The 57671-nt window shown below is 50.6% G+C and carries 50 protein-coding genes, 3 tRNA genes, 1 pseudogene and 1 other annotated feature (2 of these 55 cut by a window edge); of the genes and pseudogenes, 33 read left to right on the forward strand and 21 right to left on the reverse strand.

The window, feature by feature from the left end:
* Window positions 1-234: the 3' portion of a Gfo/Idh/MocA family protein gene (locus ACZYTD_RS07925; protein WP_463891034.1), read on the forward strand. Its footprint begins 762 nt before the window's first position; only the last 234 of its 996 coding nucleotides appear in the window; the start codon falls outside the window, past its left edge; its stop codon occupies window positions 232-234.
* Here ACZYTD_RS07925 and ACZYTD_RS07930 read toward each other — a convergent pair.
* Window positions 215-658, reverse strand: a complete 444-nt coding sequence (locus tag ACZYTD_RS07930; protein ID WP_463891036.1) for a hypothetical protein — start codon at window positions 656-658, stop codon at window positions 215-217. The genes ACZYTD_RS07925 and ACZYTD_RS07930 overlap by 20 nt on opposite strands.
* A gap of 529 nt (window positions 659-1187) precedes the next feature.
* On the opposite strand from ACZYTD_RS07930, the gene ACZYTD_RS07935 reads away from it, so the two are divergent.
* From ACZYTD_RS07935 to cobO, 9 genes are all read left to right on the forward strand, one after another.
* Window positions 1188-3110 (forward strand): PrkA family serine protein kinase, encoded by a 1923-nt coding sequence (locus ACZYTD_RS07935; RefSeq protein WP_463891039.1) that lies wholly within the window; start codon window positions 1188-1190, stop codon window positions 3108-3110.
* A gap of 21 nt (window positions 3111-3131) precedes the next feature.
* Window positions 3132-4397, forward strand: coding sequence for a YeaH/YhbH family protein (locus tag ACZYTD_RS07940; protein WP_463891042.1), 1266 nt, complete (start codon window positions 3132-3134; stop codon window positions 4395-4397).
* An 18-nt stretch (window positions 4398-4415) separates the two neighbouring features.
* Window positions 4416-5927 (forward strand): SpoVR family protein, encoded by a 1512-nt coding sequence (locus tag ACZYTD_RS07945; protein WP_463891045.1) that lies wholly within the window; start codon window positions 4416-4418, stop codon window positions 5925-5927.
* Between the two features lie 400 nt (window positions 5928-6327).
* Entirely contained in the window at window positions 6328-7368 is a 1041-nt protein-coding gene (cobT, locus tag ACZYTD_RS07950) for a nicotinate-nucleotide--dimethylbenzimidazole phosphoribosyltransferase (protein WP_463891047.1), read from the forward strand.
* A complete protein-coding gene (locus ACZYTD_RS07955; RefSeq protein WP_463891262.1) occupies window positions 7368-8195 on the forward strand; it encodes an adenosylcobinamide-GDP ribazoletransferase in 828 nt (275 codons plus the stop codon). The genes cobT and ACZYTD_RS07955 overlap by 1 nt, the downstream gene beginning before the upstream one ends.
* Complete coding sequence (cobU, locus tag ACZYTD_RS07960; protein WP_463891049.1) at window positions 8195-8725, forward strand: bifunctional adenosylcobinamide kinase/adenosylcobinamide-phosphate guanylyltransferase; 531 nt, start codon at window positions 8195-8197, stop codon at window positions 8723-8725. Before ACZYTD_RS07955 ends, cobU begins: the two co-directional genes overlap by 1 nt.
* A 25-nt stretch (window positions 8726-8750) precedes the next feature.
* A complete protein-coding gene (locus ACZYTD_RS07965; protein ID WP_463891051.1) occupies window positions 8751-9389 on the forward strand; it encodes a histidine phosphatase family protein in 639 nt (212 codons plus the stop codon).
* Entirely contained in the window at window positions 9386-10882 is a 1497-nt protein-coding gene (locus tag ACZYTD_RS07970) for a cobyric acid synthase (protein ID WP_463891055.1), read from the forward strand. The genes ACZYTD_RS07965 and ACZYTD_RS07970 overlap by 4 nt, the downstream gene beginning before the upstream one ends.
* Entirely contained in the window at window positions 10882-11487 is a 606-nt protein-coding gene (gene cobO, locus ACZYTD_RS07975) for a cob(I)yrinic acid a,c-diamide adenosyltransferase (protein WP_463891057.1), read from the forward strand. The genes ACZYTD_RS07970 and cobO overlap by 1 nt, the downstream gene beginning before the upstream one ends.
* Window positions 11488-11672: 185 nt before the next feature.
* Here the strand turns inward: cobO and ACZYTD_RS07980 are convergent, their stop codons facing one another.
* The 3 genes from ACZYTD_RS07980 to ACZYTD_RS07990 all read right to left on the reverse strand — a co-directional run bounded on the left by ACZYTD_RS07980 (window position 11673) and on the right by ACZYTD_RS07990 (window position 15819).
* Window positions 11673-12017, reverse strand: a complete 345-nt coding sequence (locus ACZYTD_RS07980) for a hypothetical protein (RefSeq protein ID WP_463891058.1) — start codon at window positions 12015-12017, stop codon at window positions 11673-11675.
* A 241-nt stretch (window positions 12018-12258) separates the two neighbouring features.
* Complete coding sequence (locus ACZYTD_RS07985; protein WP_463891059.1) at window positions 12259-14931, reverse strand: cation-transporting P-type ATPase; 2673 nt, start codon at window positions 14929-14931, stop codon at window positions 12259-12261.
* A 234-nt stretch (window positions 14932-15165) separates the two neighbouring features.
* On the reverse strand, window positions 15166-15819 hold the full coding sequence (locus ACZYTD_RS07990; RefSeq protein ID WP_463891061.1) for a DedA family protein: 654 nt from the start codon (window positions 15817-15819) through the stop codon (window positions 15166-15168).
* Between the two features lie 444 nt (window positions 15820-16263).
* Between ACZYTD_RS07990 and ACZYTD_RS07995 the strand changes: the two genes are divergently transcribed.
* The 8 genes from ACZYTD_RS07995 (at window position 16264) to ACZYTD_RS08030 (ending at window position 20768) form a co-directional block, all read left to right on the forward strand.
* Entirely contained in the window at window positions 16264-16470 is a 207-nt protein-coding gene (locus tag ACZYTD_RS07995) for an alternative ribosome-rescue factor A (protein ID WP_463891064.1), read from the forward strand.
* A 203-nt stretch (window positions 16471-16673) separates the two neighbouring features.
* Entirely contained in the window at window positions 16674-17153 is a 480-nt protein-coding gene (locus ACZYTD_RS08000; protein ID WP_463891066.1) for a DUF4124 domain-containing protein, read from the forward strand.
* Between the two features lie 276 nt (window positions 17154-17429).
* A complete protein-coding gene (gene udp, locus ACZYTD_RS08005) occupies window positions 17430-18200 on the forward strand; it encodes a uridine phosphorylase (RefSeq protein WP_463891068.1) in 771 nt (256 codons plus the stop codon).
* Between the two features lie 146 nt (window positions 18201-18346).
* A tRNA-Val gene (locus tag ACZYTD_RS08010) sits at window positions 18347-18423 on the forward strand.
* Between the two features lie 29 nt (window positions 18424-18452).
* Window positions 18453-18529, forward strand: a tRNA-Val gene (locus ACZYTD_RS08015).
* Window positions 18530-18563: 34 nt separating this feature from the next.
* A tRNA-Val gene (locus tag ACZYTD_RS08020) sits at window positions 18564-18640 on the forward strand.
* A gap of 488 nt (window positions 18641-19128) precedes the next feature.
* Window positions 19129-19458 carry a helix-turn-helix transcriptional regulator gene (locus ACZYTD_RS08025; RefSeq protein WP_463891071.1) on the forward strand — a complete coding sequence of 110 codons (330 nt, stop codon included), beginning with the start codon at window positions 19129-19131 and terminating at the stop codon, window positions 19456-19458.
* The gene (locus tag ACZYTD_RS08030) at window positions 19452-20768 is read left to right on the forward strand and encodes a type II toxin-antitoxin system HipA family toxin (protein WP_463891074.1); all 1317 of its coding nucleotides are present in this window, start codon (window positions 19452-19454) and stop codon (window positions 20766-20768) included. The genes ACZYTD_RS08025 and ACZYTD_RS08030 overlap by 7 nt, the downstream gene beginning before the upstream one ends.
* A gap of 52 nt (window positions 20769-20820) precedes the next feature.
* On the opposite strand, the gene ACZYTD_RS08035 is transcribed toward ACZYTD_RS08030, so the two are convergent.
* From ACZYTD_RS08035 to ACZYTD_RS08050, 4 genes are all read right to left on the reverse strand, one after another.
* The gene (locus ACZYTD_RS08035) at window positions 20821-21111 is read right to left on the reverse strand and encodes a hypothetical protein (protein WP_463891077.1); all 291 of its coding nucleotides are present in this window, start codon (window positions 21109-21111) and stop codon (window positions 20821-20823) included.
* 58 nt (window positions 21112-21169) lie between these two features.
* On the reverse strand, window positions 21170-21877 hold the full coding sequence (gene tsaB / locus ACZYTD_RS08040; RefSeq protein WP_463891079.1) for a tRNA (adenosine(37)-N6)-threonylcarbamoyltransferase complex dimerization subunit type 1 TsaB: 708 nt from the start codon (window positions 21875-21877) through the stop codon (window positions 21170-21172).
* 20 nt (window positions 21878-21897) lie between these two features.
* On the reverse strand, window positions 21898-23859 hold the full coding sequence (locus tag ACZYTD_RS08045) for an ATP-dependent DNA helicase (protein WP_463891081.1): 1962 nt from the start codon (window positions 23857-23859) through the stop codon (window positions 21898-21900).
* A 102-nt stretch (window positions 23860-23961) separates the two neighbouring features.
* Entirely contained in the window at window positions 23962-24240 is a 279-nt protein-coding gene (locus ACZYTD_RS08050) for a hypothetical protein (RefSeq protein ID WP_463891084.1), read from the reverse strand.
* Window positions 24241-24668: 428 nt separating this feature from the next.
* Window positions 24669-24805 (forward strand) — a sequence feature (His leader region).
* A gap of 18 nt (window positions 24806-24823) precedes the next feature.
* On the opposite strand from ACZYTD_RS08050, the gene hisG reads away from it, so the two are divergent.
* The 8 genes and pseudogenes from hisG to ACZYTD_RS08090 form a co-directional block, all read left to right on the forward strand.
* Window positions 24824-25720 (forward strand): ATP phosphoribosyltransferase, encoded by an 897-nt coding sequence (gene hisG, locus ACZYTD_RS08055; protein ID WP_463891086.1) that lies wholly within the window; start codon window positions 24824-24826, stop codon window positions 25718-25720.
* A gap of 12 nt (window positions 25721-25732) precedes the next feature.
* Window positions 25733-27034, forward strand: a complete 1302-nt coding sequence (gene hisD, locus ACZYTD_RS08060; protein ID WP_463891088.1) for a histidinol dehydrogenase — start codon at window positions 25733-25735, stop codon at window positions 27032-27034.
* Window positions 27031-28122, forward strand: coding sequence for a histidinol-phosphate transaminase (hisC, locus tag ACZYTD_RS08065; RefSeq protein ID WP_463891090.1), 1092 nt, complete (start codon window positions 27031-27033; stop codon window positions 28120-28122). The genes hisD and hisC overlap by 4 nt, the downstream gene beginning before the upstream one ends.
* Window positions 28123-28139: 17 nt before the next feature.
* Window positions 28140-29258 (forward strand): bifunctional histidinol-phosphatase/imidazoleglycerol-phosphate dehydratase HisB, encoded by a 1119-nt coding sequence (gene hisB / locus ACZYTD_RS08070; RefSeq protein ID WP_463891092.1) that lies wholly within the window; start codon window positions 28140-28142, stop codon window positions 29256-29258.
* A 5-nt stretch (window positions 29259-29263) separates the two neighbouring features.
* Window positions 29264-29878, forward strand: a complete 615-nt coding sequence (hisH, locus tag ACZYTD_RS08075) for an imidazole glycerol phosphate synthase subunit HisH (RefSeq protein ID WP_463891094.1) — start codon at window positions 29264-29266, stop codon at window positions 29876-29878.
* A 9-nt stretch (window positions 29879-29887) separates the two neighbouring features.
* Window positions 29888-30625, forward strand: a complete 738-nt coding sequence (hisA, locus tag ACZYTD_RS08080) for a 1-(5-phosphoribosyl)-5-[(5-phosphoribosylamino)methylideneamino]imidazole-4-carboxamide isomerase (RefSeq protein ID WP_463891096.1) — start codon at window positions 29888-29890, stop codon at window positions 30623-30625.
* A 271-nt stretch (window positions 30626-30896) separates the two neighbouring features.
* A complete protein-coding gene (locus ACZYTD_RS08085) occupies window positions 30897-32441 on the forward strand; it encodes an integrase arm-type DNA-binding domain-containing protein (RefSeq protein WP_463891099.1) in 1545 nt (514 codons plus the stop codon).
* 170 nt (window positions 32442-32611) lie between these two features.
* Window positions 32612-33159: pseudogene (locus ACZYTD_RS08090) on the forward strand (transposase); the annotation flags it as partial.
* Between the two features lie 454 nt (window positions 33160-33613).
* On the opposite strand, the gene ACZYTD_RS08095 reads toward ACZYTD_RS08090, so the two are convergent.
* Window positions 33614-33952, reverse strand: coding sequence for a hypothetical protein (locus ACZYTD_RS08095; protein WP_463891102.1), 339 nt, complete (start codon window positions 33950-33952; stop codon window positions 33614-33616).
* Window positions 33953-35086: 1134 nt separating this feature from the next.
* On the opposite strand from ACZYTD_RS08095, the gene ACZYTD_RS08100 reads away from it, so the two are divergent.
* Together ACZYTD_RS08100 and ACZYTD_RS08105 are read left to right on the forward strand one after the other, a co-directional pair.
* A complete protein-coding gene (locus tag ACZYTD_RS08100) occupies window positions 35087-35410 on the forward strand; it encodes a hypothetical protein (RefSeq protein ID WP_463891105.1) in 324 nt (107 codons plus the stop codon).
* Window positions 35407-36465, forward strand: coding sequence for a PDDEXK nuclease domain-containing protein (locus ACZYTD_RS08105; protein ID WP_463891109.1), 1059 nt, complete (start codon window positions 35407-35409; stop codon window positions 36463-36465). The genes ACZYTD_RS08100 and ACZYTD_RS08105 overlap by 4 nt, the downstream gene beginning before the upstream one ends.
* Before the next feature lie 237 nt (window positions 36466-36702).
* Here the strand turns inward: ACZYTD_RS08105 and ACZYTD_RS08110 are convergent, their stop codons facing one another.
* The 3 genes from ACZYTD_RS08110 to ACZYTD_RS08120 all read right to left on the reverse strand — a co-directional run bounded on the left by ACZYTD_RS08110 (window position 36703) and on the right by ACZYTD_RS08120 (window position 40900).
* On the reverse strand, window positions 36703-38472 hold the full coding sequence (locus tag ACZYTD_RS08110) for a hypothetical protein (RefSeq protein WP_463891112.1): 1770 nt from the start codon (window positions 38470-38472) through the stop codon (window positions 36703-36705).
* Window positions 38473-39386: 914 nt separating this feature from the next.
* A complete protein-coding gene (locus ACZYTD_RS08115; RefSeq protein ID WP_463891115.1) occupies window positions 39387-40337 on the reverse strand; it encodes a hypothetical protein in 951 nt (316 codons plus the stop codon).
* Window positions 40338-40414: 77 nt separating this feature from the next.
* Window positions 40415-40900 carry a hypothetical protein gene (locus ACZYTD_RS08120; protein WP_463891268.1) on the reverse strand — a complete coding sequence of 162 codons (486 nt, stop codon included), beginning with the start codon at window positions 40898-40900 and terminating at the stop codon, window positions 40415-40417.
* On the opposite strand from ACZYTD_RS08120, the gene ACZYTD_RS08125 reads away from it, so the two are divergent.
* On the forward strand, window positions 40899-41879 hold the full coding sequence (locus tag ACZYTD_RS08125) for an IS5-like element IS5 family transposase (RefSeq protein WP_462653996.1): 981 nt from the start codon (window positions 40899-40901) through the stop codon (window positions 41877-41879). The two genes, ACZYTD_RS08120 and ACZYTD_RS08125, sit on opposite strands and share 2 nt — an antisense overlap.
* 108 nt (window positions 41880-41987) lie before the next feature.
* On the opposite strand, the gene ACZYTD_RS08130 is transcribed toward ACZYTD_RS08125, so the two are convergent.
* Window positions 41988-42377 carry a hypothetical protein gene (locus tag ACZYTD_RS08130; protein ID WP_463891118.1) on the reverse strand — a complete coding sequence of 130 codons (390 nt, stop codon included), beginning with the start codon at window positions 42375-42377 and terminating at the stop codon, window positions 41988-41990.
* A 98-nt stretch (window positions 42378-42475) separates the two neighbouring features.
* Window positions 42476-43897: a hypothetical protein gene (locus tag ACZYTD_RS08135; RefSeq protein WP_463891119.1), complete on the reverse strand. Its 1422-nt coding sequence runs from the start codon at window positions 43895-43897 to the stop codon at window positions 42476-42478.
* Window positions 43898-45275: 1378 nt separating this feature from the next.
* On the opposite strand from ACZYTD_RS08135, the gene ACZYTD_RS08140 reads away from it, so the two are divergent.
* A complete protein-coding gene (locus tag ACZYTD_RS08140) occupies window positions 45276-45683 on the forward strand; it encodes an H-NS family histone-like protein (RefSeq protein WP_460883467.1) in 408 nt (135 codons plus the stop codon).
* Window positions 45684-45848: 165 nt separating this feature from the next.
* On the opposite strand, the gene ACZYTD_RS08145 is transcribed toward ACZYTD_RS08140, so the two are convergent.
* From ACZYTD_RS08145 to ACZYTD_RS08155, 3 genes are read right to left on the reverse strand one after another with little or no spacing between them, the layout of a single operon-like run.
* Entirely contained in the window at window positions 45849-47066 is a 1218-nt protein-coding gene (locus ACZYTD_RS08145; protein WP_463891122.1) for a GIY-YIG nuclease family protein, read from the reverse strand.
* 1 nt (window position 47067) lies between these two features.
* On the reverse strand, window positions 47068-49074 hold the full coding sequence (locus ACZYTD_RS08150) for a DEAD/DEAH box helicase (protein ID WP_463891125.1): 2007 nt from the start codon (window positions 49072-49074) through the stop codon (window positions 47068-47070).
* A gap of 57 nt (window positions 49075-49131) precedes the next feature.
* Window positions 49132-51819 carry a class I SAM-dependent DNA methyltransferase gene (locus ACZYTD_RS08155; protein WP_463891128.1) on the reverse strand — a complete coding sequence of 896 codons (2688 nt, stop codon included), beginning with the start codon at window positions 51817-51819 and terminating at the stop codon, window positions 49132-49134.
* Window positions 51820-52099: 280 nt separating this feature from the next.
* On the opposite strand from ACZYTD_RS08155, the gene umuD reads away from it, so the two are divergent.
* The 3 genes from umuD to ACZYTD_RS08170 all read left to right on the forward strand — a co-directional run bounded on the left by umuD (window position 52100) and on the right by ACZYTD_RS08170 (window position 54709).
* On the forward strand, window positions 52100-52522 hold the full coding sequence (gene umuD, locus ACZYTD_RS08160; RefSeq protein ID WP_463891130.1) for a translesion error-prone DNA polymerase V autoproteolytic subunit: 423 nt from the start codon (window positions 52100-52102) through the stop codon (window positions 52520-52522).
* Window position 52523: 1 nt separating this feature from the next.
* Window positions 52524-53789 (forward strand): translesion error-prone DNA polymerase V subunit UmuC, encoded by a 1266-nt coding sequence (gene umuC, locus ACZYTD_RS08165; protein WP_463891132.1) that lies wholly within the window; start codon window positions 52524-52526, stop codon window positions 53787-53789.
* Between the two features lie 251 nt (window positions 53790-54040).
* The gene (locus ACZYTD_RS08170) at window positions 54041-54709 is read left to right on the forward strand and encodes an AAA family ATPase (protein ID WP_463891134.1); all 669 of its coding nucleotides are present in this window, start codon (window positions 54041-54043) and stop codon (window positions 54707-54709) included.
* Window positions 54710-54922: 213 nt separating this feature from the next.
* Here ACZYTD_RS08170 and ACZYTD_RS08175 read toward each other — a convergent pair whose 3' ends face one another.
* The 4 genes from ACZYTD_RS08175 to ACZYTD_RS08190 form a co-directional block, all read right to left on the reverse strand.
* The gene (locus ACZYTD_RS08175; RefSeq protein WP_463891135.1) at window positions 54923-55207 is read right to left on the reverse strand and encodes a hypothetical protein; all 285 of its coding nucleotides are present in this window, start codon (window positions 55205-55207) and stop codon (window positions 54923-54925) included.
* Between the two features lie 25 nt (window positions 55208-55232).
* Window positions 55233-55658 carry a hypothetical protein gene (locus ACZYTD_RS08180; protein ID WP_463891137.1) on the reverse strand — a complete coding sequence of 142 codons (426 nt, stop codon included), beginning with the start codon at window positions 55656-55658 and terminating at the stop codon, window positions 55233-55235.
* 135 nt (window positions 55659-55793) lie between these two features.
* The gene (locus ACZYTD_RS08185) at window positions 55794-56618 is read right to left on the reverse strand and encodes a hypothetical protein (protein ID WP_463891140.1); all 825 of its coding nucleotides are present in this window, start codon (window positions 56616-56618) and stop codon (window positions 55794-55796) included.
* 539 nt (window positions 56619-57157) lie between these two features.
* Window positions 57158-57671: the 3' portion of a relaxase/mobilization nuclease domain-containing protein gene (locus tag ACZYTD_RS08190; RefSeq protein WP_463891142.1), read on the reverse strand. Its footprint extends 932 nt past the window's final position; 514 of the gene's 1446 nt are visible here — the last part of the coding sequence; its start codon lies beyond the right edge, outside the window; its stop codon occupies window positions 57158-57160.

The following is a 57671-nucleotide window of genomic DNA, read 5'->3' on the forward strand; positions in this document are numbered from 1 at the left end:
TCCGGCGAACCCGTTGAGGATAACCCCTGGATCCGAGCCAATCACAGAGTGATGCAACATTTTGTCGATTGTGTTCAGGGCAACATCAATGCTCAGGAAGCTCACCGGCTGGGAATGTTCGATTTTGCTCGAGCCAAGGCAATGGAAGAACTTTTTTTGCCGCTGTGGCAGGCGGCCGGGCAGCAAAAATCACAAGAAGAACCGGCGACAGAGTTTAATTGGCGCTTGGCCTGATAGGCAGAGTTTGCTGGCTTAGTCCTACCGGATTAACGTACCTGACTTTGGCAAAAAGCCCAGCCAGAGTCAGGTTATTATCCCAAGTTGCGGATAACTCACAGCCATACTCTCTTTCCATGAGCATAACCAGTGATTCCATCTCCAGTGACTCATCTACCTTCCCGATGGGATTTATGGTCTGATATATCGAAAGCAGCGATTGATCTGGATGCAACTTGAGCTGATATGATGAACCGAACACAAATGACTCCATGACTAGCTCAAGAAAATAACGAACTTCATCGCTAGTTGCATCGGGAAAGCGGCAATACCAACCAGGGTGGATCTTGACTTGATATGACCAGGGCGCGGGTAGCTTGATCTCTGACCAGACGATCCATAGGCAAACCAATATTAATAAAATAGATAACCAAACGCTCATGTCTCACCCCAATTAATGACTGTCATGCGACATATGAGCCTGATCTCAGCCAACAAGCCACACAGAGCCCTGCTTCGCACACCCCACAACAGCGTACATGACACGCAACACTCTTCTTTCGATTGTAGCTAACAACCTCCAGCTTGCTCATTGCAAAGCTGACAGCCTGTCACATTCAACACATTCAACAGTTACAGACAATCATCGTTTAGCGCAATTTAATCCCACTAAAGGCAACCCGATTACAAAAAGGGAAATGACAGGTATGGCTCATCCTCCCAACCGAAAATTTTTCGACAACTCTTTGACAATCACAGCTCAGAGTGGCAAAACGATGGTAAGCGATTGAAAAAAATATGACCTGAACCCACGCTGCACCGCTTAGGGCTGGCTCAGGAAAACCTATTTCTTTGTGTCTGAATTTACAGCCAGATCCCAACTCAACTAGGCTTATTTAGCAGGGTATTCACTGCCGTTATGAGCCAATTGTTTGAGACTGGCTGGCCGTTGAAGTCATGGGGGTAAGAAAATGGGCATTTTTGATCACTACCAGCGTCGTTATGAAGCGGCGCGGCAAGAAGAGTACAGCCTGCAAGAGTTTCTTGAGCTCTGTAAGCTAGACAAGAGCTGCTACGCTTCGGCTTCTGAACGCCTGCTCATTGCCATTGGTGAACCGGAAATGGTGGACACCTCCCATATTCCTCGCCTGAGCCGCATCTTCTCCAATCGCATCATCCCTCGTTACCCCGCGTTTAAAGATTTTTATGGCATGGAAGAGGCTATCGAGCAGATTGTCGCCTATCTCAAACACGCGGCCCAGGGGCTGGAAGAGCGCAAACAGATACTTTATCTGCTTGGGCCCGTTGGCGGGGGAAAATCATCGCTCGCCGAAAAACTCAAGGCCCTGATGCAAAAAGTGCCCATCTATCGCATCAAGGGTTCCCCGGTCAATGATCACCCCTTCTGCCTATTTGATGCCCAAGAGGATGGTGCCCTGCTTGAGCAGGAGTATGGCATTCCCAAGCGCTATCTCAGGAGCATCATCTCCCCCTGGGTGGCCAAACGCTTACATGAGCTTGGCGGGGATATCAGCCAATTCCGGGTCGAAAAAATCTATCCCTCGATCCTCGATCAGGTCGCCATCGCCAAGACCGAGCCCGGTGATGAAAACAACCAGGACATCTCCTCCCTTGTCGGCAAGGTGGACATTCGTCAGCTAGAGCACTTTGCCCAGAACGATGCTGATGCGTATGCCTATTCCGGCTCCTTATGCCGAGCCAATCAGGGGATTATGGAGTTTGTGGAGATGTTTAAAGCGCCCATCAAGGTGCTGCATCCGCTGCTCACTGCGACCCAGGAGGGCAATTACAACGGTACCGAAGGACTCTCCGCCCTCCCCTTCGAAGGCATCATATTGGCCCACTCCAACGAATCCGAGTGGCAGCAGTTCCGCAACAACAAAAATAATGAAGCCTTTTTAGATCGGGTCTATATCGTCAAGGTGCCCTATTGCTTACGCGCCTCGGAAGAGGTGCACATTTACGAGAAACTGCTGGCTAACAGTGAATTGGCCCATGCCAAGTGCGCTCCCGGCACGCTTGAATATCTGGCCCAGTTCAGCGTTCTATCGCGGCTGAAGACACCCGAAAATTCCAGTATCTTCTCCAAGATGCGGGTTTATGATGGCGAAAGCCTCAAAGATACCGATCCCAAGGCCAAGTCTTATCAGGAGTATCGCGACTATGCCGGGGTCGATGAGGGGATGGAGGGGCTGTCCACTCGCTTTGCCTTCAAGATCCTCTCGCGAGTATTCAATTTTGATCACACCGAAATCGCCGCCAATCCCGTGCACCTCTTCTATGTGCTAGAGCAGCAGATTGAGCGCGAGCAATTCCAGCAAGAACTCCATGATAAATATATCGAATTTATCAAGGGTTATCTGGTTCCTCGCTATGTGGAGTTCATCGGCAAGGAGATCCAGACCGCTTACCTTGAGTCCTATTCTGAATATGGACAAAACATCTTCGACCGTTATGTCACCTATGCCGACTTCTGGATCCAGGATCAGGAATATCGGGATCCTGAAACCGGTCAGCTGTTTGACCGGGCCTCGCTGAACGCCGAATTGGAAAAAATTGAAAAACCGGCCGGGATCAGTAACCCCAAGGACTTCCGCAACGAGATCGTCAACTTCGTCCTCCGGGCTCGCGCCAATAATGCCGGGCGCAACCCCAACTGGACCAGTTATGAAAAGTTGCGCGCCGTCATCGAGAAGAAGATGTTCTCCAACACCGAAGAGCTACTCCCCGTTATCTCGTTTAATACCAAGACCTCAGCCGAGGATCTGCGTAAACATGAGAATTTCGTCGAGCGCATGATGGATAAGGGCTACACCCGCAAGCAGGTCCGTTTACTGTCGGAATGGTATTTGCGAGTGCGTAAATCCAGCTAACGGCTCGGTGGAGGTAGGGGTATGGCGCATTTCATCGACCGACGGTTGAATGGCAAGAATAAAAGTGCGGTAAACCGGCAACGGTTTATCCGCCGCTATAAAAACCAGATCAAGAAGGCGGTCACGGATGCTGTCACCAAGCGCAGTATCCAGGATGTCGAACAGGGTGAGAGTGTCTCTATTCCCAGCAAAGACCTTACCGAGCCCGTTTTCCATCAGGGTAAAGGGGGGCACAGAGAGATAGTCCATCCGGGCAATGATCGCTTTGTCACTGGCGATGAGGTGGCTCGTCCATCCGGCTCCTCCGGCCAAGGAGCCGGTCAGGGGGATGCCAGTGACAGTGGAGAGGGCGATGATGATTTTGTCTTCGAGATCTCCAAGGATGAGTATCTGGACCTGCTGTTTGATGAGCTGGAGCTGCCTAATCTGGAGAAAAACCAGATCAACAAGCTAGTGGAGATGAAAAGTTATCGGGCAGGCTTCACCTCCAATGGGGTACCCGCCAATATCAACATAGTCAAGTCGTTGCAAAACTCTCTGGCCAGACGGATAGCCCTGCAGGCGGGAAAGAAACGCAAGTTGGCCGAGTTAGAGCAACGCCTTGAGGCGCAACGGCTTGCTGGTGCCGCGCTCTCTGAGCTGATGCTGCTGCGGCAGGAGATAGCTGCACTAAAACAGCGGATCGCGGCGGTCCCTTTTATCGATACCTTTGATCTGCGTTTCAATAATTTTATCAAGCGCCCCATCCCCTCCAGCCAGGCGGTGATGTTTTGTCTCATGGATGTTTCCGGCTCCATGGATCAGGCCACCAAGGAGATGGCCAAGCGATTCTATGTGCTGCTCTACCTGTTTTTAACCCGGAGCTACAAAAATGTGGAGGTGGTGTTTATTCGCCACCACACCCAGGCCAAAGAGGTCGATGAGCAGGAGTTTTTCTACTCCCAGGAAACGGGTGGCACCATAGTCTCCAGCGCTTTGCGCCTGATGAGTGACATAGTGAAAGCCCGATACCCGGCCGAGCAGTGGAATATCTATGCAGCCCAAGCGTCAGATGGCGATAACTGGGCCGATGACTCCCCCCTGTGCAAGGAGATCTTGGTAAACGAGCTGATGCCACTGGTGCGGCATTATGCCTACATAGAGATCACCAATCGCGCTCACCAGAGCCTCTGGTACCAATATGAAGGGGTGGCCCAGCTCTACTCCTACTTTGCCATGGAGAACATTAGCAAGGTCGAGGATATCTACCCCGTATTTCGCGAGCTCTTCAAAAAACAGGTTGCCTAGATTAAGGAGTAATTATCTATGCCGGAACGACGTAGTCAGACCCCGCTGGATGATGGCCCGGACTGGACCTTCCCACTCCTTGAGCGTTATCAGCTAGAGATTGCCCGAGTCGCGGAGCATTACCGCCTCAAGACTTACCCCAATCAGATTGAGGTGATCAATAGTGAGCAGATGATGGATGCCTATTCCAGCGTTGGCATGCCCATAGGTTACCATCACTGGTCTTTTGGCAAAAAATTCATCACTACCGATCAACACTACAAGCGCGGACAGATGGGGCTGGCCTATGAGATCGTCATCAACTCCAACCCCTGCATTGCCTACTTGATGGAAGAGAACACCCTGCCCATGCAGGCGCTGGTAATGGCCCATGCCTGCTATGGCCATAACTCATTTTTCCATGACAACTATCTGTTTAAAGCCTGGACCGATGCCAGTTCGATCATCGACTACCTGCTCTTCGCCCGGCACTACATCAGCGAATGCGAAGAGCGACATGGTGTTGAGGCCGTGGAGCAGTTGCTGGATGCCTGCCATGCCTTGATGAATTACGGCGTTGATCGCTATAAACGCCCGCAGAAGATCTCATTAGCCGAGGAGAAACGGCGGCAGAAGCGCCGTGAGGAGTATTTGCAAACTCAAGTCAATGAGCTCTGGCGTACCCTGCCAAAGCCACGGGATCAAACCGACCACAAGGACGTGCACTTCCCGAGTGAGCCTCAGGAGAACCTGCTCTATTTTATTGAGAAAAACGCCCCCATGCTGGAGGCCTGGCAGCGAGAGATCATTCGCATAGTACGCAAGATCAGCCAATACTTTTACCCGCAAAAACAGACTCAAGTCATGAACGAAGGGTGGGCCACCTTCTGGCATTACACCATACTCAATCACCTCTATGATGAAGGCTTGGTCACCGACCGTTTCATGATGGAGTTTCTGCATAATCATACCAATGTGGTCTATCAACCCCCCTATAACAACCCCCACTACTCGGGCATCAACCCCTATGCCCTGGGGTTTGCCATGTTCCGGGATCTGCGCCGGATCTGCGAACATCCCACAAAGGAGGACAAGCAGTGGTTCCCGGACTACGCCGGCAGTGATTGGCTGACCACCCTGCACTTTGCCATGGAGAACTTCAAGGATGAGAGCTTTATCAGCCAATTCTTGAGCCCGCAGGTGATGCGGGATTTTAAGTTTTTTGCCATTGATGATGACGACAAACAGAGCCAGCTCCGCATCTGTGCCATCCATAATGAAGAGGGATACCGCCTGGTCAGGCAAAAACTCGCCATGCAGTACAACCTCAGCCAGCTGGAGCCCAATATTCAGGTCTACAACGTGGCCCTGAAGAGCGATAGATCGCTGATCCTGCGCTATGTACCTCATGATCGGATCCCCCTCGCCGACTCCCGGCACCAAGTGCTCAAACATCTGCACAAGTTATGGGGGTTTGGTGTCAGCCTGGAGCAAGAGGACGAAGCAGGAGAGATTCAACTCATAGGCCAGTGCCCTGAAAGGCCCGTCTAGATAATACCGGGGCCCACATCAATCCGAGGTGGGCTGTTTATTGCACCAAATGAAACCGCATACATCCACTTTCTTAATAAAAGCTGGTAAAGGGTGAAACAGCTCTCTTTTCACCGACGCTACTCGCGGTATAAGAGACACGAGGGTGAGGAGTCGCTGGCTTTATACTCTGATGAGATAACGCTCTGCTCTACGCCCTCATTGATTTCTCACACTTTTGCCCCGTTTATTCGGGGTGTTTTTTTGCACCTCACTCCGCCTACCTGACAACTTCGTTCACGGCCAATAAAAGCCCGTTTCGCTTTCACTCGTAATTATCGAGGCTATCACAAGAAAAATAGCAACGGTTCCAGTAACATAGCCGCCTACTCGTTTGCATTGTCAGCAAAAGGATTCGACTATGCCCCGCGCTTGCGCCATCGCCCCCCTGGCTCACCATCAAGAAACCGCAATTCAGTCTCGCATCGATCAAAAAACCAAGCCCCTTGGCGCCTTGGGCCGCCTTGAGGAGTTGGCTCTGCAACTGGCGCTCATCCAGCAACGCGAGAAGATTGGCATAGACAAACCGACACTGCTGGTTTTTGCTGGCGACCATGGCATAGCACAACAAGGGGTGAGCATAGCCCCCAGCGCCGTCACTCGCCAAATGGTGCTCAACTTTCTGGCCGGAGGCGCCGCCGTCAACTGCTTTTGTCAGGCCAACGACATGCGGCTCAAGGTGATTGATGCCGGCATATTAGAGCCCATAGTGGATGGTCGGCTGATTGTGCAGCGCCTGGGCGCCGGCACCGCCGATCTGTCGTTACAAGCGGCCATGACCGCTTTGCAAGCCGAACAGGGAGTCAAATTGGGGGCCGAGCTTGCCAAAGCCCAAGCCGCTGACGGTTGTTCGCTACTGGCCTTTGGCGAGATGGGCATTGGCAATACCAGTTCAGCTGCAGCCCTGCTCTGCGCCATGACGCAACTACCGACAGCCGCCTGCGTAGGACGCGGTACCGGGATCACTGAAAGCCAGTTACAGCATAAGCAGAAACTGGTCGCTCAAGCCGTACAGCGCCTCGGTCAGCCATATCAGCAGCATGACCCCCTCACCCTGTTGGCCGAATTGGGCGGTTTTGAGATTGCCCAGATCACCGGGGCCATACTGGGGGCCGCAGAAGCTGGCATTGCCATGCTGATCGATGGCTTCATCGTTACCGCCGCCGCCATGCTGGCGGTGAGAATAGCCCCGAGCTGTCGCGATTACATGATCTTTGCCCATGGTTCGGCTGAAGGGGGCCATACCCTGATGCTGGAGAGCCTGCGCGCCCGCCCCTTGCTGGATTTGGGCCTGCGTCTAGGCGAAGGCACAGGCGCTGTGTTGGCGCTGCCATTGCTGCGGGCGGCCTGCGCCTTCTACAACGACATGGCCAGTTTTGAAAGTGCCGGGGTGACAGTGTGATGGCATGGCTGGCCACTCAGCGCACCTACTTTTGGCTGGCTCTCGCCTTCTTCACCCGCCTGCCCATCCCGGCGAAGACCCCCTTCTCCGCCGAACTCCTCAACCATGCCAGCCGCTACTTCTCGCTAGTGGGCTGGGTCATTGGCAGCCTGGCACTGGTTAGCCTGGGGCTGGCGGCGCAACTTTTTCCCATCGCCATGGCTGTGCTCCTGAGCATGGTAGTCACACTGAAACTGACCGGTGCCTTTCATGAGGATGGCCTGGCCGATATGAGTGATGGCTTAGGGGGGGGGATGAACCGTGAGCGGAAGCTGGAGATCATGAAAGACTCCCGGCTTGGTAGTTATGGCAGCATAGCCCTCATCATGGCCCTGCTGATCAAATTCGTGGCACTCAGCGAGATCAGCGCCCGGGCATTAGGCGATGGCCTACTGGCGCTATTTTGCCTGCATGCGGCCTCTCGGGCCCTGGCCGGAAGCCTCATCTTCGACATGAGCTATGTGCGCGATGAGCCCAGTAAAGCCAAGCCCCTGGCGCAAGATCAGGATCGGGCCGATCTGCTCTGGCTGCTGATCTGTGGCTTGCTGCCGCTGATCCTGCTCACGCCCATGGCCGCAGGGCTGTTGATCGTGACCGCGCTGGCACTGCGCCTCTGGCTCAAACGCTGGTTGAACCGGCAGATTGGTGGCTATACCGGTGATTGTTTAGGGGCGGCACAACAGCTGGCCGAACTGAGTGGCTACCTGGTGTTACTGCTGCTGCAACATCAACAGATGAGCCTGGCGGCCCCCTGGCTCAAGGCCCTGACTCAGGAGTTGTGGCACTGATGGCAATAGTTACCTTAATCCTGGGCGGAGCCCGCTCTGGTAAGTCGGCGTTGGCCATGCGTCTGGCGGAGCAAAGTGGTAAGCAGGTGATCTATATGGCCACCGCTACCGCCCTGGATCACGAGATGCAGGAGCGTATTCTGCGGCACCAGGATGATCGCCCCGTCCACTGGCAACTGGTGGAAGCCCCTCGCCTCTTGGCCGACGCCATTATCCGCCATGCCGGGCCCGATCACTGTCTCTTGGTCGACTGCTTGACCCTCTGGCTGACCAATCTGCTGCATGATGCCGAGGGAGCGCCCCTCCCCGATACCCAGTTGCAGCAGCAGTTTGCTCAGTTACTCCAAACGCTGGACCAGGCGGAGGGCGAGATCCTGCTTGTCGCCAATGAAGTGGGCTTAGGCATAATACCGCTTGGGGAGCTGACCCGACGCTTTGTCGATGAAGCCGGCCGTCTGAACCAGGCCATAGCGCAACAAGCCCATAGGGTCGTGTTTGTGGCCGCAGGCTTACCCTTAATGCTCAAATAAGCCCTAATTTATAAAAGGAGTCAGCATGAGTGTCGTCACCACCCGGCGTATTGATTTACTCCGCCATGGGGCAGTCGCGGGGCCCGCCGCCCTGCATGGTCGCAGTGACCCTCACTTGAGTGAAGCGGGAGCACAAAGTTTCGTGCCGCTATTTGAGATGAATAACCTACCCTGGCAACGGATCATCAGCTCACCTCGTCAGCGTTGCCTGGCGACGGCCCAGGCTCTGGCCACACACCATTACTTGCCACTGGAGAGCTGGCCCGAACTGGCCGAGATGGATTTTGGCGAATTTGATGGCGTACCGTTTGACAAGCTGGGCGCCCATTGGCATGAGCTGGAACGCTTCTGGAGTGCCCCCACCACCCATCCGTTGCCGGGATCTGAATCCCTCGAGGCGTTTCATACGCGAGTGACCCACGCCTGGCAGCGGCTGCTGCAACAGGCTCAAAGTGAATCCTTGCTGGTGATCTGCCATGGCGGCGTGATCCGTCAGTTACTGGCTGGGCTGCTGTTTGCCGACTGGCGGCGGGGAGAGTATCACCAACGACTGGCTATTCCCCATGGCAGCCTGACCCGGCTGCAGATATGGTACGGCGAGGCCGCTCCCACGATACAGATCCGCCAGTTAGCGGGTCATCTGCTGCCGGGGCTCACCCCATGAACCGTCCGGCCAATCAGACCCTGATGGTCCAGGGCACCAGCTCGGATGCGGGCAAGAGCCTGCTGGTGACGGCCTTGTGCCGCCTCTTCGCCCAGGCCGGTCATAATGTTGCCCCCTTCAAGCCCCAGAATATGGCCTTGAATAGTGCCGTCACCGCCGACGGGGGCGAGATAGGCCGAGCTCAGGCAGTACAAGCCCTGGCGGCCGGGCTCCCCCCCCATGTTGACTTCAACCCCATACTGCTCAAACCCAACTCGGACACAGGTTGTCAGGTCATAGTCCATGGCCATGCCATCACCGACATGGAGGCTCAGGCCTATCACGACTACAAGCAGGTCGCCATGACCGCCGTACTGGCCTCCCATCAACGACTGTTGCAGCAATACAGCCGGATCATAGTCGAAGGTGCCGGCAGCCCGGCCGAGATCAACCTGCGCGCCGGTGACATTGCCAACATGGGTTTTGCCGAAGTCGCCGATTGCCCTGTGATCCTGATAGCGGATATCGACCGAGGCGGCGTCTTCGCTCAGCTCGTCGGAACGCTGGAACTCCTTTCACCCAGCGAACAGGCGCGCATCAAAGGCTTTGTGATCAATAAATTTCGCGGAGATATAGGTTTGCTGGAATCCGGCCTGCGCTGGCTGGAGCACAAAACCGGCAAACCCGTGCTCGGTGTGCTGCCCTATTTGCATGGGCTTGATATTGCCGCCGAGGATGCCATCCTGACCCAACAGCGCGCTGGCACCACTCAACTGCGGGTGGTGGTACCCGTGCTGCCGCGCATCAGCAATCACACCGATTTCGACGCCCTGCGCCTGCATCCAGAGATTGATCTGCAGTTTGTTCCCTTATCGCAGCCACTTCCGCCCTGTGACTTGGTGATCCTTCCTGGCAGCAAGAACGTAAGGGATGACTTGGCCCAACTCGGCCAACAGGGCTGGGAGGCGGCACTGCGGCGCCACTTACGCTATGGCGGCAAGCTGCTTGGTATCTGTGGTGGCTATCAGATGTTGGGCGAGACGATTGCCGACCCGCTGGGCCTGGAAGGTCCGCCAGGCAGTAGCCGGGGCTTGGGGCTGTTACCCATCCATACCGAGCTCAAGGCACAAAAACAGCTGACCCTGACCCAAGGCCACTTGCTGCTGGGCGAACAAGCCGTCGCCGTCAGTGGGTACGAGATCCATCTTGGGCAAAGCCAGACGACAGCCAGAGTAGATGCCGGCCACAAACCACTGCTGCAGTTAGCGCTCGGTCAATTCGATGGCTGGCAGAGCCCGGATGGGCAGATAGCCGGCTGTTATCTGCATGGCCTGCTGGATGCCCCCCTGGCCTTGCAAACCATTGCCCGCTGGGCTGGCGCCTGCGTCACCCAGCCGGTTGATTACCAGACCCAGCAACTGGCCGCCATCACCAGGCTGGCACAGAGTGTAGAGCAACATCTGGACATGGCGCGATTAGAGCGTCTGTTCACTGACCACTGGAGAGAGATGTAATGGTAGATCTGGCTACACGCGACGAGCGCCATCAGGCACGACAACAACGACTCAAAGAGCAGGTCGATGCCCGCATCGCCGCAGCCCAGGAGGAGCGCGGTTTACTCATAGTCATCACAGGTGACGGTAAAGGCAAGAGCACCTCAGGTTTTGGTACCGTCTGTCGCGCCGTCGGTCACGGTTTAAAAGCAGCCGTAATCCAATTCATCAAGGGTAACTGGGCCTGCGGCGAACGGACGCTGCTGGAATCTGCCGGGGTGAATTTCGATGTGATGGCGACCGGCTTTACCTGGGAAACCCAGGATCGCAGCGCCGATATGCAGGCCGCCCAGGCGGTCTGGCAACAAGCCAAGCTGCACCTCCAAGATCCCAGCCTGGATCTGGTCCTGCTCGATGAGCTCACCTATATGGTGGCCTACGGCTATCTGGAGTTGGATGAGGTGCTGGAAGCCTTGGTCAGCCGTCCCCCCATGCAACATGTGGTGATCACAGGCCGCGGCTGTCACCGTGCCCTGCTGGATCTGGCCGATACCGTCAGCGAAGTTAAAAACGTCAAGCACGCCTTCGATGCCGGAGTCAAAGCCCAGCAAGGCATAGATTGGTAAGCTCACCATTCCCACTTGCCTTGAGGCTGAACGTCATGACAGCAAGAACGGAGCAAACAAAAACCTGCCTGTGGCAGGTTTTTGTGTTGTAGAGCAGCGGAATTAATGACCATGCCTACGCAGTAACCAGGTCTCCGTCTCTGCCGCAAGAATTAGCCAACGGTGAAACATAACCCGTGTCTGGCTTAATCCACCCCATCGTAGTGGAATTTGTGCAGCAGCCGATGGGCCACGGGCGCCAGCATCAACCCCGCCGCCGCCACAAAGACCAAGGCGATATAGAGGCCGTAGAGGCCGAGAAAGATCCTGCCGCCTACCGATTGAGGCATATGCAGCGGACCTATGCCACCGAGCAGCAAGGTGGCATCGAGCAGCGCCTCATGCCAGCTCACCGGCTCGAAGCACAGATACCCCAGCATCCCCAGCAGCAGAGAAAAGCCCAGCAACCCCAGCACAGCCAGCCCATGGTGCAACAGCCGGAGCAAGAAGCGGGCTCGACTGAGCAGAGGTTCAAAACGCGACTCATACATGGCGGGACTCCCTAATTGGGGGACAAAAATATAAAGAGTTGGGCTGGCTTGACGTTGGCAGTTTGACCGTCACGGTACGCCAGATGGAAGCGTTGAGAACGCAGTCACATGACTCAGATAAAGAGGCCGGGATGGCTTCTCAGCTATCCCGGCCTTTAGGTTACCCGTTATGCACCCCATTCAGGATAAGGCGCATCACCTCAAGGGCATGTGTTGAGTAACGTTAAACCAGACATCAGGCTCAAACACTCAGCCGACGCAGCAGCCACTTCTCGGCCTCAACCAGCAAGAAGATGAGTGCGCCTGCGGCCAAAGTCAGCAGCCAGTAAAAAGCCGGTAGCGGCACAGTGCCAAAGGCGCTGTTCATAAACGGCAGGTAGATGATGGCCAGTTGCAACAGCAGAAGAGCCAATGTCGCCCACCACAACCCCTTGTTGCGCCACAGGTTGCGATCCAGCGGGAAGGCATCACTCACCCGACAGTTGAACATATAGACCCACTGGGCGGTCACCAGCGCCTGCAACAGCACGGTACGGATAAACTCGGCGCCATGACCGGCCGCCAGCAGCCAGGATTCCAGGGCAAAGGTGAGCCCGGCAATCAGCAGACCCACAAAGCCGATGCGCCAGATGGCGTGGGCGTCCAGCACATGACTGCCAGCATTGCGCGGCGGTCGCTGCATCAATCCCCGCTCGGCAGGCTCCAGTGCCAGGCCGAACGACAGCGTGGTCGAGGTCGCCATATTCAGCCAGAGGATCTGCAAGGGGGTGAGCGGCATCAGGGTGCCCAGCAAGATCGCAATCAGCACCAGCAACCCCTGGGCCAGGTTGGTCGGCAAAATAAAGAGGATGGTCTTCTTCAGATTGTCATAGACCCGGCGACCCTGCGCCACTGCCGTCGCCAGGGTGGCAAAGTTGTCATCAGTCAGCACCATATCGGCCGCTTCCTTGGTGACCTCTGTGCCCTTGATCCCCATGGCGATGCCCACATCCGCCTGCTTGAGCGCCGGCGCATCGTTGACCCCATCGCCTGTCATGCCCACCACTTCGCCCTGTGCCTGCAGGGCTCGCACCAGACGCAACTTATGCTCCGGGCTGGTACGGGCGAAGATGTCATAGCGGGCCGCTACCGGGATCAGAGCCTCATCATCCAGCCGCTCCAGCTCGGCTCCGGTCATGGCATCACGACCATTGCCGATCCCCAGCATGGCACCTATTGCCATGGCGGTTTGAGGGTGGTCACCGGTGATCATCTTGACACGGATCCCCGCCTGCTGGCACTGGGCGATGGCGGTGACAGCCTCGGGACGCGGTGGATCCATCATGCCGGCAATGCCCAAAAAGATCAGCGTTCCCTGCAGGCTGTCGTGAGAGAGTTCGCCCTCACCCGGCGTATAGATCCGCTCGGCTGCTGCCACCATGCGCAACCCCTGGCTGGCCTGCAGCGCCATCTGCCGCTCCCACTTAACCCGTTCAAACGGCTCTGGGCCCTGCTCGCCCCACTGCCCGGAGCAGAGGGCAAACAGCACATCCGGTGCCCCGGTGACCAGGATCCGCTGCTCATCACCGATCTGATGATGGGTCGCCATATATTTGTGACTGGAATCAAATGGGATCTTGCCCAACAGCTCGCCCGCACTCTGCTGCCCTGACTTCTCGGCCAGCACTCGCAGCGCCCCTTCGGTCGGGCCACCTGTGATGACCCAATGGCCATCGGCGTCCTGCTGCACCTGGCTGTCATTACACAGGGCCACGGCGGTAAGGAAGCGCGACAGTATGGGTTCATCCGCCAGAGAAACAGCAGTACCCTTTCGTAGAATACGTCCCACCGGCTCGTAGCTATCCCCCTCTACACTCAGGGTGCCATCGGCCAACAGCACACTTTTGACCGTCATCTCGTTCATGGTCAGAGTGCCTGTCTTGTCGGAGCAAACCACCGTCATGGCCCCGAGTGTCTCGACCGTCGGCAAGCGGCGGATGATGGCCTTCTGACGCGCCATACTCTGCACACCCAAGGAGAGAATGATGGAGATGATGGCAGGCAAGCCTTCGGGCACCGAGGCCACCGCCAGGCTGATCAGCGCCAGCAGCAACTCAGGTACCGGCATCTGGTGCAGCACCAGACCCAAGCCAAAGAGCAGCGCCATCATGGCCAGGATCAGCATGGAGATCCCCTTGCCCAAACGCGCCATCTGCTGCATCAACGGAGTCAGTTGCGCCTTGACCTCGACCATCATCTGGTTGATATGGCCCAGCTCGGTCTGCTGCCCGGTGGCCACCACTATGCCAATGCCGCCGCCACTGCTGATGGTGGTGCCGGAGAAGAGCATATTCAGCCGATCGCCTATCCCCAGCTCACCGGCCAGCGTCAGGGTATTTTTCTCCACCACTGTCGATTCACCTGTGAGGATCGCCTCTTCTACCCGCAGCGCGTGCGCCTCCAGCAGTCGCAGATCCGCAGGGACCCGATCGCCGGCCCGCAGGCGGATCAGATCCCCCGGTACCAACTCTCGCGCCGCGATACTGCGCTCGCCAGCGCCACGCAACACAGTCGCCTGGCTCGAGAGCATGCCCTGGATGCCGCGCAGTGACTTCTCCGCGCTGTTTTCCTGCATGAAGCCGATGAGGGCATTCACCACCGCCACTAGCGTGATGATCAGGGTATCGACCCAGTGGCCCATGACAAAGGTCAACACCGCCGCGGCCAGGAGTATATAAATCAATATATCGTTGAAGTGAGCCACAAAGCGTAACCAGGCAGGTTTGCTGACGGCTTTGGGTAATTCATTGGCGCCATATTGATTTAGCCGCTCCGTGGCCTGTCGCTCGGTGAGCCCCTGGGTTGTACTCTGTAGTTTCACCAGGGTCTCCCGGCTATCCAGCCGATACCAGGGGGGGGAATGGTTCTGTTTCATAAGGAATTCCTCATCTCTATAGCGAGTAAAAATACATAACTCAGGTTGTCAGCCATCGGCTCAAACCAGGCTCATCGGCCCATTTTTGGCAATTTCTGGCAATAGAAAGCCTCTGCTCATGGCTCGCAAGCAAGAACAGTCACTCATCAGGCGCCGTCATTGGCATCCCAAAGGGTTAACGTTATAAAGAGGTCGCTTTATTGCGCCCCTATCGACGGGATTGAATCATATGGGTCATAGCCGGCGTCGTTGCGCGCCACTGCGAGCAAAGCGCATCCCCAGTGCCACCACGGCACAGACAAACAGCAACACTGAACTGGTGAGCAACAGTTGGGTAACCAGCTCCTGATGGCGCATAAAAAACGGGATCGTCATCATCCACTTACCCACCAGACTCAGCAGCAGAGTCCACAAGAAGGCACTGGCAAAACTGACCACGGCCATGCGCAGAGGCGGCAACTTACCCATCCCCATCAGCATGGGAGTCAAGACCCGGACGAAGGGCAAAAAACGGGAGGAGAACATGGCGAGAAAGCCATGACGTGCCAGCAAATCTGCCGCCCGAGGCAGACTCTGCTCCGGGACTATCCGCTCCAGATAGCCCATTGCAGCCGTGCCCTGCAGCGCCCGCCCCTGCAGATAGGCCAGCAGGCTACCTATCCCCGCCGCCAGAGGCAGATAAAGCAGCGTCACTTCAGGCCCCAAGACTCCCATGCCAACCAAGCCTCCGGCCAGCAACAAGAGGCCATCACCCGGCAAAGGCATAAACACAAAGCTGGACTCCAGCAAGAGGATCACCACCAGTGTGCTGATCAGCAGCCCTACCGCCTCCAGCGCCAGCAGTTGCTCAAAATCCTGGTGCCAGATGGCCAGCAGCATCTCCTGCATCACACGTCCCCTATCGGTACCACAACATGGTTCAACTTATAGCATCGCAAAGCTGAATCGCGGACTAACAAGCTACAGAAGTGATGAATTTACCGATAGAAAAGCCATAATAAAACCATATGACGTGATTTATGACGCGACATTGCCACGTAAAGCCAGATTAATAGCCAATCAAATAATAGATTCAGGGGAAGGAGAAATGGAGGGGGGTGGATGAAAAGGAAAGAGTCGATTAGATAATAGAAAAGCCGAATCAAATCAAATTGATACACCATTTAACGATACTTACTCTCGAGATCAGTCTAATCACCTATGACTTTTTCATTAGAAAAACCGAAATGGTTTTGCCTGAAACCTAGTTTATGGGCAAAATAACAGCGATGTCTGTCATCTCAGCATCAAAATCTTATTTTACGATAAGGCAAAGCCATTACGGAGTAGACGATGAAAAAATCAAAACAACCATGTTTACATGACCATCAACGGGGTGAGATACGAGATAACGCCCTGCAAGCCCTGTTGAGCTCACCCCTGTTCCGCCAGCGCGTAGAGAAGAAGCTTAAAGGTAAAGGCAGCTATGTGCGCAAAAACAACCGGCGTGACTGGGAGCCCAGCCTTAAACTATCGCAAATGGAACTGGTGATAGTTTAAGGCTGGGCTTCTGGGACAGCCCTGTGAGTAAGAGGTTAAAAGTGGGAACCAAGTACAAATTTTAACCTTTAATCTTGCAAATTTATGTTAAGAAAACCATTCTCAAGGCCATGAGCTTCAAAAGACTCATACAGATTAATATAACAATAATGCCTTGGTCTCTTTAATAACTGCGGTTCACTGCGAATAGCAAGGAGCACTTTATGCGCACGAGTAACGGAATAAAACTTGTTTCTGCCACCCTGTTGATGGCATCTATGTCACTGTGCCAGGCACAAGAGGTCTATCGCTGGAATGACGTTCACGGCATAGTCCATTACAGCCAACTGCCACCGGCAGACGGGGAAGCTTTCGCCAAAGTTGATCCCAGTGTGGCTCGCACTCCGGGTAGTGAGCAGATAGGGCCTGAAGAGGTACAAGCTCGCCTGCTGGCCGGCGGTGATCTGCCACTAACGGCGGCCGGGGGCAACAAACCAGCCTGCTCACCCATGATGCAAGATGAGATGACCTACCGTGAGCGGAAGATTGAAGAGATGTATGTAGCTTCCCGCAATAATTGCGATGTGATCTTTGCATCGGTCAATGATGCGGCCAAGCGCAGCAGTTGCTACAACAATGTGGCGGCCGAAAAAACACGGCGTCAGGCGAACATGCCGATGTTCACAGAGTGTAACCCGCAATAAGCCCGGCTATGGGCATCAGCCTTTACCCATACAGCTGATGCCTGGCAGCCCAGAGCGCTGGTGATGGTTAAACATATTTTCCTGCTTTGCGAAAATGTGTGCGTTTGCTTCTGGCCAATATCTAGCAAATTACCACGACTCGCCTACCAAGAAATCTAACCCTTTGACGTGGGATCGGTTCACGTTTTCACCGCATTCCCCTCTAGCACCAATGCCACAGATAAACGCTCAATTGAGCCAACGTCATATCAGGAACATATCAGGAACCATGCCATCATGAATACACTCTCCACTGTCTTTCACCTGGGGCTAACCAAAGACCAGCTATGTGGAGCCCAGGTAGCCATAGTGCCAGGCGATCCGGCGCGGGTAGAAAAAATAGCCCAGGTGATGAACAACGCCCGGTTCCTGGCCAGCCATAGAGAATTTACCAGCTGGTTGGCCGAGCTGGATGGTCACAGCATTGTGATCTGCTCTACCGGGATTGGCGGCCCCTCCACCTCCATTGCCGTAGAAGAGCTGGCGCAGTTAGGAATACGCACCTTCCTGCGCATCGGCACCACGGGTGCAATTCAGCCCCATATCAAGGTAGGTGATGTATTGGTGACCACGGCGGCGGTACGCCTGGATGGCGCCTCCTTGCATTTTGCCCCCCTGGAATTTCCTGCTGTGGCTGATTTTGAGTGCACGACTGCCTTGGTGAACTCAGCACGAGCCGCCAATGTCCCCCTGCATATTGGCATAACAGCCTCATCAGATACCTTCTATCCAGGCCAAGAGCGTTATGACACCTACTCAGGGCGAGTAGTCAGCGCCCTACAAGGCTCCATGGCCCAATGGCAAGCCATGGGGGTCATGAACTACGAGATGGAGTCGGCAACCCTCTTCACCATGTGCGCAAGCCAAGGTCTGCGTGCGGGTATGGTGGCGGGAGTGATCGTCAACCGCACACAGCAAGAGATCCCCGACCCAGCGTCCATGCAAAGCTCGGAGAGTAAGGCCATACAAGTCGTGGTAGCCGCCGCCCGGCAACTGCTCACTGCCTGACCGATAAAAAGCATGTAACCAAACAGATTGCTTACGAAAAAAGCAAACGCACTCACGGAGTTACAAAACTTGGCGCTGGCTCTTGCCAGCGCCAGCGTTCACCGTTAATATGCGGCCCACTCAAGCGGTATTACCCTTGATGGTGTGCGTCCTTAGCTCAGCTGGTTAGAGCACCACCTTGACATGGTGGGGGTCGGTGGTTCGAGTCCACTAGGACGCACCATAATTGATGATTAGATTTTCGAATACGATGCGTCCTTAGCTCAGCTGGTTAGAGCATCACCTTGACATGGTGGGGGTCGGTGGTTCGAGTCCACTAGGACGCACCATTCGGAAACAGTTCATCAATAGAAACAATGTCTTGCGTCCTTAGCTCAGCTGGTTAGAGCATCACCTTGACATGGTGGGGGTCGGTGGTTCGAGTCCACTAGGACGCACCAAATTCACAAAAATCCCGCTCACGAGCGGGATTTTTGCTTTCTGTCGCATTCGTTTTTTCTTTCAAAAGCACTGAGTCATTCGAGCCTCTTTTTGATCTTGCGCCTAAAAAAGGCACTTCCGTGCCTAAATCCTCAGGCACAACGTGATCTCGTCGTGCCCAAGCCAGACCCCTACCCCATCCGGCACAAGATATGTTGCCCTCCCTGACATGAATAAATGCCAGCAAGAGAGCCATGTATCCTATGAATGCGCCATCAAGAGATGAGTAACTCAAGAGGTCGTTGCTCTACCCTCCGGATCGGCTCTCTTTTGCACCATGCAACCTACGCAGCTTAATGTTCCACCACTGGAACATTAATGCCATATAATGGCATTAATGTTCTTTTTTGGGCTCATTACTAGCACTCGATTTATCATTGCAGATAATGTGCTATATTTAGGACACTGGCTCATTATCTTGCAGTTTATGTCCAAATATAGGAACGCTATGATGGCTATAAATGGTTCGCCTGCGGCACTGGCAGAAGAGTTGGGATCTCGGCTTAAACAGGCGCGCCTGAACCTGGATCTAACCCAGGCCGATGTCGCCGAACGAGCCGGGGTCTCGCGTAAAGCCGTATTGAATGCAGAAAAAGGCCAAGCGCAGCTGGAGCTCTTTATTGCCATCATGGCTGCATTGAATTTGACCGCACAACTGGACCTCTTCCTGCCCAGGCTGGCTATCTCGCCACTTCAACTGGCCAAGTTGCAGGGCAAACAGCGGCAGCGCGCATCCTGGCAGAAAAAGAAACCCCAAGAGGATGCGCCAGAATGGTAATGGAAGTCCTCAGTGTTACCTATCAGCAGCACGATGTCGGAGCCGTGAGTTTTGATACCGAAACAGGAGTCGGCGCGTTTGAATATGCCCCCGGCTTTATCAAATCCGGGATAGAGCTCTCGCCGCTGAAGATGCCACTGGCAAGACGCATCTACACTTTCCCCGAACTGGCGTTTAATACCTTCCGCGGGCTGCCGGGTTTGATCGCCGACTCGTTACCCGATGACTTTGGTAATGCGGTGCTCAATGCCTGGGTTGCCTCGCAAGGCCACTCCCCCGCCGACATCACGCCATTACAGCGACTGCAATACACAGGGAAACGCGGCATGGGCGCCCTTGAATATGCCCCGGCCACCAAGATGAGAAGCCTCAATGCCTCGCAACAGGTCGAGATTGGTTCCCTGGTGGCTATTGCACAAGAGATCCTGGACAGTCGAAGCGACTTTGCCGTCGAGTTGAGTAAAGAGGGGCAAAATGATCGTGAAGCTATGATGTCGCTACTGTCTGTGGGGATGAGTGCGGGCGGAGCAAGGCCTAAGGCGGTGCTGGCCTTTAATGATGACTTCACCCAGGTTCGTTCTGGCCAGGCGAGTGTGCCTGAAGGCTTCACCCACTATCTGATGAAATTTGATGGCGTCAGCGAACACAATAAAAATCAGGAGACCTTCGGCGACCCCATGGGCTTTGGGGCTATGGAGTATGTCTACCATTTGATGGCTAAAGGGTGTGGTATCGATATGATGCCCTGCCGCTTGCTACCTGAGGGGAACCGACGACACTTCATCACCCAGCGTTTTGATCGCGTGGGAAACCAAAAAGTCCATGTACAGACCCTGAATGGCCTAGCCCATGTTGACTACAAAAAGCCCGGCTCCTTCTCCTATGCCGAACTATTTAGCGTTACCAGACAACTCAAGCTCTCGGCAACGGATGCAGAGCAGTTATTAAGAAGAATGACGTTTAATATCGTCGCCCGAAATCATGACGATCACGCCAAGAACTTCGCCTTCATATTAAAGGGGGAACAGTGGTCTTTGGCCCCAGCCTATGACTTGGCCTATAGCTACAAACCCGGCAGCCAGTGGGTTAACAGCCACTGGATGAGTCTCAATGGTAAACGAGACGACTTCACCCGGCAGGATTTTTACGCCTTGAAAAAGCTAAGCCCACTCTTCACCAGAGAAAGGATCAACCGAATTCTGGATGAGACGATAGAGAGTGTCGCTAACTGGAAAAAACTGGCCGCTGAGGTTGATGTGCCAGAACGGCTCATTGAGGAGGTTGGGTCAAATTTGAGACTGAGCATTTAACTATGTGTAACAACCTGACACGGCCTGGTGTAATAACCGGACTCGGTCTGGCTCAGGCATAGATATCCAGGCGTAAGAGTTGCTGTAACTCATCACGTTTTTCCTGGCGGGCTATGCTCTGATAGGCATTAACCGCCCGCCCCTCACGACCCGATGGCTGATCATAACTCAGCCGCTCTGCCGCCTCTTCGGCGCCCTCGGCCATGCGCAATACGGCAGGGGAGCTCCGCTCCTGCTGCTCTTCTTTGACCGCATCAGGGCGATTAGCGGTAGCGGGCGAAACGGCTCCCAATCCGACGCGAGTCAGACTCTGTGATGCCATGTCAATCGAGCGAATCGTCATTCCCTCTCCCGCTAACCGTAACTCAAACAACCAAAGGTTCGAGCATGCCTAAAACTAATTATTCACGACCTGGCAATTTTTTCCAGGTTACTTTATCACGCAAGTAAACCGGCGTAGCAAGAGCCGGCTCACATGCCTGCTGCAACATATGGGGTTGCTGTGCTATGACAAGCATATCCTGTGCCCAAGGCAACGACTCCGCATCCAGGCAGATGGCCTCTCCCAGGCAGGTAAACGCAGCCGCATAGGCTGAAAAACCCGTACCTATCGCCAACCAGGATCCTGGATTATCCAGCATAAGTTGTTGGCAACAGGCCGCCGCCAGCTCAGGTGCAAGAACAGACTCATCAGCGAGGGGCTCCATGATGCCGTCGCGCAGGGTGAACGCGGCAAAATAGACCTCATTCATCCGGGCATCAATGGCGCAAAACACCCGCTCGGCTCCCGTCCGGCGGTGACACCCTTGGGCTAACGCGGCCAGATCGGAGATGGCAATCAGCTTCTTACCCGCACCGAAAGCCAACCCTTGGGCCACGCCTATGCCGATGCGCACCCCGGTGAACGAGCCAGGTCCGCGGCCAAAGGCGATGACATCCAGCTCTCCTAGCGTCAAGCCCGCATCGTGCAGCAGCTGTTCGCACATGGGCAGTATCTTGCGAGTATGGGCCTGGGGCGCCACCTCGGCACAACTTGTTATTACACCCTCTACCAATAGGGCGGCAGAGCAGGCTTCGGTGGCGGTATCGATCGCCAAAATTTTGGTCATCTATCTACTTCTCGGTACGGTTATGACTGGGCATCCAACTGGGCTGAACCGCTCTGCGCAGTCGCCATCTGTTGCCAGAAGCTGGCAATATTTGCCAGTTCACGGGTTCTAGGCATGGGCGGCAAACTCTGTAAAAAAGTGCCGCCATAGGGGCGATTCACCAAACGGGGGTCGCACAAGATCAGTACACCACGATCCTGCATGTCCCGGATGAGCCGCCCGACCCCTTGCTTGAGCGTAATGACCGCATCCGGCAATTGTAACTCGTTAAAGGGGTCGCCCCCCCGCAGACGACAATCTTCTATCCGGGCTTTGAGCAAGGGGTCATCGGGCGCGGTAAACGGCAGTTTATCTATGATAACACAAGAGAGTGCCGCCCCCCTGACATCGACCCCCTCCCAGAATGAGGCGGTTGCCACCAAGATGGCGCGGCCATTCTCCACAAACTGACTGAGCAGGCGCTGTTTATTGTCCTCACCCTGCACCAGAACCAGACGACCCACGTCGCGGCGCAACACCTCGGCGACCTGACGCAGGCTTTGATAGCTAGTACATAAGAAGAAGATGCCGCCAGGCACCTTGTTAATAACCGGCACCAGACGCTCTGCCAGCTCGGTGGCTCGCCGCACAAAGCCGGTATCCGGCAACCCTCTCGGCACACAGAGCAGGGATTGTTCGGCATAGGCAAACGGACTCTCCAATACCAATTGCTCGGCGGCGCCGATCCCCAAACGCTGGCTGAAGTGGTCAAACCCATGGCCCACCGTCAGGGTGGCCGAGGTGAAGATCCAGCTACACCCGGGGCGCATCACCTCACTGTGGAATCGCTCGGCGATAGAGAGGGGCGTCAGGTTCAGGGAAAAATGCAACCGGCTAGTGTCAAACCAATAGGCGGCACCGCTCTGCTCGGTCTGGGTCAGACGCTCCAGTTTGCCCTGATACTCGACTATGCGTTCAAAGCAGTGATCGAGCCGCTCACCGCGCCCCAGAGCCAACTTCAACACATCGTAGCAGAGGCGATGGCTATCTTTTAGCCGCTGCAGGGTGCGATCGAATAGCGGATTACCCATCCAGTCCCGTAAATTGCCACGACTGGGCTCTACCCCAAAGGCCAGCCGTTGCTCACGACAGGCGAGCTCCAATGCCTCGGCTGCACGCGCCAACTGGGCCATGTCAGCCGCCTCCACCCGCTGGGCCAGCACCATCTCTTGGGCCAGATCTTGCAACTGTCGGCTGGAGAGACTCTCGCCAAAATAGCCGCTAGCGATATCAGGCAGTTGATGGGCCTCATCAAAGACATAAACATCCGCATCGGGGATCAACTCGGCAAATCCCGTCTCCTTGACCACCATATCGGCAAAGAAGAGATGGTGGTTAATGACCAGCAGCTGAGCCTCCATGGCCTGGCGGCGAGCCCGCACCAGATAACAGTCGTCATAGCGTGGGCACTCGCGTCCCAGACAGTTGTCGTTGGTACTGGTCACATGAGCAATAATAGGTGCCTGCTCGACCAGTTCGGGGATATCGGCTATATCGCCACTTGCGCTATCGATGGAGAAACGTTTGACCCGCACCAGATCGGCCAGCACCTCCGCCTCCTGTAAATGAGAGGTCACCAGCAGTTGATCTAGCCTGTGCAGACAGAGGTAGTTGGCTCGCCCCTTAAGCAGCGCTACCGCGCCCTTGTACTCCATAGCGGCCAACAGGGAAGGTAAATCACGATTATAGAGTTGCTCCTGCAGCGCTTTGGAGCCGGTGCTGATGATCACCCGTTTACCGGATGCTAATGCAGGCACCAGGTAGGCGAAGGTCTTGCCGGTACCTGTGCCCGCTTCCACCAACAACTGGCCAGTGGCATCAATAGTCCGGGCCACCGCCTCGGCCATCAAGCGTTGCGACTCCCGCGGGGCAAAGCCGGTTAAGGTTTGCGCCAGCAACCCCTGGGTAGCAAAAAAATCAGTAACGCTCTGTGGATGGCTCACTATGGGATCCGGCAAGAAGCAAGGCGGGGATTATAAGAAAAAGTGCCGCGAAGACGAAGGAGAAAGGCACTAGAGGCGGGCAAAAAGCAGCAACTCATCCGCTCAAACAAAAAGATCCACATGTTCAGGGGCATCCCCCTCTGCAGGTTTATGCTCATCCGCTTCTGTTGTCTCCTCCTGCTCGTCCGGCTCACTCTCGGCCTTGCCATGTGAGGGATGATACTCATCCTGTGCCGAGTGTTCAGCCGGATCCTTGTGTACCTCGGTTTGCTTAATCACCGGCTCTTTTTGGATGCGCGTGATATCGCGATGAAAGTCGCCGGAACCCGGTGCTATGGGGGCTCTGGGCAGAATGCTGTAGAGCAGATCTTGGTTTGGCATAGCAGGTTCCTCCTCTACTCATAGTATCGGCCAAACCCGGCTAAGCTGGAGCCCTAAATAGCAGCAACTGAGGTTCTTGGCTAACCGCCATCAACCTCAGTCTGCGTCCTAGTGTTCACATCGAATGGTCTGATGCCGAGCACTTACGATGCAAATAAAACCGAATAAACCGCGTGTTCCCCCACGCCAGTGACCACGTTTTATCTCAACACAATCTCAAGTGGCGGTTGTTTTACATGATTTTTAAATCAAATTTAGATGTTTACTCCGCAGATAGGGAGAGTTAGGCGAACATTACCATCAAGAGCAGTCAGATCCGATAGGCAAACTTGACTTGCATTTTTTATCAGGGGCTGTATGTTGGAGCGCAGCCGAACAAGGAAACTGGTAAGCCACACTATGATCCGTCAACTCTTGAACACTATTCATCACCACCATCATCATCCGGAATAGTCTTTCAGGAGGGTGACTGCTGGAAGACACGATAAGGTGAACTTCCAACGCAGCGGCCCAAGCCAAAGTTGCAAAACCCTCGGAAGGTCACCACCTCCGGGGGTTTTTTGTTTTAAGAAGGAATGAAAAAATGGAAACAAAGCGTCTACGTATTGCCATGCAAAAGTCCGGTCGTCTGAGCCAGGACTCCCAGGCTCTGTTCAAAAGCTGCGGCCTGAAGATTAATCTGCGCGAAGATCGCCTGATTGCCCACGTCGAAAACATGCCGATTGATATTTTGCGGGTACGTGATGACGATATTCCCGGTCTGGTGATGGACGGCGTAGTCGATGTCGGTATAGTCGGCGAGAACGTCCTCGAAGAGACCATGCTAGAACGTAAGGCCCTGGGTCTGGCCATCGACTATAAAGAGCTCAAACGTCTGGACTACGGTGATTGCCGCCTCTCGCTGGCCATTCCCCAGGAGCAGGTTTGGGATGGCCCCGCCAGCCTGGCCGGCGCGCGCATCGCCACCACCTACCCCAATCTGCTCAAGCGCTTCTTTGATGAACTAGGTCTTAAATTCAAACCTGTCATGTTGACTGGCTCAGTTGAAGTAGCACCTCGCGCCGGTCTGGCCGATGCCATCTGTGATCTGGTGAGCTCAGGCGCCACCCTGGAGGCCAACGGCCTCAAAGAAGTACAGGTCATCTATCGCTCCAAGGCTACCCTGATCCAGGCAGCCGGTGAACTCGAGCCCAGCAAGCAAGCGACCATCGACACCCTGATGCCCCGTCTGCAAGGCATGCTACAAGCGCGCGAAAGCAAGTACATCATGCTGCACGCCCCAAAGGAGAAGCTGGCCGAGATCACTGCCCTGCTGCCTGGTGCCGAAAAACCCACCATCATGAACCTGGCTGGCGACACCAACCATGTGGCCCTGCATGTAGTTTCGACTGAAACGCTGTTCTGGGAAACCATGGAGAAGCTCAAGGCCTTGGGCGCCAGCTCCATTCTGGTTCTGCCCATTGAGAAGATGATGGAATAAGGGGCAAGCTCAATGCGTATCGTTAACTGGAATGAACTGGATCAGGAGCAGCGACGTCAGCTGCTCACCCGGCCAGCCATGAATGGCGCCGATGATATCGCCAACACGGTCACGGACATTATCAATCGCATCCGCTGTGAAGGAGATAAGGCGCTAAAAGAGTACACAGCAGCCTTCGATCGGGTTGCCGATGGCAACATAGTGCTGAGCAGTGCCGCCATTGACGCGGCCTGTGCCCGAGTCAGCCCGGCGATGAAAGCGGCTATCGCCCACGCCTACCGTAACATCGCCACCTTCCATGAGGCCCAGAAGAGTACGCCAATCCAATTGGATACCCAACCCGGGGTACGCTGCGAGCTGCACACCCATGCCATCACCCGAGTCGGTCTCTATGTCCCCGGTGGTAGTGCGCCTCTGGTCAGTACAGTGCTGATGCTGGCCATTCCAGCCAAGATCGCCGGTTGCCGCAAGGTGGTGCTCTGCTCCCCGCCCCCGGTAGCTGACGAGATCATCTATGCCGCCAACCTGTGTGGAGTCAGCGAGATCTACACCATGGGCGGGGCGCAAGCGATTGCTGCCATGGCCTATGGTACCGCCACAGTCGCCAAGGTTGACAAGATCTTCGGCCCGGGCAATGCCTGGGTTACCGAAGCCAAACGCCAAGTCAGCATGGATTTTCGCGGTGCCGCCATCGACATGCCGGCCGGTCCCTCTGAGGTGCTGGTCATTGCCGATGAAAGCGCCAATCCGGCGTTTGTGGCCGCCGATCTGCTCTCCCAAGCCGAGCACGGTGCTGACTCCCAAGTTGTGCTGGTGACACCGAGCCAAACCTTGGCGGACGCAGTTAACCGTGAACTAGAGCCGCAAGTTGCCGCACTATCCCGTGCCGAGATTGCCAAGAAAGCGCTGGCCTCCAGCCTGACTATCCTGAGCGATGATCTAGCCCAAGCCTGCCTCATTTCCAATGAGTATGCGCCTGAGCACCTGATAATCCAGACCAAGGCTCCCCGCGCCCTGCTGCCGCGTCTGGAAAATGCCGGCTCCATCTTCCTGGGGGCCTGGACGCCAGAGTCGGTGGGGGATTACGCCAGCGGCACCAATCATACCCTGCCCACCTATGGCTATGCTCGCACTGCCTCCAGCCTGGGTTTGGCTGACTACCAGCGCCGCTACACAGTGCAGGAACTCAGCGCCGAAGGGTTGCGCGATCTGGCCACCACAGTCACCACCATGGCTGATGCCGAAGGGCTCACCGCGCACAAGCGTGCCGTCACCATTCGGATGGATGTGATCAATCAGGAGCAGAAATCATGAGCCTAACTAGCCAGACTGCCACCACTTACTTGACCTCGCTGGCTTGCCAACGCGTACAGGCCCTGACGCCCTACCTCTCCGCTCGTCGCATCGGTGGTAAGGGGCATGTCTTCCTCAATGCCAACGAATCCCCCAAGAGCGAAAGCTATCAGCTGGACTCCAGCCGCCTGAATCGCTACCCAGAGTGCCAACCCCCCGAGGTGATTGAACGTTATGCCGCCTATGCGGGTGTGCAGAGCAATCAGGTACTGGTAAGCCGTGGTTCGGATGAGGCGATTGAACTCCTCATTCGTACCTTCTGTGAGCCGGGCCAGGAGGAGATCCTCTTCTGCCCTCCCACCTATGGCATGTATAGCATCAGTGCCGAAACCTGTGGCGTAGGCATGCGTACCCTGCCTCCGTTGCCTGATTTCCAACCCAATGTGCCGGCGATTCTGGAAGAGCTCCAGCGGGGCAAGCCTGTCAAGGTGCTCTTCTTCTGCTCCCCCAACAACCCCACCGGCACTGTGCTCGACCGCGACAAGCTGCTAGCCATTCTGGCGGCCACCGCAGGCAAGAGCATAGTGGTGGTGGATGAAGCCTACATCGAATTCTGCCCGCAATTTAGCATGGTGGATTTGATCACTGCGCATCCGAATCTGGTGATCACTCGCACTCTTTCCAAGGGGTTTGCTCTGGCCGGTCTGCGCTGTGGCTTCACGCTGGCCAACAGTGAAGTGATCAGCCTGCTGCTCAAGGTGATCGCGCCCTACCCCATTCCTGAGCCAGTGGCGCAGATCGCCGCCCAAGCCCTGGATGAGTCAGGTCTGGAGAAAATGCGCAGCCGTGTAGCATGGCTCAATCGTCTCAAAGCCGAGCTCAAGGCCGAGATGCGCAAGCAAGCCTGTGTGCAAGAGATCTTCGATGATCACGGCAACTTCCTGCTGGCTCGCTTTACCAGCGGCTCCAAGCTGTTCCAGGCCATGGTGGATCAGGGGATCATACTGCGCGACTTCGGCAACAAGCCCATGCTGAGTGATTGCGTGCGTATCACCATAGGTGACGAGGCCGAGATGGCCGAAGTTCTGGCCGTATTGAAGAGCCTGTAAGGCCAAGGAGAAAGGTTGTGAACAAGGAACGCATTCTATTTATCGATCGGGATGGCACTCTGATAGAGGAGCCCGTCACCGACAAGCAGGTCGATCGCCTGGATAAGCTACGCTTCGAACCTATGGCGATCCCCGTGCTGCGCGAACTGCAGGCCGCAGGCTATAAGCTCATCATGGTCACCAACCAGGATGGGCTGGGAACCGCTAGTTTGCCTCTGGAAAACTTCCAGCCTCCCCAGGATCTGATGATGCACATCTTCGAATCCCAGGGCGTGCACTGGGATGATGTGCTGATCTGCCCCCACTTCCCTCACGAAGAGTGTACCTGCCGCAAGCCCAAGCTGGGCTTGGTCAAACCCCTGTTGCAAGCCGGAAAACTGGATCACGCCCACAGCTATGTGATCGGCGATCGCATCACAGATGTGCAGTTAGCCGAGAACATGGGCATCACCGGAATCCAATACAATCCAACCAGTTGCAATTGGAATCACATCCGTGAGCGTCTGCTGGGCCAAGGTCGCCAGGCCAGCGTGATCCGTCACACCAAGGAGACCCAGATCGAGGTGCAAGTCGATCTCGACAAGAGTGGTGGCAACCAGATCAGTACTGGCATCGGCTTTTTTGATCATATGCTCGATCAGATCGCCACCCACGCCGGTTTCCGTCTGCACCTGGCGGTGAAGGGCGATCTGCATATCGATGATCACCACACAGTCGAAGACGTGGGTCTGGCGCTGGGCGAAGCCCTGAAAAAAGCGCTCGGCAACAAGCGGGGCATTGGCCGCTTCGGCTTTGTGCTGGCCATGGATGAAGTGCAAGCCAAGATTGATGCCTTCCCCGAGTCGCTGGTCGAGCAGGAAGTAGCCGCCGCCCTGGATCTCTCCGGTCGCCCCTTCTTCCAGTTCCGTTGTGATGCCGAGTTTGGTCGCGACATGGTGGGCGAGATGGCCACCGAGATGGTGCCGCACTTCTTCCGCTCCCTCTCCGATGCCATGGCCATTACCCTGCATCTGTCGGTGAGCCCTGGCAATACCCACCATCAGGTGGAGGCGCTGTTCAAGGGCTTTGGCCGCGCCCTGCGTCAGGCCATCCGGGTCGAAGGCACCGAACTGCCCTCCAGCAAGGGAGTGCTCTGATCACCATGCAGACCAATCAACGCGTCACCATCATAGATACCGGCTGCGCCAACCTCTCCTCGGTTCGTATGGCTATCGCCCGTCTCGGGATCGATGCCAAGGTCAGCATGGCCGCCGAGGATATTCGTGGTGCCGACAAACTGATCCTGCCTGGCGTCGGCACGGCCAAGGCGGCCATGCACAACCTCACCGAGCGAGGCTTGGTCGAGTTGGTGCGCGAAGCCAAACAACCACTGCTGGGGTTTTGTCTGGGCATGCAGATGCTGGCTCAGGCCTCCGAGGAGCACATGGGCGGCGAAGCCGACATTGCCTGCTTAGGGATAGTGCCAGGCAAGGTGAAGCTGATGCAGGTGGGCGATCTGCGCCTGCCGCACATGGGATGGAATCAGGTGGAGCATGATGGCTCACACCCGCTGTTTGCAGGGATCCCCAGCGGCAGTTACTTCTATTTCGTGCACTCCTATGCACTGGAGGTGACCGAGGCGACCCTGGCCACCTGCAACTATGGTGGCCCCTTCACGGCTGTGGTGGGCAAGGAGAACTTCTTCGGTGCCCAGTTCCACCCCGAGCGCTCCGGCCAGGTCGGGGCTCGTCTCATCCAGAATTTCCTTGCGCTTTAAGAGGTAGCCATGATTATCCCGGCAATCGATCTCATCAATGGCAAGGTAGTCCGCCTCTATCAGGGTGACTACGGCCAGAAAACCGAATATACCGCCTCAGCCCAGGAGCGTTTTGACCTCTATGTGGCCGCAGGTGCCACTCAACTGCACCTGGTTGATCTGGATGGTGCCAAGGATGCCAGCAAGCGGCAGCTCACCGTCATTCGTGAACTGCTGAAAAATACCAAAGCCCCGGTACAGATAGGTGGCGGGGTGCGCACCGAGCAGGATGTTAAAGATCTGCTCGATGCCGGCGCCAACCGTGTGGTCGTCGGCTCCACGGCCGTCAAGGATCCCCAGATGGTGATGGGCTGGATGGAGAAGTACGGCGCCGAACAGATAGTGCTGGCTCTGGATGTGAACATTGATGCCAACGGTCAGCGCAAGATTGCCGTGGCTGGTTGGCAACAAGATAGCGGCGTGACCATAGAGGCGCTGATCGAGCGCTTCCTGCCCGCCGGTCTTAAGCATGTGCTCTGCACCGACATCAGCCGTGACGGCACGCTACAAGGCTCCAACGTCGCCCTCTATCAGAGTCTGGCGGCTCAGTATCCTCAAGTCAGTTTCCAGGCCTCCGGTGGCATTGGCGGCATCCAGGATATCGAGGCACTCAAGGGCTCAGGCGTGGGTGGCGTGATCCTGGGCCGCTCCCTGCTGGAAGGCAAATTTACAGCCGAGGAGGCGATTGCATGCTGGCAAGACGCATAATTCCCTGCCTGGATGTCAAAATCCGCTAGGAACTAAATGTAAATATTGAATAATATAAATAAATTCCTATATATATCATCTAATTAGAGCCCCGCGAGGGGCTTTTTCGTATGTTTTATTTATAACTCATTTTAAAGCGCCCTGTCAAAATCATGGCAAAAATGCCATTTTTTCACTACCATCAGCGTAGCGTTTTCTCGATCATGTAAACGCCTTGAGAAAAAAAATTCTCAAGATTCTGAGTTAAGCGGATGTAGAGAGGGATTGCTTGATGCATAAATACCCACAAATAGATCATAATCTTTCAATGACTTTCGTTAACTCACTGCGGCGTCACCGTGTCTTTAATGGCCTCAATGGAACCCCGCATGCTTGCGAGTACAAAGACACGAATCCTGCAAGTAAAGGGCTTATGTTGCGTCTTAACCCAGGCGGAACAATGTCGTTCTTCATCAAAGGCAAGCTCAACAATCCACATAAGAAAACAGGTAGGACTACTTTCTTGATCGGGTGTGCCCGAGAAATGGATTTGCACACGGCCCGCGAACGAGCGAAAGAATATAACTTTCTGTTGCAAAAAGGACTGGAACCGGCTGACCATATAGACGGACTTGCAAATGCTCACGTAACACTTGATACACTACTCGATGAGTACATCCGTGATCGCTCAATTAAGATCAAGGAGAAAACAATAAAAAATTACAGATATCGACATAGTGTCTTATCAAGAAAAATATCAGAGATGCGCATTGATCAAGTTACATACCACATGATTGTTGAAGAACATTTACGTATAGGAAAAACCAAGCAATATATTGCAGACCAAGCAGTTAGACAGATAAGCTTCTTAATAAATTATGCCCAAAACAAATATATTGACCCTGTAACAGATGGGCCAATTGTAAAAAGGAACCCAGTCAATCAATTTCGATTAAATAAACACTGGTTTGTCAATGGCGGTAAATCTCTACGAAATACCGTTTGTATAGATACTGAAGCACTGCCAGATTTATTGGATGGGATAGATGCACTTAAAGACTACAAGGATGGTGTTAAGCATAAGCATCAAACATCACAAAATGCTATTGTTGCAAGTCATTTTTTTAAGTTTTTATTATTCACTGGCTGGCGTCCTGAGGAGGTAGTAAAAATGCAATGGACTCAAGTAAGTCAAGACCTTGATGATGTCAGTTGGGATGATAAACAAGCTGCTAAAACACTGAAAAATGCAGAAGAAATATACCGTTGCCCTCTTAATTCCTATGCAAGCGACGTACTTAAAAGTATCAGGAACTATGCTTTTAAGTCTATTTATGTATTTCCGAACTCATCATTAAGTGGATATTTTAAGCCGAACCCAAGTGACTATGTAGATGCACTAGAGGATATTGTTAATAATAACAAAAGATATACCTCCGGTATATATAGGAAATCATTCCAAACTTATGCCGAGGCCTGTAATTTGATTTCATCAACTATTAAACGCTTGGTTTTTCACACTCAAAAAGTGTATGACATTCAGTCTGGTTATATAAAAATGAACCGAGAGGTACTCCGTAAGCATAGCCAAAAAGTTGGTGATTATATCATGTATTCCGCAGGTCGTATTGTCGACCGGCCCCAGTTTCTAAATGATAAGACACAAATAGATAATGAGCAATTGCTGATTTACACTGAGATCGCGTCAAATATTGCAATAGACAGAGATATGACTACCGCTGAAATTTTACAAAAATGGTTGAAAATAGGCATGAGTTTGGATACTGGAAACATTGGTTCACAGACAACCGTGAAACAATTTTTAGCTACAATTTAAAACATAGCTTTAAGAGTTAATATCCCATCTTTCACAGGGCAAAACTCCCGCCGCAATAAAGCGCTTAAACACACCAGAGCCCTTTCTGGTGTGTTAGTCCCAGGGAAGGTGCGAACAAGTTCCTGATATGAGATCATGATTTTTACGGAACCGCATTTCAGATGGCCATCATGAGTCATCCGCTCACCTTCGCCGACAGTGAATTCAGCAGTAAGCGCCGTTAGACCCGAAAAAAAATTTTCCTCTCCCGCATGGAGCTGGTTCTGCCATGGAAGGACATGACTGCTGTCATCGAGGCGATTATCCCAAGCCGGTAATGGTCTTTGGCCCTATCCGCTGGAAACGATGTTACGTATTCACTGTATGCAGCATTGGTACAACCTGAGCGATGGCGCGATGGAAGCTGCCCTGTACGAAAACGCCTCCATGCGTCTGTTCGCCAGGTTATCCCTAGATAGCAACTTTGCCGGACCGCACCACTATAATGAATTTTCGCCACCACCTGCTGGAACAGCCAGTTGTTCAAAACCATCAATCGCGGCTGGACGAAGCAGGCGTCATGATGACCCAAGGCACCTTTGTAAACGTTGACTGGCTAATCTCCGAGCGTCCTGGCAAAGTAAAAACCTTGAAGCTGGATCCGCGCAGAAACAAGGGGGCCATCAACATCGAATACATGAAAGCCTGCATCCGGGCCAAGGTGGAGAACCCGTTTCGCAAACATCTGATTTTTCACCAAACAAAATCACTTAAAAAGCCATTTTGTTGTGGCCAACCTACGGTTGAAATGAAGCCATTGTTTTTTCTCTGCTAGGTTTACGGCTGTTGAGTTGAGCTAATTCTGTATAAAGCTCACATAAACGCTACGGGTATTGTCCAGAATTAACATTCTATTCAGATAAGACAAACAAGGTTCTACATCGAGTATGTTCGATGTAATCGTGCACAGTATTAACCTTATGGGGCTCACATGGGTGTCAATCGCCAAAAGGATTTTCGTTCTCTTTGATGAGTTATTTTTTATGGTAAGGGGTCTTTTTTTGACATAGATCGATAGTTAAACCTCTACTCCAACTAAATTATAATAGTTAATGATAATGCTAATAATTCTAAAAAACACTTCATCACGACATCAAAGATTTTTTATATAAGAAACTTATTTTGCACGCGACTTAAGATTTATTTCGCACACTAAAACCTGCCCCTCCGAGTGCTGTTGCTACTTGCTGTTTCTGTTGCCGTTTCTGCTTTCTAAGCTTACTTTTCAGATCGTTCACAGACACATCGAATAAATTAGCAACATGCGCTTTAGAACAAGCATGCTTTAATGCATTCAATGGATATAGAATATTTCCTTTTATAATATCGTGGCAGCACTCACATTTTTCATTTTGACTAAGCACAAAAATTTTATTTGAATCGAATGTTCCATCAGGGCGTAATTTTCCAGAATTCCGTTTTTTAAATAATTGCACTGCCATTATTAGTCTTTTATTATAATCATTTACCATAACTCACCCGCACTCTAATTTAAATTGAGAGTAACGTTACGGATTATATTTTTCAATAACTATTTTCATCTCCACTAAATACTATTTTTACTAATAACACCATACAGTCTATTACTATGTTAAATCTGATTTATCTAGCAGAACCACACTAATCGAAATAACTCACAGGACGCTCTTGGTTGAATTCTGCAACCTAGGTACCACCCTTGTATTCCTTTTGTAGTCAAAATCGCTTCTAGAGTATTTTTATTAATCATAATGTTATGCCGCATATAACATTTACAGCGTTAATTTTCGAATTGATCGCTATTTCTCTTTTTTCTTTTTTACAGTTCAAGAGAAGAGATTTCTTTAATTTATTTTAAATTTAATATTGACATATATATTATGTTCATGATAGCTTTTTAAATATGTGTAGATTCTGTAAAAATATCTCTTTTCTTATATTTATCTCTTACTCTCTATAGATTTAATAAATTATGATCTAAAACACTCCCCCAGCACTTAAACAAGTGGTTTAACCTTCGCGGAACGCGGTCTTTTAAAAAATCTTTTGTATACAAATAAAACAGGCGTATATCTTTTTTTTTGAAAAAGTCACTGTTTTCCTGAAGTGTATCCATATGATTTTAAGTGTTTTTTTTCAACTTAAATGCAGTTGAGGGGGGGCTAATTATTTCACTATGGCAAGGACCGAAGTAATGACACCGGCCTTTGATTGGGAAATTTAGCGCAGTGTGGGCAATATAGACACACATACACGAGCCGAAAACCGGAACTATCTACACTCTGTAATAGTTTTTTTGCTCCAGAACCACCATCAGAAATAACTCATACAAGGCCTGTTGTTGAACTTGTGTGCAGAACCAGCACCTTGGCATGTCTCATCATCTCAAATTGCTTGTAGCGTCTTTATCTTTTCCTAAACGCATAGGCTGGTAGCAAGCCCCTACAGGGTTCAACGGTTGAAGGTCCAACGCAGCTCAAGTATGGCATTCGTACCTACACGTTACTGAAAACACGACATGTTTTTTCATACAACAGCTAAAATAGGTCCTGAGCTCAATAAATTAGACTAACCCTTTGATATACTGCCTAGCTTAACTAGTCTTTTTGCTCAGGTTGAGACACCTCATGCTCTCCCATATCCGAAAACGCCTTTGGGCCACCGCCAACAAGCGACGTGATAGTGCCAAAAGCAAGAAGGGCTGCATGTGCTATACGCCAGCTAGGATAGCGCCGAACGAGCAGTTTACCGACAGCGACAAAGCTAGCTACGCCTACTTCACTACCCTCAACACTTTCCGACTTATAGCAATCTTGAAGCAAAGTGCACACGGCTTTGTGATTGACACTATTGCCCTCGCCCACTTGCGCGATACCCTTCTACCTAAGCTGCTTTCCAGCCAGTTGCGACTACCAGAAGCCAAGGCCATTGTGGAGGCATCAATCAGATGAACACTACGCCCCTTATTCCAGCAGGCTACACCGATTGGCTAGCCGCGATTAAAAAAGAGATAGCGCAGGCCAGATCACGGGCTGCACTGGCCGTCAACGCCGAGTTGGTGCAGCTCTATGGCCGCATCGGACAGGAAATTGTGCAGCGGCAGGCCGAGCAAGGCTGGGGGGCCAGGGTGATCGATCGACTAGCATCCGACCTCAAAGAAAGCTTTCCGGATATGCGCGGTTGGTCGAGTTCTAATCTCAAATATATGCGTTTTTTTGCTGAGCATTGCCCCAAAGGCCAATTTGGTCAGCAGCCTGCTGACCAATTACCCTGGTTTCATATTGTCACGCTGCTTACCAAGCTTGATGACGAGGCTGGCCGCGAATGGTATGCAACCCAAGCAGTGACCAATGGTTGGTCGCGCTCGACGCTAGAGCTCAATATCAAGAACCAGTTACGCCAACGTCAGGGGGCTGCCGTCACGAATTTCGCACGGCGTTTACCTGCTGCCGATTCTGCGTTGGCCCGTGATACCTTGAAAGATCCTTATCTGTTTGATTTTCTCGGATTGGGTAATGAGGCTCATGAGAGGGATATCGAGGATGGGTTGGTACGTCATATCACCCGTTTCCTTCTGGAACTGGGCGCAGGCTTTGCGTTTGTCGGCAAACAGTATCGACTTGAGGTGGCGGGAGACGAGTTCTTCATTGATTTGTTGTTCTACCACATCCGCTTGAAGTGCTATGTCGTGGTGGAGCTCAAAGCAACGGCGTTTAAACCCGAACATGCCGGACAGTTAAATTTCTATCTGGCCGCTGTGGATGCACAGATTAAAGCACCTGATGATAAGCCCACCATTGGTCTGCTGCTGTGCAAGCAACAGAACCGACTAGTAGCCGAATATGCGCTATCTGGTATTGACAAGCCTATCGGCGTGGCCGAATACCAGTTGCTACGAGATCTTCCGGAAACGCTGGGCCGGAATTTGCCCAGCATCGCAGAGATTGAAGCCGAACTATCTGGCGAGATAGCGAGACAAGACGCAGAGGACGAACTGGAATGGTGACACGTGCCCTAGCATGCAAACAAGATGGCAACCAGATCTCATGATTCCACAAACTATCTAAGTGTCTAGATAGAAAACCAAAAATATAAAGGGATCACATAGGACCATGCGAAATGAGCAGGTGTGATGGCATATCTACCTATTTTGGCTAACGTTTGAGCTAACCGGGATGCAAAAGCAGAGCGAAGCGCCGCTTTTGCACGTCCGTGTTGAGCGATTTGTTATGCGGCATGTGGCCTAGCTTTCATGCGATTCAGGTTGTCCGAAGAGATATTTGCCTGTATACCAAACCGCTCGCCCGAAGTTGTGGATAAGCTGCTCACCTTGTCTTAGATACGAACTGCTTTGGTCAATGCCTGCAAGCTTAATGGCATCAGCAACTTTTGATCCGGTCGGATGAGCATCGCCGACGCGCATGTCATAGGTGCCAGCAATTTCGGCAAAGATTTGGCGGGCCTTATCGGCTCCAATTGTTTGGGACAATATATCTTGCAGAAGTTTGTTTGAACCGAGCTTATCTTTTTCCGCGTGGTTTGAAAGTTTGCGAAGGTCGCGAATGTTGAGTCGGTCTGAGAATGCGCGAACAAGCTCTTTCGCCAGCCTAAGCAATGACGCTTGGTCCCTGCTATGGAAACGAGATACTTGCTGCATAGCCGAGTCGTCATCGATATCGTGACTGAACAAGTCAATCCCGAACTTGTCGCGGAAGCCTTGTTGGAGCATTCGCATACTTCCAAAGAACATCTCCTCAACCGCATGTGTAGACGCTGGTTGGGACTTGACTTGCGCTGACAACAATTCTCCTGAGACCTTCCCGTCTGGCGCAACGTTGTGGGCCGCCCAGATATGCTGCTCCCAAGCAGGGAGACGAGCGATGTCGTAAGCGTAAACAGTTAGCAAGTCAGCAGAATTGACTCCGAAGTGCGTGGCATAGCCCGAGGTCGAGCGAATAGCACCGGTCTCCCCCGTGTACCACTTCAGGACGAAGCTGCGGTGGCCTAGAAGGTCGGTTACCACACTTGAACGAAACCAAAGCCATCTACCAACATCCTCGTTATCCAATTCGGAAGATGCCATACGTTTGCCGTCAGTCCCGACAATAAACTGAGGGAGATTTGTGTTTGCATCTCCACGAACTCGCATGCTTTGAGATTGATGTTCAATCCATTCATCTCGCCAGAAATCACCCTCAACCCGAACACCTTCATAACCGCCGCGGTGACCTTGCGAGCTTTCGTGGCCGGTGTTGTGGTCACTTTCTGGCCCCATCACAGGTGCGTCTTCATCTTCATCGACGTCAGTTCGCCAAGCACGAAACATCGCCCAGCTACCTCCGAAAACGTCATTAATGCTGCGAACTAGCAACTCAAAGCGGCCACCGTTTCGCTCCTCTTTATGTTCTTTTAGGTTTGCGTACTCGCTGCTTTCAAGCAGAGGTACGTTCTCTACTCTTTGGCGGTAATAAGAGAGACGAAGCGAGAGATTTCTTGCGGCCAAATAGTCAACAAGAAATTCTCGCTTGATCTCGATCAGACGATGTTCGCCTTTGTCATCAAAACTCTCGCGAGCCACTACAACGAAGTTCTCTTCGGGTCTAATCCAGTCAGTTCCTTCTTTTATCAGGCGGAGAGCAACCACAAGATCAGGATTCAAAATCCATTGCCTCCCACCAACAACAGGCTGAGGATGTTCAAAGACGAGGTTAACGCCTATTGGCTCTTTATCGTTATACTGAAACTGGTCAATGGATGCGTAATAACCATCTTCGTAGGCATAGGGCGCTACGGTATGACCTATCCCGATATCACCCCAGCTCAGGCGCTCTTCAACCAATTTTCGATTCTCTGGTGGAAACGCGACAGATCCACAACCAAAATATTCGCTGATATAGCCAATACTCTTAACACTCCCATTTTCGTCATTTATGGATGCCCTTAATGGAACCCATGTCGCGTTTGAGAATGTTCGACGAGTTTCTTTTGTTTGAAGAATCCACTCTTGATTCATGATCAACCTCCTATCGCCAGCATGTCGCCGCGCTCTTTCCTGTCGCATAACGTCTATTTAACCGGCTGGCCAAATGCCAACCTGTGAATGATGAACCGGCAGCTTATGGCCAGTCCGATTGAAATTTTTGTTGTGCCAGCACTGAGGCTGACTATGCCAGCCGCTTGGGCAGCAACGAAACCAGCCTGATGACTTGTAGAACCTGAACAGCGCCAAGCAGAATATGGCGCGAAGGCTGGCGTTCAAACTCACGAGTTGGGACAGAGAACAAGCACCGGTGCCGACGTTATTGGCTAACTTGTTGGAACAGAGAAGGTGAGAGCGCTGAGGCCGATGAGCAAGGCTGGCCAGAACGAAGTCACCAATATGCTGCTGATAACGTGCCGGGCCGGAGTTCACGCCAGAACGGAACGACGGTTCTCTAACACCTGACTTTTTCTCTGCGGCCAACTACAAGCTGCTCTGGCCCTGGAACCACGCAACACCGGCAACACGCACAACATTTTAGTTATGGGGCGCGCGGCTTTATGCGCGTCCCAGTGAGCGAAGCGAACGACTTAAACTATTTGTTATATGCTTGATTGGCATCAATTAATGCTAAGTCGTCTTGAAGAATGTATAAGCTATTTCGGCTCGGTTGTGGCAATGTAACCCAAGCATTTTCACTGCAATATCGAATTGTATAAGTAATCTGTTTCGCTAGTTTATTGTCTCAACAATAACGCCGGTCTTGCCGATTAGTAGCCAATAGTTTTCGCTGGAGTCACACTCATCTGTTGAGGATAAGGTGCCATTAAATGATTTCAATCGTACTTTTGATCCCATGAGTATTTCGCAAGTCCGTCCAAAAATATAGTGGTTGCATCCAGTAGGATTCGTAGGTGCACTGCTGGAATGACTTGTTATACGAATATTCAGCTAAAATATTGATGGACGGATAACCATGACGTATCTTCTTCTCCACTAAATTTAGGCACGAAAACCTGATTTATTTCCCACGTCGGATATTGTTTTGTGTGAAAGCAACTTTCATATTCTGAATATAGAGGTTTATTAAAAATTTCTTTACCATATTGCGCTTCTAGTAAAATGTGTACCGCTCCAATGGCATTTACAGCAGCCCCTAAGCTTGCACGACTGAAGTTTCCCCCTCGGTCATGCTTGGCTGCGTTATAAGAAGCGTACCAAGATAGTGATTCTGTCGGATTGTTAACATTCCAGCCTTTAAAGGGCTCAAATACGCCCATATTGGGATGCATTTTTAATTCAACGACATAGTCGTCCAACTTAAGCACAGGAGATGCTTTTATAAAATCCTTTGTTGTGTACCGGTGTACGATGTGGCCATTATCTTTCAATATTTGCAAAAATAGGTATTCAACTTCTGTGCACGCAATAGTTAATACCTCTCTAATTCTATGCCCATATGCGTCTTCGTTTATTTTATCAGGCTCTATAACTTTAAATATTTCAATTAATGAGTCTACTAAGTTGTTATAAGACCTAACCTCATCTATTGTTGAATGCTCTCTAAGAGTTGATTCAAATAATTTCAACGAACCTCTGTTCACTCTCTTGCAATATGTTCCGGCAGGGAGCCAGCTTTTAGATACTTCAACAATGTCTGGATTTACGTTGCTGTGGCAATGCCATACGAAGTAACAAATATATTTACTTTCATCACACGATAGTGACTTTTGTGGAAGATCATTTCGGCCTTTTTTTACATATTTTTCATACTGTGACCACGTGAAACGTTTTATATCAGGCCAAAATTCTTTCATTAAGCATACATAACAGGTTTCTCCATCCCTTTGGAATATCCCCATTGTTCCGCAGGCCGTTTTAAATAGAAAGCTTTCCATTAGTTACCTTCGTATAACGCCGCGCTCTGCGGCAAATTTGGAGCGAAGCGGAAAATTTGTCCGACAGCAGCGCCTTGTTATGCACTTTGCTCATCTGCCAACTTTCGAATCTCATTAGCATGTAGCTGCTCAATAACTCCCGGAACATTCATGGTTCTAAATTTCCCACCAGTTTCAATGTACTTATACTCTTCTTCAGCCTCTTTCTTTGAATAGCCTGCAAAATCACATAGGTTTTTGAAATAGTCGTTCGCATATCGATAAGCGGCTACCAAGTCATCAGTAGTTGTGCCAACAGATAGATATTTTTCCTTCCCTTTTCCTTTAACTTCAACTTCAAGAAGAACGCTTCTATCAGCTAACTCATTGTAGATTTCTGGAAGCCCCAAGCATCTACTTAGGTGATGAATAGTTACACAAGCATTAAGTAAATAAAAACTAAAAACGTTATCTGGATTTATGTTTCTTAATACAGCGTCTATTTGCCACCTAGGGAAGGTGCGAACAAGTTCCTGATATGAGATCATGTTTGTCATCTGGAGCCATGGAACAGGGTTCATCATGAGTCATCAACTTACCTTCGCCGACAGTGAATTCAGCAGTAAGCGCCGTCAGACCCGAAAAGAGATTTTCCTCTCCCGCATGGAGCATATCCTGCCATGGCAGGATATGACCGCCGTCATCGAGCCGTTTTATCCCAAAGCCGGTAATGGTCGTCGGCCCTATCCGCTGGAAACCATGCTGCGCATTCACTGCATGCAGCATTGGTACAACCTGAGCGATGGCGCGATGGAAGATGCTCTGTACGAAATCGCCTCCATGCGTCTGTTTGCCCGGTTATCCCTGGATAGCGCCTTGCCGGACCGCACCACCATCATGAATTTCCGCCACCTGCTGGAGCAGCATCAACTGGCCCGCCAATTGTTCAAGACCATCAATCGCTGGCTGGCCGAAGCAGGCGTCATGATGACCCAAGGCACCTTGGTCGATGCCACCATCATTGAGGCACCCAGCTCGACCAAGAACAAAGAGCAGCAACGCGATCCGGAGATGCACCAGACCAAGAAAGGCAATCAGTGGCACTTTGGCATGAAGGCCCACATTGGTGTCGATGCCAAAAGTGGCCTGACCCACAGCCTAGTCACCACCGCGGCCAACGAGCATGACCTCAATCAGCTGGGTAATCTGCTGCATGGAGAGGAGCAATTTGTCTCAGCCGATGCCGGCTACCAAGGGGCGCCACAGCGCGAGGAGCTGGCCGAGGTGGATGTGGACTGGTTGATCGCCGAGCGCCCCGGCAAGGTAAGAACCTTGAAACAGCATCCACGCAAGAACAAAACGGCCATCAACATCGAATACATGAAAGCCAGCATCCGGGCCAAGGTGGAGCACCCATTTCGCATCATCAAGCGACAGTTCGGCTTCGTGAAAGCCAGATACAAGGGGTTGCTGAAAAACGATAACCAACTGGCGATGTTATTCACCCTGGCCAACCTGTTTCGGGCGGACCAAATGATACGTCAGTGGGAGAGATCTCACTAAAAACTGGGAATAACGCCTTAAATGGCGAAGAAACGGTCTAAATAGGCTGATTCAAGGCATTTACGGGAGAAAAAATCGGCTCAAACATGAAGAAATGAAATGACTGAGTCAGCCGAGAAGAATTTCCCCGCTTATTCGCACCTTCCCTTGCTCAACACCCAAGCGATAATGCTTGCTATAGATATTTTGAATATCAGTAAGATAATCGAGACCTTTTTCATTCATGACTCTTTTGAAAAAATCAGACTGTGTAAATAGTCCCGGTCTTGGAGTATCCGTAACTCCAACTTTATATAAAAGTTGGTAATACAAATCCTCATAATCTTCTGAACGAAGCGCAAGCCCATTTTTTTCAGATCTCAATATATCATCAGTATAGGGTGTACCTGATAGTAAATCGCACATCTGTTCAATTGAACTAGCTAAGCCCGCTTTGTAGCCAATTATCTCATGGAGATGATCTGCTAGGTCACCAGGAGAAAACCAAATTCTTGCCATAATTCCTCTTAACTCACCAAAGGGTATAACTTCGACTTATGGGCGGTTGAAAACCGTCCCACATTAAGTTTTTGTTAGACGAATATAAGCAGTTGCTATTATTTTGGTGGAGCTGGAGGTTGCCAACCGGTAACTGGCCCCACATAAATTGAAAGTCCGTATGCATATTGATCTTGGTGATACGGAGAACCTCTATATAAAATAACGTCAGATTCTGCTGCTAACTCTCGATAAAGTTCATTTTCTGTTGCACAGCTATACAAAAGTGCAATTTTTAAGGAGTGGTTTTGAGATTTTGCTACTACCTTTATAAATAAAGCTTGGTCATCAGGTTCACCAATATCGATACTCCACCCAGCATCTCGTAAAGGCCGAACCAAATCTTTCACGCAATCCTCGGACAAAATCGCCTTTCTTAAAGTGACTCCATTATCTGTCGGCATGTCGGGCACTAAACGACCATGTTTGTGGTAATTTTGCTCCTCAAACACTTTAATATACATTTGCATTTGAGCTTGAAATTGAGCTTGTTGCCATAAAAGCTTGCTATCTTCGTTCATCTCCGGAAAGAACAACGAAATTGAATTGGTTGATTTATACCATGACTCAACAACTCCCATCGTTGCGAGTGCAACAATTAGGCGACAAAAATTACCTGAATCTTGCCATGCAGATGATTCAGCATGAGCAAATACATGTCGATTTAGCCAAATTACACCATTATATTCTTTCGTATTTTGAAAAAATGAATTCAAAAGCCAATTTCGATAAGTTGAAAAAAATAATACCCGTTCATCAAGGCATAGTAAGAATTGTTCTGTTGTGTATTCTTTAGGCACCCACATGTGATCGAAATATATGCTGACTTCTTTTTGAATTGCGCCGTCGATCATTTTATTAATTTTATCTTTAGGTGTTAGATCCGGGCGCTCATTCATTATGCTAGTTAAGGCTCCTTCAATAGTAGGAATAAGAGCTGCGATACTTGATGCTCTATGCCCTGAATAGAATGCTAAATATGCTTCTCTTGCTATTGCAAGATACTTATTTAGTCCTTCAGATTTCGGTAGAAGTTGAGCAATGCAAACAGCTTGAAAAGCAAGTGTGTAATTTGTCGATGTATGATAATTGAATGACTGGATCGCATTTTCTTGTGTTTGATAACGCACAGCTTTTAATAATTTGTGAACTTCACCTAATGGAATCCATAAAGGGAAAAACCATTCCATTTTAGACCATAATGCAACCTGTTCTTGTATGATTTTGTTGCGCTGAATCCAATTTTCATCGTGCGTTGTTGATATTTTAGGGAAACAAGCCTTTCGATTATCTAAAGTCAGAACAATACATTTAATTCTCTTAAATGCGCCAACCTCAGTTTCTTCAACCAATGTTGCAGTAAGATGTTTTTGTTCTAACCAAGAATTAATTAACTCAACTGTTAATTCATTTAAACTTGGTAAATTTAAAGCTCTCCGCCATAGAGATAAAAAAATAGATTCTATTTTGTGTTGCTCCATGAAACACACCACTCTAGTTGAGTATTCGTCTAACAACGTATTATCAGGAACAATTCCGTATACGTTCGCGGAGTTGTGCGCCATAGTCTGTTATGATAGCCCGTTGCGGGAAGCTAAACCCGATTGCTATCAACCGGATGGATTGAGCGTTAGGTAGACTAATCGGCAGAGGCTGAATATTTCCGCCTAGCCTGACATAAGCCCTGCTCGTATCTCATATTCTTGCTGATCTATCAGGAACGAGGAACGCAGGAAAACGCACCAGTATGGCCCACTCGAAGCTAGAACGAGCTAGATAGAATTATATTGGCGTTAGCTACCGCAGGGCCGTGTCATTGCACCCATGCATTGTTGCCGTTTAGGTCTGCACCTAGTTGCATATTGAGTCTCTATCCTACTCCTCCCTGTTTTTGTTGAAAATCCCTTTTCCCTGCATGGTTAACAAAAACAGACTCTTTTTTGTGTACCAGGTGGTGAACGCAGACAGGGGGTAATCTTTACCAGATACTGTGAAATACTAATGATATACGCTCAAGACACCTCGCTGAACTCGATCATTTACCGTACCAAGGCCGTGAATTTTCAAGCAGTGGATTATAAATTGAACCAAACGCGTTGCGACATTTAAATCCATCCCAAAACTAAGTGTGGATTTTTCTACTTTTTTGAAGATACAGCCCTTGTTTTTTCAAAAAACACGTCCACTTATTATATTTGAGAGCAAAAAAAAATAATCCGTAATTCAGCCCGGCCATCTTAGATTACTTTCTGGGTCGTCATTCCCTGATCACCCTCCCCTTTAGCCGCCCGCTATTCAGTGGTACGCATAAATCAGTAGGCGTTTTTGAGTGCGGTAGGCTGTGCACTGATGCAACGAGCTAGAATATCTAATGAACAGTAGCGATACAGGCCTTGAATCCTCTCATACCAACATCGCGTTCTCATCAATGGATAAATGTTCAGCGCGGTACCGCGCTGGTATGAAGAAACACGCGGAAATTTTGAAATTTTTCCAGGGTGTGAGAAATACTCCGACTCAAGAATACTCCAATCGAATTAGCTCATATTGTGCACTCGGTTAAATTTGTTTACCTTGGCATGTCTTATCGTTCAAAGTTGCTTGTGGTGTATTTATCTTTTTGTAAACGCTTGGACTAACAGCTGGTTAGCTACTTAAAATATATCATATAGCGTCTATATGAGACTGACATCCAGTAATCCGGCAACCATACCTCTGGCTATAACTGAATGCATGTAATGACTTTTACTGTGATAACCGACTACTTTGTTAGAGCTGATTGCTGCCAAAAAACTCTGGAGCTGTTATATGAATTGGGTAATAATTCCTTGAATAATAAATGTAATAATGAGGCCATCAATGAACGATTTTTTGAAAACCCTGCTCAATATTCGCAGTCTGCGTGCTTCACTGCGTGAACTATCTTTCGAGCAGTTGGTAGAAGCTAAGGCAAAATTTGACGAGGTGTTCGCTGAGCGTGAGCGGCACGAAACCAAACTGAGAGAGGAGTCAGCTGAACGCCTGCAAAAGCTGGCTGATTTCGCCAAGATGCTGAAGGAAGCTGGGATCGACCCGAGTGAACTGGTTAGTTCTGCTACCACAGTAAAGACCGATGGAACTGTGAAGGCTAAGCGCGATCCTCGCCCTGCAAAGTATAAGTATACCGAGGATGGCCAGGAGAAGACCTGGACTGGTCAGGGCCGCATGCCTAAGGCGATTGCTGAAGCAGTAGCAGCTGGCAGGTCAAAGGATGAATTCCTCATCTAGTAATTCTAAAGCCCATGCCATACAGGCATGGGCTTTACGAACTTTCAGACAGTTTCAAATCAAGCCATGAGCGTATCAGTGAAAGAGCCATTGCATTAACGCCGCCATCATGGACGAAAATGTAGAGGGCAGAAATTGCACGAAGGATACATATATATTTTTTTGTTAAGTTTTGCTGATAATCCTTCCGTTTGTATTATCCAACCGGTACTGAGAGATAGTCCCGTCCACAATGTGTTGGATTACGGCCATTGCAGTTGCTAATGGCACGTTGAACCACTCTTTGGGCGTGTAAACCTGACCAGTGTGACTCTTGAGTTTTACATTCAGACGGCGGGGGGCGAGGAAGCCATGCACCAATGCCTCTAGTTTCTGAGCGTTAAGGTTGAAGCACTGGTTAGTGGCGACAATCCGGACGGGGGCCTCAAGAAAAGTGCTATCTGTTTCGGCATTTTTAATCCGTTGGTCAACGGATGTTTCGGTGAAACCAATCTTGTAGAGATTATGCTTGTAAGGCGCTAAGGCAGGATCTGCACTCAGGGTTGCCAATACATACACCAGGCCAGTCTGGATTGCCTCATTCGATGGCCGCAATAATTGGCCATTCAACTGTGCTTTGCGGCCTTCCTTGTCGCGAACCAAGCCGTGAGTCAGTGACTGATAGAGCATGTGCAGTTCAGTGCCGTTCTCAAACACCAGATACAGTCTGGCGTTATAGCCACTGTATTGTTCGAGACGCTCGCCAACGCCCGCAACATAGCCCACCAAGCCATTGAGGATGAAGAAATCCCCTTCGGCAATTTTCAGCTTGTGTGTGAAGCGCTCCAGCCCGAAAGCCCCCTTCGTCAGCCCCTCATGAAAAGCAGAAAACAGTGGTGCAAAACGCGGAAACTCTGCACATGGCTGGCGTTGGGCTATCTCATCCGGCAGTTCTTTTTTCTCGGCTGAGACGTGCTTCAAGCTAAAGATATCAGGCTCATCAAAGTCCAGTAATCCATCGTCGTCATCGGCAAAGATGTCCAACAACGAGGTCACCAGTTCTGATTTATCGACGTTTTCTGTCGCATCAGGCGCTGCAACCTCTAATAAACCAAACAAGTCTTGTTGCCGCAGATAAGCACATTGTTCTGGATTATCCCTAATGCCGCTTAGCCGTCTGGCCAGTAACTTCTCATTCAGCGGGGTACCAGAGTGCTCTTCGGGTAAACGGCCATGCTGTTCATAAAACGCAGTGATCTCGGCAAACTGACTGCTGGCCAAATCAGTCGGTGCAGTCTTGGCTTTCAGAGGCTCAACATCAAGCAAATCCAGTTCATCCTCCTCTCCGAGGATGTCACCCAAGGTTGATTTATTGGCTAGCCTTTCGGTTGATAAGCGGATCATCTCACTGTCCCTGCGTTGCCATTTGTTGCTGCTTCATTCGACGAATAAAGGCCAAGGCTTCGGCATAACGCACCTCTATCGGATCACTTGAATTCAGAGATGGCTCACGGCCATGCTCGAGTTTGAACTGCTTGATCTTGGGCCAGAGAATGACAGCCTCCTCTTCCGATACTTGTGACTTGGTGGCACTCACAGCCTCCTGGATGGTTTTGAGCATGGCGGCGGTCACCTGCTTGGAGAGGATTTCATAGGCACCATGGAATGGATTGATCGCATCAATCAGGTCGATATTCAAAGTGTCGATGCAAACAAACTTCTCACCCATTTTCAAAAACTGCTTGCCTGTAACATTGCTGCTGGAGCCATTATCCTCTTTGCCCATATCTACATCGGCACCCTCTGGCAGGTCCTTCCCGTCAACCAATCCACCCTGTTGGGTGATCAGCATGCTTTGCAGCAACCCTTGCCGAACCTGCTCCAGCTCCTCCTCGGTAAGATCTGGATAGAGTGTCTGGATGACCTGAGGCAACGCCACCTGAGTCACCGTTTCGGCAGGTGTGGTTTCACTGATCGCTTCCTTGACTAACTGCTCCTTAGCCATCAGCTTGGCCATGATCTCGTTCTTGTCGCCATTCAGGATATCCAGCACCTTCTGGGATACCGGCGTACTGGTGGTGTCATCGACTAACAGGGTATTGGGTGGCAATGGCTTGCCATCCCATTGCGAGCGGGGCTTGAACTGGATGCTGGGAGCAAGAATCTGCTCCATCAGTAGCGAAGTGGTGATCGCCTTGAGCATGTTATTAACCGATGCCCGAACGTCATCGTCTTGAGCATCCGGCTGGGCAATCAGGTTGGTAAACTGGGCGTGTTTCTTGCCCGCACAGTCGCGGGTGGCACGACCAATGATCTGCACAATCTCGGTCAGCGAACTGCGATAGCCAATGGTCAACACATGTTCGCAGTAGGGCCAGTCAAAACCTTCTTTAGCCATACCCAAGGCGATGATGATATCCATATCATCAGCACTCTTGATGCCTCGCAAATAGGTTTGAACCTTGGGCCGTTCAGCGGCGTTGTCATCGACCAAGTTAGCGACTTTAAGCTTGCGTCCATCCTTGGCCATGATCTGCAAAATACCGGTCTCGGGATCGCGCATAACAACTTCGCCCAGTACATCGAGAATGGCATCCACTTCCCCGTGTTTGTCCTTCGTCGACTCACCGGAGTTCACATTAGGGATATGGATGATGGTCTTCTTGCGAGCATCCAGCACGGTTGGCAAAGCATCGATATAGAGCCCTTGATAGAAGTGATAGCCAATGCCTAGAGATTTCAGGTACTGGTACCCATTGAGCTGTTCGTAGTAGGTGTAGGTGACCTTGGTGAACTTAGCCTCATCGTCGGCGAGCAGAATCGGCACGGTATCACCACGAAAATAGGACCCGGTCATTGCCACAATATGGGCGCTCGATTTATTCATCAGCTCATCGATCAGACCACCTAACCGACTGTCTTGATCTGCTGAGACGTGGTGAAACTCATCGATTGCAACTAGGCATTCATTAAACTCAGTCACCGCCAGCTCATCGAAGGCAAAGCGCAATGTGGCATGAGTACAGACCAAAATACGGTCATCACCGGCCATAAAGCGCTTGAAGGCTTTAACCTTGCGGCTGTCACTGCCATCGACACACAAGTTATTCTCCGGGCCCACCACCCAGTCGGCAAAAAAGCCAAACTCGGTAAGCCGCGTCGTTTGGAAGGAGCCGCCGATAGATTTTTCCGGCACGGCCACGATCACCTTGCGCAGACCTTGATGCTCCAGCTTATCGAGCCCTAGAAACATCAGAGCGCGGGATTTGCCACAGGCTGGTGGAGCCTTGATCAACAGATATTGGCTATTGCGCTCGGTAAATGCGCGGGCCTGCATCTCCCGCATTCCCATCTGATTCAAGCTGGCGCTTTGACCGGTCTGACCATACTCCACATGCAACAGGTTGTTCATCGAGAATCCTTCCAATTATTCAGTAAGCAATACCGGGCGGTTGACCGGCTTCCATAATCAGTGGGCGACCAGCTCCTCGTAGCGAGCCAACAGGCAACTTAAGCGATCGGCTGCATCCTTGAAGGGGCGTTCGCGGTAGAGACGATCCACCGCCCTATCAAGCGCTTGATGGGCGGCCAGCAGTTTGGCGGGCATCTTGTCGGGGTCATAGAGTTCAGCCAAGGTGCGGCCGGGAAATTCTTCGCGGGTGAGGCGTATATCTTCGGCCAAATTCTTGATCTCTTGGCGTTGTTGCTCCGTCACATTAGGCCAAGGAAATGGGTTGTAAACGACTGATGCTGAATAGCGATAGTCGCTTTTCAAACGACCAGCGACTAATCGCATCCAGTCGTTATGCAACAGAGAGGAAAGAATGCCAAACTCGTACATGGTCCCATTCGGGATGATGTAGTTCAGGTTGGTTGAGATTACATCCGCATTGAAAAAGCCAAGTGGAACATAAGTTCTACGTTCGGATGATACGCTTGGTACCAAAATATAATTTTCCGGGTTGTTTAAATCTCGAAATTGATGTGGTCGCTCAGCAAGTTTCTGTGCACCCTTATCACGACTACGTTTTCGAGCCTCGGCAACCATTCTCACTCGGCTTGCAACATGGGGCATAGAATTTATTTCGTCCTCAGTTGCCGTTTTAAGCCACAAACACCATCGTTCTTTACCATTAAGAAATTCATCTGCCCCCAGCAATTTCTTAACCCACTTTTTCGCTTGAGGCTCTTGCATTAATAATAAATCTAGCTCCGGGCGATTGAGCAATAAGTGACCACCATCGTTTGGCATATTGCCGAAGAGTAAAGCAGGGACGTTTTTCACTAATGGCTTACTTGGCGTTCCGACTGTGACATTATCCCCTGCAATGAGGTAAGGATTGATATTCTTAACTTGTTGGCAATGCCATTCACCATCTAGTTGTTGGTAAAGTCGCTTTGTGACGGAATGGGATGACAACCCAACAATGACAACATGTACTGCTGCTTTGTCACGAGCATTGTTTGCCCACACAAAAGTTGGATATGCGATATGAATGTTCAGGCCAAGAGAAAGCAATGCAGGCCAAAGAGCTGATACTTGCTCACCTTGGCAGATAGAGTTGGTTGCTACTAATGCTAGTTCAGCCTTAGCGTGTTGAATATATTGTGCACCTTTCCAAAACCAGCAGGTGACATAATCCAGCTTGTTAGTGGTTTTAATATTAGAGAAAACGTGCTGTAAATCTGTTTTTTGGGTTTCATCCCTTCCTGCATGCCCCAAAAATGGCGGATTACCGATCACATAGACCTCATCCTCAGCCTCCTTGGGGCATACTTGCTGCCAATCCAAACGTAGGCTATTGCCACTATGAATATTACCGCTCTCACGCAATGGTAACGCTGGTGGGGCAAAACCAAACTCCTGTTGCCACAGGCTATTAAGCTGGTGTTCGGCCAGCCAGAGTGAAAGCCGGGCGATTTCACAGGCAAAATCATCGATCTCGATGCCGTAAAACTGTGACAAATGTAGCCCACTCATGGTGAAACCTTGCGGGTCTACCTCCTTTAAGGCCCTGATCACCGCCATCTCGAATTTACGCAGTTCCTTGTAAGCCACGATCAAGAAGTTACCCGAGCCACAGGCTGGATCGAATACCTTGATCTTGCCCAACCGTACCAACAAGGCTTGTAGCCCCTTGGCGCGTTTGTTGACCGCGACCTGTTGCAAGGCCTCCAGTTCAGCCTGTAAAGGCTCAAGAAACAGTGGCTTAATCACCTTCATGATATTGCTATAGGAGGTATAGTGCTGGCCTAAGCGACTGCGCTGCTTGGCATCGATCACCGCCTGGAACATGCTGCCGAAGATATCCGGGTTGATCTCGCTCCAATCCATGGTGCCGCATTCAAGCAAGAGTTTACGCCCCTTCTTCCCGAGCGCCGGTATGGGTTCATCGGCGGCAAATAGCCCGCCGTTAACGTAGGGGAATGCGGCCAAATGCACAGGCATATTTTTCCGCTTGGCACTCCCCGGTTCACTGTTGAGCACCGAGAAAATCTGCTCGAGGAAAACGTCGAGATTGCTGCCATTATCCTCGGTAAAGCCTTTGATGGCTGAAGTGAATTGGGCTGGGGCAAAGATGCCGGTATCTTCTGCAAACAGGCAGAACAGCAAGCGGGTCAAAAATACATTCAGAGCGTGGATATCGGCAGGTTGGCTAAGATCATTTTGGTCGCGGATCAGGTCAAAAAGCTGGCCCAGCTTCTCAGCCGCCTTCACATCGGCAGGGTTCTCGCTGCTAATGATGGCCTTCTCCAGACCAACCAGCGGAAGAAAGAAGCCATAGTTGCTGTGCAGCTCTTCTAGCTCAATATCGAGCTGTTCTTTACTGAGAGTGTCCCACGCCAGGAAGCGCACAAAATCTGTGACTAGCACAAAGCGGATCTTGTTCTTGGCAATAGCCGGGTCATCAATGCGCTGTTTCAGTAGAGCTTCGAGATCATCCCCTTCCGATGCACTCTGGTAATAGAGTTTATTCTTTAGCGCGACGTGCCCAACCTCTTTCGCTACGTTACGGGGACCACCTTGTCGCACCTGAGAGATACTGGCCTTGGGAAAGTCGAAGGCGGTCATAAAGCCATAGATAAACTCGTTACGGTCCAGCTCGTTGGTCAGTTGCTCGAGTTGTTCAAAAATCTTCGCCTGATTTACGGCCATCGGTAATCCTATGCGGTAGTTCTAATTGTTGTGTTCGTACTAGTCTATGACACATGAATCACACTAACCGAATGATTTCATTCAATAATTAGTGCTACAACTATTTGCTAGAGGTTGTTGCTTTGGCACAACACGCAACAACAAAATCTATTTCGAATCTACTATGGCTAGTAGTGTCAATCAACCCTAGATGAAACTACGTCATTGATTATTAAGGAAGTGGATCTAGATATTGCTATCACTATATACTGTATATATATACAGATGACTGAGATAACCCATGTTCCTAAAACCCACTGATAACCCTCCTACTCTCGGGTTGCCGCTATTCGCATCACCTGCTTCCTGTGGTTTCCCAAGCCCAGCTCAGGACTATGTAGAGGCAACACTGGATCTGAACCAGTTATGCATCAGCCGACCTGCGGCAACCTACTTCGTGCGGGCGGCTGGTGACAGCATGAAGGACGCGGGCATTCTGGATGGAGACCTGCTGGTTGTGGACCGCTCTATCAGCGCACGTCATGGCGACACAGTGATTGCCTGTGTTGATGGTGAATTCACCGTGAAGATATTGCAACTCACCCCGAATATCGCCCTGCTGCCAGCCAATCCAACCTATCAGCCCATCCTTTTCCAGGCCGAACAGTCATTAGAGATTTTTGGCGTGGTTACCTTCGTCATCCACAAGCAATGCCAGCACTAAGATGACCACTGTGATTGCTCTTGTTGACGTAAACAATTTCTACGCCAGTTGTGAGAGACTGTTCCGGCCTGACTTAGTTGGTCGACCGATTGTAGTGCTGTCCAACAACGATGGATGCGTGGTGGCCCGCTCTGCCGAGGCCAAGAAAATTGGCATCAAAATGGGCGTTCCCTACTTCAAGATCAAGCGAGATTTTGAGCGAATCGGTGGCATCTACTTCTCCAGCAACTATGCGCTCTATGCCGATATGTCTCAGCGAGTGATGACCACGCTGGAGAGTATGGTTCCCGCTATTGAGATTTACTCCATTGATGAGGCTTTTGTTGAACTAGGCGCTTTGTGGGCAGGTGATTTTGTTGAGTTCGGGCACCAGATCCGAGCCACCATTCAGCAGTACACAGGCCTAACCGTAGGTGTGGGTATTGGCCCAACAAAAACCTTGGCCAAACTGGCTAACTACGCCGCGAAGAAATGGCCCGCCACAGGTGGTGTCGTTGACATCAGAGATCAAGTACGCAGAGCCCGGCTGATGTCCATCACGCCTATTGATGAAGTGTGGGGTATTGGTCGTGCCCTTAATAAACAGCTACAGGCCGAAGGGGTAGCTACTGTTGCGGATCTAATTGCCGTGCCACCCAAACAGATCCGCCTGAGATATGGCGTTGTGGTGGAAAGGGTGATCCAGGAACTTCGCGGCATTCCTTGTTCGGAATTACAAATATCCACTCCTGCAAAGCAGCAAATAGTCAGCAGCCGCTCGTTCGGCGAGCGGATCACAGATCAGACTGCTATGCGTCAGGCCTTATCAGCATTTATGGAGCGGGCAGCAGAGAAACTACGCAAAGAACAAATGCGCTGCCAGCATGTGAGCATATTCTTCCGAACCAGCCCTTTTAGTGGAAATGAGCCGTACTATGGCAACCAACTCTCGGCCAAACTCCCGCGACCGACAGACGATACCCGAGAGCTTCTACATCATGTAACCAGCCTGCTACCGCATATCTGGCGTGACGGTTTCCGATACCAAAAAGGAGGCGTTATTCTTGGGTCATTTACACCACGAGATCACCAGCAGGCGGACCTGTTCGACAATTCAGATTCATTAGATCATCGGTTAATGGCCGTAATCGACGAAATCAACCATAGCGGTCTGGGTCATGTTGGCTTTGCATCGAAAGGCGTGGATGCTTCAGAGTGGATGATGAAACGCGAACACTTGAGCCCAAGTTACACCACGTCGTGGGCTGATCTACCGGTCGCGAGGTAGGTAATTCTGGACATCAAACACACAGCAAAACGATCTACTCCTTTCTACACTATTCCTCGATGTTTACTCCAGCGAATAGTCCTATAGAGAACGGAGCTCACCCGCCTAAACACGAAGCGATTGACCAAGCTTTTTAGCCATGATTGAGACCCGAAACCCTGATGCCGTTTTCCTCAGCTCAGAGTAAACTAGCTGAAGAATCTGTTTTACTTGCAAATCGGCAACCAAGAGCTACTACTCAGGGAGAGTCCATGTTCAGCCAGGTTGATATTGATAGTTTCGGCAGTTTTACGGCCCTTGCTTGGAAGAAAAGTCTTAAGGATGCGGGCGGCAACGTCCAAAACTTCAAGAGGCTCAACATTCTCTACGGGCGAAACTACTCTGGCAAGACTACCCTATCCCGAATTTTCCGTGCTATGGAAACAGGCCGCATTCCGCTCAACTACGAAGGCTCAACCTTCACTGTCCACGGTGACAAAGGTGATGTAACACAGGCTGGCCTTGTTGGTCATGGCTACGACATTCGGGTCTACAACCGTGATTTCGTCAACGAGAATCTAAGTTTCTTGGTCAATCAAGCCAATGGCGAGATCAAGACGTTTGCCATCGTTGGTGAAAAGAACAAAGAGATTGAAGATGCAATTGCCGCGATCCAAATCCAGCTAGGTAGTGTGGAATCAAAGGCAGGTCTTCGACATGAACTTGAAACCAAAAAGAAAGAGCGGGATCGAACGAAAGACAATCATAAAGTCGCTTTTGATGCGCTAGAGTGTCGCACAACGCTGATTGGGGGCAGACAACCGAGGGCAAGGCCTAGATCCGCGCGCGAATCCCAACCGGACGTTTACGGACTTGCCACCCCCCTTGAGCAGGAAGATGCGCTATACCTAAAGACCAGCAGTGCCGCTACGGTTCGATAACTGAGCGATGGGTTCTCCACGATCATGGCCTTGATCGGCGTTACCAGATGCTCGTAAAGTTTGAGAGCCGTCTTGACGCTGCGGTAAGCCAAACCAACGAAGATTTTACTGACGGAGACCTCGGTACCCTCAGCGCAATCCCTGCTGAACATCAGGACTATCTGTCGTCCTCGCCGGTAGTGTTGAGTGAACGATCAGTGGGTTTATCTACAGCTAGTCATGAGTTGTTACCTTTCCAAAATCAGGATTGAACACATACCCCTGCTCGGAAAACATTAGCTGGCCCCTTCGCTGCTCGTTGATATTGGCCAGCGCCTGGAAGAAGCAGCTCTCGCACAGATGAACCTCATAAGCCTCGCCATTGTGATTAGAATCAAAACCCCACTTGGCATGCAGAGTTCCGAACTGTGGGCCGCATCGGTTGTTGTCTGACGTACTGTCATCGCAAATATCACAAACAACATCAATTATTTTATTAACTTCATTTTTGATAATCATTTGTTAACAACCAGTTGAGTGCGATTCATGCGAGTATACTTCTACGATTCAGAATGTTGTAGTAATGCTCAATGATCTGCTCTAGGTTTATTCCATCAAAGAGTTCATGATAGATTTCATCAACAGTAGCGCAGTTTCCGTTATCAGCATGGATTCGGTTGGTACCAGTAACAGTAATGTCGCTGAGACTCTTGCCTTCGGCCGCCAGTGCATCAGAAATCATTTTCTCCAAGACCTGTTCTGCGCTCTTCAGTCCGTAAGATTTTTTGAGAACTGCAATTGACGTTCTTACCTCTGGTCTAACTCGCATATGAATATGAACAAATCCATCTGCTTTCTTCTTTTCTGCAAAACTGCTGTTCCATCTTCTTCTCTTGTCGTAAATAGTTTCGCTTTCGTATATTTCTTTACTTAATCTCATGTTGTTTTCCTTTGCTTGTTCATCTTCCAAATATTGTCGAATATCCTTTGTCATAAAACAATGATAAGCATGCTTTACGGATATGGCTCGAATCATTCAAGTAACAAAAGTTTTTTCTATTCCATCGCAAGCGATGAAAGAGGCCATGTGCTGTTCCCTTCTATCTTACTGCTCGTCAGCAGTAATCGTCTTGTCGTCTGATATTTGCGCACCCATAGTAAGCTTCTTGTTTTCTGGTATTAGCACATCAATAGTAATCTTCTTGCATTTTGGTATTTCACATATATCAAATACTATTTTTCTTATTGGCTTCCCGTCTCTTAATGTTCCGTACAAAGCATCATGATTTAATATCTTTTTGTTTCTATCTTGGAAGTTGCGAGTGAACATTTTTGACAACACTCTGTTCTCTCTAAATAAATCACATAACTCATCAAAGCAAATTTTTTCTTTACCTTTAACATCACCTTTGTTAATTAAGGTAATCATAGCTTCATTAATTTCCTTTAAAACCTGAGATGCTCTTTTGTCTTGAGTATTTGTGAAGTATTTTGTTTCCTGTGTGCTCTGCTTAGCTGCGCTCAATTCAGTATATTTAGCACCAACTAATCTCGCACCCTCAATTATTCCGTTGAACTCACCAGATTTGCACTCAATATAGTGCTCTTGCTTGCTGTACTCTTCATCTTTTCCTTTACTGGCCTTTATGACTGGTGAGCCACCGTACAGTCCGTTCTTGGCATTCCTAAGAAATGCTTCATTGATTTGCTTTTGCTGATTGTCAGCCCAAGCCTTGAATCTTACTGCTTCTTCAGCAGTGATTCCTGATACCTTAGAGAAGTCGCCATCAATATCAACTCTGGCAATAACTTCATTACTGTTTATTCGAAGCGTTCTGTCTTTTCCATTAACAGCAACAGAGATTGGGCTACTGAGCGTTCTCTTTATTTCAACTACTTTGCCACCGCAGGTTAATCTTGCATAAGCCATATTTGAATTCCTTTATATTTATTGTTATTTATTTTGGTGTGACTTTTTCTTATATGTATACATTAACCCTGTAATATATACACGTCAATACATTATTATAAACCAAGTGAATAATTTGATATTATTTTATGTTGCGATCAATGATATCTCTGCATTCTTAACTTTTTCAAAATCAGCAGCTTGATCTTTTAATGTATAATAGAAATGTCTACTTCGGCTAGTGCGGTGATAATCACACCAGCCTTAATGAATTTCTTTAACTGTATATTTGTAATTATTTATTGTTGTTTTGACGCCAATACTTGCACACAGAAAAACGAATAGCTTACACCATTTAAATTAGTGTAAAATATAAAACTTAGGATGTTTGAGTTGAAACATTTACAACAATGAATAAGTGATTGAAAAATCGATAAACTATCATTCTTAATTAACTCTAAAACAGGTTCGATAAAGTAATGCGAAGAGTTAGCAAATAACTATTAGCCTTTTATTATTGTTGTTTGTTTATTAGCTCACCCTCAAAAGTGAGCTGTTTTTTAATTTATTGTTAGTGCCATGCTGTCTTCCATTGGTGTACCATCACTTTTCATAAACCTTGTTACAACAGGAAGGATCTTGCTGAAGAACTCTTCGTACTCATCCATAGTCTGAAGAGCAGGTGCCTCTACTGGTTTCACATCGCGACTTGTCGCGGTATCTAAAACAGGCTTGTATTCATTGGTATCGACCTCTCCTTCAAAATATGCTACAGGTAGCTTCTTACCAAAAAGTGCCGCAATAATCGTTAGAATCATTTTCAATATTGCTGTAAGTATATTGCTGTTGTTATTTTCAACTTCACAATCTTTTGCTTTGCTTTTACTCTTAGCAAAACCTCTCATTACAAATTGGATCTCAATATATTTTTGCTCTTTATAGTCATTTGTTTTTATAAACACTCTATTTTCAAATCCACCTTTACTCATTCTATATATCTGTGAATAAACAGCAGGGAGCATAAGAGTAACAACTGCTGGATCTGCCACCTCTTCTCTTTTAACTGGCTTCAAC

Source organism: Pseudaeromonas sp. HNCC25DJ180 (assembly GCF_055413345.1).

Bases quoted from the DNA above. Each gene is read 5' to 3' on its own strand.
- ACZYTD_RS08175 (WP_463891135.1), bottom strand. From the start codon at position 55,207: ATGATTATCAAAAATGAAGTTAATAAAATAATTGATGTTGTTTGTGAT.
- ACZYTD_RS08000 (WP_463891066.1), top strand. From the start codon at position 16,674: ATGCGCACGAGTAACGGAATAAAACTTGTTTCTGCCACCCTGTTGATG.
- ACZYTD_RS07970 (WP_463891055.1), top strand. From the start codon at position 9,386: ATGAACCGTCCGGCCAATCAGACCCTGATGGTCCAGGGCACCAGCTCG.
- udp (WP_463891068.1), top strand. From the start codon at position 17,430: ATGAATACACTCTCCACTGTCTTTCACCTGGGGCTAACCAAAGACCAG.
- ACZYTD_RS08025 (WP_463891071.1), top strand. From the start codon at position 19,129: ATGATGGCTATAAATGGTTCGCCTGCGGCACTGGCAGAAGAGTTGGGA.
- ACZYTD_RS07985 (WP_463891059.1), bottom strand. From the start codon at position 14,931: ATGAAACAGAACCATTCCCCCCCCTGGTATCGGCTGGATAGCCGGGAG.
- ACZYTD_RS07940 (WP_463891042.1), top strand. From the start codon at position 3,132: ATGGCGCATTTCATCGACCGACGGTTGAATGGCAAGAATAAAAGTGCG.
- hisD (WP_463891088.1), top strand. From the start codon at position 25,733: ATGCGTATCGTTAACTGGAATGAACTGGATCAGGAGCAGCGACGTCAG.
- hisG (WP_463891086.1), top strand. From the start codon at position 24,824: ATGGAAACAAAGCGTCTACGTATTGCCATGCAAAAGTCCGGTCGTCTG.
- ACZYTD_RS08085 (WP_463891099.1), top strand. From the start codon at position 30,897: ATGCATAAATACCCACAAATAGATCATAATCTTTCAATGACTTTCGTT.
- ACZYTD_RS08135 (WP_463891119.1), bottom strand. From the start codon at position 43,897: ATGGAGCAACACAAAATAGAATCTATTTTTTTATCTCTATGGCGGAGA.
- ACZYTD_RS07990 (WP_463891061.1), bottom strand. From the start codon at position 15,819: ATGCAGGAGATGCTGCTGGCCATCTGGCACCAGGATTTTGAGCAACTG.
- ACZYTD_RS07955 (WP_463891262.1), top strand. From the start codon at position 7,368: ATGGCATGGCTGGCCACTCAGCGCACCTACTTTTGGCTGGCTCTCGCC.
- ACZYTD_RS08100 (WP_463891105.1), top strand. From the start codon at position 35,087: ATGCTCTCCCATATCCGAAAACGCCTTTGGGCCACCGCCAACAAGCGA.
- hisC (WP_463891090.1), top strand. From the start codon at position 27,031: ATGAGCCTAACTAGCCAGACTGCCACCACTTACTTGACCTCGCTGGCT.
- hisH (WP_463891094.1), top strand. From the start codon at position 29,264: ATGCAGACCAATCAACGCGTCACCATCATAGATACCGGCTGCGCCAAC.
- ACZYTD_RS08110 (WP_463891112.1), bottom strand. From the start codon at position 38,472: ATGAATCAAGAGTGGATTCTTCAAACAAAAGAAACTCGTCGAACATTC.
- ACZYTD_RS08125 (WP_462653996.1), top strand. From the start codon at position 40,899: ATGAGTCATCAACTTACCTTCGCCGACAGTGAATTCAGCAGTAAGCGC.
- ACZYTD_RS07930 (WP_463891036.1), bottom strand. From the start codon at position 658: ATGAGCGTTTGGTTATCTATTTTATTAATATTGGTTTGCCTATGGATC.
- ACZYTD_RS08115 (WP_463891115.1), bottom strand. From the start codon at position 40,337: ATGGAAAGCTTTCTATTTAAAACGGCCTGCGGAACAATGGGGATATTC.
- umuC (WP_463891132.1), top strand. From the start codon at position 52,524: ATGACCACTGTGATTGCTCTTGTTGACGTAAACAATTTCTACGCCAGT.
- ACZYTD_RS08105 (WP_463891109.1), top strand. From the start codon at position 35,407: ATGAACACTACGCCCCTTATTCCAGCAGGCTACACCGATTGGCTAGCC.
- ACZYTD_RS08120 (WP_463891268.1), bottom strand. From the start codon at position 40,900: ATGATGAACCCTGTTCCATGGCTCCAGATGACAAACATGATCTCATAT.
- ACZYTD_RS07945 (WP_463891045.1), top strand. From the start codon at position 4,416: ATGCCGGAACGACGTAGTCAGACCCCGCTGGATGATGGCCCGGACTGG.
- cobT (WP_463891047.1), top strand. From the start codon at position 6,328: ATGCCCCGCGCTTGCGCCATCGCCCCCCTGGCTCACCATCAAGAAACC.
- ACZYTD_RS08035 (WP_463891077.1), bottom strand. From the start codon at position 21,111: ATGACGATTCGCTCGATTGACATGGCATCACAGAGTCTGACTCGCGTC.
- umuD (WP_463891130.1), top strand. From the start codon at position 52,100: ATGTTCCTAAAACCCACTGATAACCCTCCTACTCTCGGGTTGCCGCTA.
- ACZYTD_RS07935 (WP_463891039.1), top strand. From the start codon at position 1,188: ATGGGCATTTTTGATCACTACCAGCGTCGTTATGAAGCGGCGCGGCAA.
- ACZYTD_RS08050 (WP_463891084.1), bottom strand. From the start codon at position 24,240: ATGCCAAACCAAGATCTGCTCTACAGCATTCTGCCCAGAGCCCCCATA.
- ACZYTD_RS08140 (WP_460883467.1), top strand. From the start codon at position 45,276: ATGAACGATTTTTTGAAAACCCTGCTCAATATTCGCAGTCTGCGTGCT.
- ACZYTD_RS08170 (WP_463891134.1), top strand. From the start codon at position 54,041: ATGTTCAGCCAGGTTGATATTGATAGTTTCGGCAGTTTTACGGCCCTT.
- tsaB (WP_463891079.1), bottom strand. From the start codon at position 21,877: ATGACCAAAATTTTGGCGATCGATACCGCCACCGAAGCCTGCTCTGCC.
- ACZYTD_RS08145 (WP_463891122.1), bottom strand. From the start codon at position 47,066: ATGATCCGCTTATCAACCGAAAGGCTAGCCAATAAATCAACCTTGGGT.
- ACZYTD_RS07995 (WP_463891064.1), top strand. From the start codon at position 16,264: ATGAAAAAATCAAAACAACCATGTTTACATGACCATCAACGGGGTGAG.
- hisA (WP_463891096.1), top strand. From the start codon at position 29,888: ATGATTATCCCGGCAATCGATCTCATCAATGGCAAGGTAGTCCGCCTC.
- ACZYTD_RS08030 (WP_463891074.1), top strand. From the start codon at position 19,452: ATGGTAATGGAAGTCCTCAGTGTTACCTATCAGCAGCACGATGTCGGA.
- ACZYTD_RS08185 (WP_463891140.1), bottom strand. From the start codon at position 56,618: ATGGCTTATGCAAGATTAACCTGCGGTGGCAAAGTAGTTGAAATAAAG.
- ACZYTD_RS07980 (WP_463891058.1), bottom strand. From the start codon at position 12,017: ATGTATGAGTCGCGTTTTGAACCTCTGCTCAGTCGAGCCCGCTTCTTG.
- ACZYTD_RS07965 (WP_463891051.1), top strand. From the start codon at position 8,751: ATGAGTGTCGTCACCACCCGGCGTATTGATTTACTCCGCCATGGGGCA.
- ACZYTD_RS08150 (WP_463891125.1), bottom strand. From the start codon at position 49,074: ATGAACAACCTGTTGCATGTGGAGTATGGTCAGACCGGTCAAAGCGCC.
- ACZYTD_RS08130 (WP_463891118.1), bottom strand. From the start codon at position 42,377: ATGGCAAGAATTTGGTTTTCTCCTGGTGACCTAGCAGATCATCTCCAT.
- ACZYTD_RS08155 (WP_463891128.1), bottom strand. From the start codon at position 51,819: ATGGCCGTAAATCAGGCGAAGATTTTTGAACAACTCGAGCAACTGACC.
- cobO (WP_463891057.1), top strand. From the start codon at position 10,882: ATGGTAGATCTGGCTACACGCGACGAGCGCCATCAGGCACGACAACAA.
- ACZYTD_RS08095 (WP_463891102.1), bottom strand. From the start codon at position 33,952: ATGGTAAATGATTATAATAAAAGACTAATAATGGCAGTGCAATTATTT.
- cobU (WP_463891049.1), top strand. From the start codon at position 8,195: ATGGCAATAGTTACCTTAATCCTGGGCGGAGCCCGCTCTGGTAAGTCG.